Raw genomic sequence first — 54,773 nt, forward strand, 5'->3', positions numbered from 1 at the left:
CCCCCATGGTCGTACTGGAAATCGTTGAAGGCCATCCAGTAGCGCCAGATATGCGGCGAATACGGGTCGAGCAGGAACGAGGCGTTCATCACCTCGGTGATGTAGACCGGCGACCCCGGGGCCAGCACGCGACGCACTTCACTCAACACGCGTGCCGGTGACGGAACGTGTTCCAGCACCCAGCACAGGAACGCCGAATCGAAGCTGCGCGCCTCGAAGGGCAGTTCGCCGGCGTCAGCCTGTTGCAGGGTGTAGCGGTCGCTGCACCATGGTGTGCGCGACAGGTTCTCGCGTGCAGTCTCCAGCTGGGTCTCGCTCAGGTCCACGCCGGTCACGTGCAGTTCCGGGAAGCGGCGCAGCAGGATCTCGGTCTGCGCACCCACGCCGCTGCCGACTTCCAGCAGGCGTCGCGCGCCGCTGTAGTCGATCTGGCCGAAGATGCTCGATTCCAGCAGGCGCGCCTGGGTCATCAGGCGCTGCTGCTCGGTACCGGAGAACCCGTGCAGGTAGGTCGGGGAGGAGATCGGCGGGGTCATGACGGCGGGCTCTTGTAGCGTCGAGCTGGCTCGACTGTTCGGAAACGCGGGGCTGGCGGCTCAGGCCGCCGAAGGCAGCGCCGGTTCCCCGGCGATCAGGCGGTCGAAGTACTCGGTGGTCAGTGCGATCTGGCTCTGCGGATCTTCGGCACGGTTGACCACTGCGCGGAAAGCGGCGTTCTCTGGCCGGTCCTTGGCATACCAGCCCAGGTGCTTGCGCGCGATGCGCACGCCCTGGGGCTCGCCATAGAACGCATGCAGTGCGTGCAGGTGGCCAAGCAGGATGTCGCGTACTTCCGCCAGTGAAGGTGGTGGAAGTTCCTCGCCGGTGGCCAGGTAGTGCGCCACCTCGCGGAAGATCCACGGCCGGCCCTGCGCCGAGCGGCCGATCATCACCGCGTCCACGCCGGTTTCCTTCAGGACGTAGGCGGCCTTCTGCGGCGAATCGATATCGCCGTTGGCGATCACCGGAATGCGCAGCGCGGCCTTGATCTCGGCGATGGTGCCGTACTCGGCCTGGCCGGTGTAGTGCTGGTCGCGGGTGCGGCCATGCACCGCCAGCGCCGCGATGCCGCTGTCCTCGGCGATGCGCGCGATCAGCGGGCCATTGCGATGGTCGCAGTCCCAGCCGGTGCGGATCTTCAGCGTGACCGGCACGTCCACCGCGTTGACCACGGCTTCGAGGATGCGAGCCACCAGCTGCTCGTCGCGCATCAGCGCCGAACCCGCCCAGGCGTTGCACACCTTCTTGGCCGGGCAGCCCATGTTGATGTCGATGATCTGCGCGCCGTGGTCGACGTTGTAGCGCGCGGCCTCGGCCAGCTGCTGCGGTTCGGTGCCGGCGATCTGCACACTGACCGGTGCCGGCTCGCCGTCATGGTCCATGCGGTGGATCGACTTGCGCGTGTTCCAGAAGCGCGGGTCGCTGATGGTCATTTCCGAGGCGGCCAAACCAGCGCCCAGCCGTTTGCACAGCAGGCGGAAGGGCTTGTCGGTGACGCCGGCCATGGGCGCCAGCACGACGTTGGGGGCAATGGTGTACGGGCCGATCTGCATGCGCCCATTGTAGGGCGCGGGCGGCGGCACGGTTGTGTCGGCGCGGCCCGGGTTCAGGCCGATCAGCACCGACCTCATGCCGTACAGGCATCAGCAGATGCTTGACGGTTGCTGCCACCGCCCCCACGGGCGGGCGATAGTGGGCGGCTGGGTGGGCCGGTAACGCGCATCCACGCATGGCGTGGATCTACCACGGCCTCCTCGGTCGCTTCCCACGTGGGTGGGACCACCCGCCGGTAGATCCACGCCATGCGTGGATGGAAGACCCACAAAAAAGCCCGGGCATCTGCATGCCCGGGCTTCTTCATCCACGCATGGCGTGGAATTACTTTGCTTCGGCGTCGGACGGGGTGAAACGCGGCATTGCCGCAGCGGCGCCTTCCTTCTCGGTCGAACGGCCGGCGAACTGGTTGGCGAAGCGCACGTGGCGGGCGAACGGGGCGTCGGCCACCTGCGCCAGCGACGCGGCCAGCGCACCGTTGAAGGCGTCACCGGCACCGGTGGTGTCGATGGCCTGCACCTGTTCGGCACCGACACGGTAGTACGGCTGGGTATCGCCGCGCAGGTTCTCGTCGGCATGTGAGACGAACACGCCCACCGAACCCAGGGTCACCACCACCGTGCCGTTGCCGACCAGCTTGCGGCACAGCGCATGCAGGCTGGCGCCATCCAGTGCGGCCACGTCGTTGGCATCCACGCGCTCGCCGACATGGCGGCCGAGCAGGGCGGCGAACTCGGTTTCGTTCGGGGTGATCACATCGGCCAGCTTGAGCAGGCCGATGGTCGAGGGGGCGTCGGCCGGTGCGGTGTTGAGCACCGTGGTGACGCCGGCCTCGCGTGCCGTGGCCAGCGCCGCTTCAATCGTCTGCACCGGCGATTCCAGCTGCACCAGCACCACCTTGGCGCCGGTCAGCAGCGCCTGCTGCTGTTGCAGGAAGTCGGTGCTGAGCGCGGCGTTGGCGCCCGGGCCGATCACGATGGTGTTGCGGCCGCGCGCGTCCACATAGATGCCGGCGGTGCCGGTCGGCTCGCTGCTGGCTTCGGCGATCAGGCCGAAACCATCCTGCGCGGCCAGTTCACGCGCGGTGGCGCCACCGGCGTCATCGCCCAGCGCGCACACGAAGTGCGTCTCGGCGCCGGCGCGGCAGGCGGCCACGGCCTGGTTGAAGCCCTTGCCACCCGGGCCGGTGCTGTAGCGGCCGGCAATGGTCGCGCCCGGTGCCGGCAGTGATTCGCACCGCCACACGTGATCGACATTGAAGGAACCGACGACAACGACACTGCTGCTCATAGGGAATCTTTTCTCAACCAAGGGTTCAACTGAAGTGCGTCAGCACGCCGGCGATGGTCGCCGTCATGAAGGTGGCAATGGTACCGCCCAGCACCGCGCGCAGGCCGAACTTGGCCAGGTCGTGGCGACGTTCCGGGGCCAGGCCACCGATGCCGCCGATCTGGATGGCGATCGAGCTGAAGTTGGCAAAGCCGCACAGTGCGTAGGTGGCGATCAAGCGACCTTCGTTGGACAGGCTCACGCCGGCCACCTGGCCGTTCACGATCTGCGACAGCTCGGTGTAGGCCACGAATTCGTTGATCACGACCTTCTGGCCGATCAGCGAACCAACGGTGGTGGCATCGGCCCACGGGGTACCGATCACCCAGGCGATCGGGGCAAGCACGTAACCGAAGATGGTCGACAGGTTGGTCGGCTTGCCGATCTGCGCGGCCAGGCCGGTCACCTCACCGATCCAGGTCAGCGGGGCGTTCAGCAGCGCGATCAGGGCGATGAAGGCCAGCAGCATCGCGCCGATGTTCAGCGCCAGCTTCAGGCCGTCACCGGCACCGGCGGCGGCCGCGTCGATGATGTTGCTGGAGGTCTTCTCCACTTCCATCTTCACCGTACCCCGGGTGAGCGGGGTGCCGGTTTCCGGAATCAACAGCTTGGCCACGACCAGGGTGGCCGGCGCGGCCATGATGCTGGCTGCCAGCAGGTGCTTGGCGTAGAACGCCTGCTGCACCGGGTCGCCGCCGCCGAGCATGCCCACGTAGGCGGCCAGCACGCCGCCGGCGATGTGCGCCATGCCGCCGATCATCATGGTCAGCAGCTCGGACTGGGTCATCTTGGCGATGTACGGGCGCACGGTCAGCGGCGCCTCGGTCTGGCCGATGAACACGCTGGCGCAGACGCTGGTGGTTTCCGCACCGGACACGCGCATCACCTTGGTGATCGCCCACGCCATCACGCGCACGATCGCCTGCATGATGTTCAGGTGGTACATCACGCCCATCAGCGCCGAGAAGAAGATGATGGTCGGCAGCACCTGGAAGGCGAAGATGAAGCCGTAGTTCTTGGTGTCCATCAACGAGCCGAAGATGAAACCGGAGCCCTCGTTGACGAAGCTCAGCACCTTGACGAAGCCGTGGCCCAGCGCGTCGAACACGTCGCGCCCGCCCGGCACCAGGATCACCAGCGCCGCGAAAGCGATCTGCAGGGTGATACCGGTAGCAACCAGCTTCCAGTCAACCGCACGCTTGTTATTGGAAAACAACCAGGTGATGCCGATCAGCACCGCCAACCCGAACAGGCCGAAGCCGATCCTGCCCAAACCTTCGACCATGTGAGTGACTCCCCTGGGGCGTCGCGAAAAACGGGAAGCCTAGTGCAGGGCCGGGGCCGGGGCAAGGAAAAGCAGCGTGCGCGCACCCATCGGTACCGATCAGGCCAGCAACGGCAAGGGCTTGCGGCCGGCGGCGACAGGTAGAATGGGGATCGATCCCGGCCCGGATGCGGGCCCGCAGCAGGAGATTCGCATGCAATACCGTCGCCTGGGCTCCACCGGCCTGCCGGTTTCCGCCCTTTCCTTCGGCGCCTGGGTGACCTTCGGTGACCAGATCCCGCGCGATGAGGCCCGCAACCTGGTGGCCGCCGCCTGGGATCATGGCGTCAACTTCTTCGACAACGCCGAGGGCTACGCCAACGGCCGCGCCGAACAGGTGATGGGCGACGTGATCAGCGACCTGCGCCTGCCGCGCGACGGCTTCTGCGTGTCCAGCAAGGTGTTCTTCGGCAGTGCCAAGGACCCGCGGCCGACCCAGCGTGGCCTGTCACGCAAGCATGTGACCGACGCCTGCCATGCCGCGCTCAAGCGCCTGCGGGTGGATTACCTGGACCTTTATTACTGCCACCGCCCGGATCCGGACGCGCCGATCGCCGAGACCGTGCACGCCATGGATACCCTGGTGCGGCAGGGCAAGATCCTCTACTGGGGCACTTCGGAGTGGTCGGCGGTGCAGATCCAGCAGGCGCTGGATTTCGCCGAAGGGCACAACCTGCAGGGCCCGTCGATGGAGCAGCCGCAGTACAACCTGCTGCACCGCGAGCGGGTGGAGGTCGAGTACGCACCGCTGTACGCCCGCGCCGGGCTGGGCACCACCATCTTCTCGCCGCTGGCCTCGGGCCTGCTGACCGGCAAGTACGATCAGGGCATTCCGGCCGATGCGCGGCTGGGCCGGGAAGGCATGGAATGGCTGCAGGACCTGGTGCTGGGCACCGACGCCGAGGCCCGCCTGGGCCAGGTGCGCCGCTTCAGCGAAGTCGCGCGCGCGCTGGGCCAGGCTCCGGCCACGCTGGCCATCGCCTGGTGCCTGCGCAACCCGAATGTCTCCAGCGTGATCCTCGGCGCCAGCCGGGTCAGCCAGCTGCTGCAGAACCTGCAGGCGCTGGAGGTGCTGGAACAGGTCGATGCCGCCGGCTGGGCCGAGGTCGAAGCCGTCTTCGGCTGACCCCCGGGGCCGGCCGGGCCTGGGGCCTCGGTCGGGCCGGCTCGGCCGAGGGAACGGGATCGGGATCGGGATCGGACTCGGTAGAGTCGACTGTTAGTCGACTGCTTCGAATAGCCGACTGCTTCGAATAGTCGACTGCTTCGAGCAACAGCAGTCGACTAACAGTCGACTCTACAAATCTGTGCCGCCATTCGATTGACGAAATCTATCGAATTACAGAATTCGATCATTAATCCCATCAATCAAATTGAGAATGGTTGTTGATTGTCAACTGAGAATCATTATCATTTGACTCGTCCCTCGCACGAGTCCAGATGCTCATGAATGCTCAACCTGTACTGCTGCGCCCCGAAACGCTGACCCTCCGCGATCGCCCGGTCCGCGTCGTTCCGCCGGAAGAGGTCATCGACAGCGAAGCCCTGCTCAAGGGCCGTCGTGAAATCCTGATCCAGCACGGCGACCGCTTCTATCGCCTGCGGCACACCAGCAACGACAAGCTGATCCTGACCAAGTAATCGCGGTCTGGTCGCCCGCCTCCCTCCCTCCTGCCGGCTGCGCCGACGGGGTGGGCGACCCGTCCGCTCCCGCTCTCTCCCCCTCGGTCTACCGCGTGCACCTTCCGGGTGTGCCGGTAACCGGGGGTTCCCCTGCCTGACCGAACGAACCCGATGACCCGCCATACCGCCCTTTGCCTTGCTGTCTGGATGGCGCTGCCGCTGTCCGCCCACGCTGCTGCCACTGCTGCCCCCGATGCGCGCGAATTCGATCGGGTGCAGGTCACCGCCACCCGCACCGAGCGGGCCGTGAGCGACGTGGCGGCCACCGTGGACGTCATCGACCGTGAGCAGATGGACCGGCACCTGGTGCAGGACATCAAGGACCTGGTGCGTTACGAACCGGGCCTGTCGGTCACCCGCAGCGCGACTCGCTTCGGCCTGGATGGTTTCCGCATCCGTGGCCTGGACGGCAACCGCGTGCGCATCCAGACCGACGGCATCGTCATGCCGACCCGGTTCGACATCGGTTCGTTCGCCAGTTCCAACCGCAACTTCACCGACCTCGACACGCTCAAGCGGGTGGAGATCGTGCGTGGGCCGGCCAGTTCGCTGTACGGCTCCGATGCACTCGGTGGCGTGGTCGCCTTCGTGACCAAGGACCCGGCCGACTACCTCAAGGACGGCAGGAACAGCTACTTCGGCCTGAAATTCGGCTACGACGGTGAATGGAAGGGCCTGCTCGGCGGTGCCACGGCCGCCTTTGGTGGCGACCACTGGAGCGGCCTGGTCAACGTCAACCACCACCAGGGCCAGGAAACCGACAACAAGGGCACGGTACGCAGCGACAACGACACCCGCACCGCGTCCAATCCGCAGGATCGCGACGGCCGCAGCCTGCTCAGCAAGCTGGTCTATGCGCCGAGCGAGGACCAGCGCTTCCGCTTGACCGTGGAAGGCAACGAAGACACCACCGATACCAATGTACTGTCGGCGATTGCCAGTGTTGCACCGCGCCCCGGCGCGCTTGCCGCAGCCACTGGCATGAAGTCCCACGACACCCAGAAGCGCAACCGTGTGTCCTTCGCCCACGAGATGGATGCGCTGGACCAGCCGTTCGCCGACAGCCTGCATTGGCAGGTGTACGCGCAGAACAGCGAAACCCGGCAGCAGACCGACGAGACCCGCACCGACGGCACCCGCCGCCACCGCGTGTTCTCCTTCGACCAGCATGCCTATGGCCTGCAGGCGCAGTTCAACAAGGCGTTCACCACCGGCGGTGTCGAGCACGCATTGACCTACGGGTTCGAAGGCACCCGTACCGAGATCCGCCAGAAGCGCGATGGCTATCAGGTCAACCAGGCTGGGGTGGTCAGCAACACGGTGCTGCCGGACACCTTCCCGGTGCGTGACTTCCCGATCAGCAAGACCACCGAGCTGGGCCTGTATGCACAGGATGAGATGCGCTTTGCCGATGGCCGGCTGTCGCTGGTGCCGGGCGTGCGCGTGGACCGTTACGAGCTGAAGCCGGAAGTGGACAGCATCTTCGCCGAAGACAACCCGACCACGGCCGTGGCGCAGCTGAAGAAGACCAGCGTGTCGCCGAAGCTGGGCATGGTCTGGCGCTTCACCGACGAATGGTCGCTGTTCGCCGGTTATGCGCGTGGCTTCCGTTCGCCGCCGTACAACGACGTCAACATCGGCCTGACCAACGTCGCCTTCCGCTATACCGCCATCGCCAATCCGGACCTGAAGCCGGAAACCAGCGACGGCTACGAACTGGGCCTGCGCTTCATCGCGCCGGCGGCGTACGTCAGCGTCAGCGGCTACTACAACGACTACAAGGATTTCATCCAGTCCAACGTCGATACCGGCCGCAACGCACAGGGTTTGACCGTGTTCCAGTCGCAGAACATCGCCGACGCGCGCATCTATGGCGCGGAAATGAAGGCCGGCATCGAGTTCGGCGAACTCAGCCCGGCGCTGAAGGGCTGGGCGCTGCGCAGTGCGTTGGCATGGTCGCGTGGCGACAACCGGACCGATGACGAACCGCTGGCCTCGGTCGATCCGTTGCGTGGCACGCTGGGCCTGATGTACGACACCGATACCTGGGGCGTTGAACTGGCCGGCACCTTCGTGCAGCGCAAGAAGCGGTTGCCACCGCCTGCTGCGCAGACCAATCCGAACGCACCGGCACCGTTCGTCTACCAGCCGGCCGGCTACGGCGTGCTGGACCTGATGGCGCACTGGAACTTCGCACCGGGTGCCACCTTCAACGTCGGCGTGTTCAACCTGGCCGACAAACGCTATATCGAGTGGTCGTCGATCACCCCGAGCCTGATCACCAATCGCGCGTTGAGCGATCGTTTCAGCAGCCCGGGCCGTACCTTCTCCGCCAGTCTTGCCGTTTCCTGGTGACCTCATGAGCCGAGCACTGTCCGCACGCAGGAATGATTCCATCGCCGCGCCGCACAGCGCGGCCTGGCCGACCCCGGCACAGCTGGCCACGCTCGGCACCGTGTTGTGCCTGTACCACGCCGACGGCAACGAGCTGGGCGGCTGGCGCCAGGCCGTACGCGTGCACGCCTGCCAGGGCGTGGACAGTGAAGGCCTGCGTGAGAGCCTGTGCTTCCTCGATGGCCGCGGCCGCTGTGTGTGGCGCCTGTACCTGCTGCCGGACAGCGATTTCCTGGCCTGGGACCGGTTGGTGGCCGCGCTGCCGCCGGGCCCACAGCACGACAGCGACGGCAGTGTCGGCGAACGCCTGTGGCGGCGCCTGGCCGGTCATCTCGGCGGCCAGCGCTGGCGCCTGTGTGCGCTGCGCCTGCATGCCGCCGATGATGGGCGCACACTCGCGGCCAGCCTGTCGACGCTGTCGTCGCTGGGCGCAGCCACCGCACGCCGCATCGCCCGCCTGGAAGGGGCCGAGGGCGAGTTGGCCATCGACGACTGCTGCTGCGCCGACGCCGCACGCCGGCCGGAACCGCGGGCTCCCGGCGACCTGCCGCTGATCCGCCTCTGATCCTTTTCTGATGGAACGCCCGACGGCCATGGATGGCCTCTCAACGAACCTGCAACCCCGAAGGAATACCCCGATGAAGCTCCAGACAGCCAGCGTACTGCTGTTGCTCGCCGCCAGCGGCGTGGCCAGCGCGCAGCCCGCCGACAGCGCCCGCGACCACGACAGCATCCTGGCCATGCAGGGCGAGTACACCGTGGATTTCGCCTTCGACGAAACCGTGCTGCTGAAGCCGGGCTATGAGCGTGCGCCAGCGATGCGCAGCGGTGGCAACGAAGTGGTCATCGTGGTCGAGGACACCCCGAAGCGCATCGTGCTGCAACACCTGCTGCTGGACGAGAAGAGCGGCCACATCACCAAGCATTGGCGCCAGGACTGGGTGTACGAAGCACCCAACCGTTTCGAGTTCAGTGCCGACCAGACCTGGCAGGTGCGCAGCATTCCGGCGGCGGTGAACCAGGGTGCCTGGACCCAGTGCGTGTATGAAGTGAGCGATGCACCGCGCTACTGCGGCACAGGCAAATGGACCTACACCAACAACGTGCCGAGCTGGACCAGCGACCTGAGCTGGCGACCGCTGCCGCGTCGTGAGTACACCAAGCGCAGCGACTACAACGCGCTGGCCGTGATCAACCGCCATACGCTGACCCCGAACGGCTGGACCCATGAGCAGTTCAACACCAAGGTGCAGCGCAACGCCGATGGCAGCCAGGTGGAGATCGCGCGCGAGTTCGGCTTCAACGACTACGTGAAGACCACCGAGATCGACTTCACCCCGGCGCGCGACTACTGGAAGGCCACCGCCGGCTACTGGGCCAAGGTGCGTCAGCGCTGGGACGGCTTCCTCGGCGAGGCCCCGGGCGTGCACCTGAAGACCAAGCTGGACGGCATGGCGATGATCATCCCGATGTTCACCCAGGCCGAAGAGATCCAGGCCGGCAAGAAGGTGAAGGACACGCAGATCGACGACGTGTTCGCCAAGTACGTGGAAAAGGCCCGGTAAGGTCGAGCCTGGCTCGACGGCCTGGTAGGTGCCGAGCTGGCTCGGCACGCTCTTCCGTGCATCCACGCATGGCGTGGAACTAGCGGTTCCGGCGTCGCGTCAGGCCTCCCGCAGGGCCAGGGCCGGCGAGGTGTGCAGGATGCGCCGCGTGCCCCACCAACCGGCCAGCAGGCTCAATCCGATGCCGACCACGCCGCCCAGCAGAAGTCCTGGCCAGGGTGGCAGCAACGGCAGCTCGAACACCTTCTGCGAAACCACCACGCCAATGGCCGCGGCCGCGCCCACCGCAAGCAGCGCGGCCAGTGTGCCCAGTGCGCCGAACTCGACCAGGACCGCGCCACGCAGCTGGCGCCGGGTCGCGCCCAGCGTGCGCAGCACGGCGCTGTCGTAGCGACGCTCGCCGGCCGTGGCCTGCAGCGCGGCCAGCAGCACCAGCACACCAGCCAGCAGGCTGAACACCATCACCAGCTGCACCGCCTGCGCCACGCGTTCCATCACATCCCGCACCTGCGAAATCACCGCATCCACATCGAGAAGTGACAGGTTCGGTTGCGCACGCACCAGCTCGCCCAGCCCGGCCGCCTTGCCGGCCGGCAGGTGGAATGCCGACAGCAGGTTGTGCGGGGTGTCACCCACGGCGTTCGGGTTCAATAGCACGAAGAAGTTGGGGCGGAAGGTGTTCCAGTCCGCCTTGCGCACGCTGGTGACGGTGAATTCGCGCTCCTGCTCGCCCACTGCAATGGTGATGCGGTCGCTCGGATGCACGCCGTAGCGTTTGGCCCAGCCGATCTCCACCGAGGCTTCCGGTGCGGTGCTGTCGGCTTTCCAGAACGAGCCATTGACCAGCGTATTGGCCGGCGGGAAGGTGCTGCGCCAGCTGAAATTCAGTGGCCGGTTCTCGTCATCGTCTTCGCGCTGGCCGCCCTGCGCCGGTTGCCCGTCCTGTCCGGGCTCGCGGTCCACCCGCAGGGGCGGCTTGCCGTTGATGGCGATCAGGCGCCCGGTGGCCATCGGTTCGATGCTGGCGTCATTGGCACCCAGCCCACGCAGTGTTGCCAGCACGCTGTCGCGCTGTTCGGGCTGGATGTTGATCAGGAAGTAGTTGGGCGTGTCTGCCGGCAGCCGCTCGCGCCACTGCTGCAGCAGGCCGGGGCCGGTCACGGCCAGCAGCAACAGCGCGCACAGCGACAGCGACAGCCCGACCAGCTGCATCACCGCCAGCAGCCGGCGCCGGGTCAGTGCGGCCAGGCCCAGTCGCCAGTTGCCATGCAGGCGATGCTGCAGGCCGCGCATCAACTGCAGCAGCACGAATCCGACCACACCGGCCGCCACCGCCAGCGCGGCCAGGCCACCCAGTACCCACAGCGCCAGCTTGAGGTCACCGGTGACCTGCACCGCCAGCAACAGGCTTGCCCCCAGCGCAGCCACATAGGCCAGCAGCGAGGTGGGCGGCAGGGCGGCGAAGGAACGGTTGAGCACGCGCATCGGCGGCACCCCGCGCAGGCGCAGCAGCGGGGGCAGGCCGAAGCCGAACAGCAGCAACAGGCCGATGCCCGCACCGGTCAGCGCCGGCATCGCCTCCGGCAGCGGCAGGCGCTGCGGCACCAGGCTGCCCAGCACCTGTACCAGCCCTTCCTGCGCGGCCATGCCCAGGCCGATGCCAAGCGCACAGGCCGGTACCGCCAGCATCAACAGCTGCAGTGCCAGGCCGAGCAGGATGTCGCGCTGGCGCGCACCGAGGCAGCGCAGGATCGCCACCTGGTCGATGCGGCGCAGGGCGAAGCGGTTGGCCGCCAATGCGGTGGCCACGCCCGCCAGCAGCACCGCCAGCAGCGCGCTCAGGCCGAGGAAGCGGCCGGCCAGATCGAAGGCCTGGCGCACGCCGCGCTGGGTGTCATCCACGCTCAGCAGGCGCAGGCCCTTCACCTGTGGCAGCAGCCACTCACGCAGGGACGCGACCTGCCCGGCCGGTCCTGCAAACATCAGCCGGTAGTTGATGCGGCTGCCGGGGCCAAGCAGTCCCGTGCCTTCCACATCGGCGCGGTTGACCAGCAGGGTGGGGGAGAGCGTCAGCAGGTCGCCACCGGTATCCGGCTCGGCCTCGATGATGCCGGCGATGCGCAGCGTGCCGGCGCCGAACTCGAGATCATCGCCGGCCTTCAATCCCAGCCCCTGCAGCAGGCGCGGGTCGGCATAGGCCTGGCCCTTGGCCGGCATGCCGGCCTCGGCGATCAGGGCGCCGCCGGGTGTGGCCCGCACCCGCAGCGTGCCACGCAGCGGATAGCCCGCCTGCACCGCCTTGATGCTGGCCATCTGGCTGGCATCGCCGTTGAACAGCACGCTGCCGAAACTGGCGATGCGGGTGTAGGCCAGTCCACGCCGTTGTGCCTCGTCGGCGAATGCCTGGGACGGATCATCGCGCCCGGCAATGCCGAGGTCGCCGCCAAGCATCTCCGCCGCGCTGCCGGTCAGCGCCAGGTTGACCCGGTTCACCAGCGTGCCCACCGCGGTCATCACCGCCACGCCCAGCACCAGCGCGGCGAACACGGTCAGCAGGTCGCCGGCCAGCGCCTCGCGGCGCAGCGCGCGCCACGCGTGCCGCAGCAGGTTCATGCCTGCGCCCCACGCACGACCGGCAGCAGGCGGCCGTTGTCGATGCGGTGGATGTACTGGCAACGCTGGGCCAGGCGCAGGTCGTGGGTGACCAGCACCAGGGTGGTGCCGCTGCCGGCGTTGAGTTCGAACAGCAGGTCGCTGATGTGCTGGCCGGTGGCGTGGTCCAGCGAGCCGGTCGGTTCGTCGGCGAACAGGATGCGTGGGCGGGTGACGAAGGCACGCGCCAGTGCCACGCGTTGCTGTTCACCGCCGGACAACTGGCGCGGGTAGTGGCGGGCGCGATGGGACAGGCCGACCTGGGCCAGCACCTCATCGACCCGCGCACGATCCTCGCGCCCGGCCAGTTCCAGTGGCAGCGCGATGTTCTCGGCGGCGGTCAGCGCCGGCAGCAGGTGGAAGCTCTGGAACACGAAGCCGACTTCGCGCGCGCGCAGCTGGGCGCGGGCCTCCTCGTCCAGCGCCGACAGGTCCTGGCCCGCCAGCGCGATGCGGCCGCGACTGGGCAGGTCCAGCCCGGCAAGCAGGCCGAGCAGGGTGGTCTTGCCGGAACCGGAGGCGCCGACGATGGCCACGCTGGTGCCTTCATGGACCGTCAGGGTGATGTTGTCCAGTATGTGGACTTCACCCTCCGGGCCCTGCACGGACTTGCCGACCTGGTCGACGGCGATGGCGACGGGCGCGCTGCGGGGGGACAGGCTGTCGATGAGGAGACTCCAATGCGCAAGACGGGATGGAGCCGGCGAGCCGGCGCGATGATGGTGCTGCTGCTAGCGTTCCTGCTGTTGCCGGGGCTGGCCTGTGCCAAAGGTCCGGCCGGCACCGTGCTGGTGCTCGGCGACAGCCTCAGTGCTGCCCACAATATCCCCGCTGACGCCGGCTGGGTCAGCCTGCTGCAGCAGCGGGTCAGGCAGCAGTCGAAAACCCCGCCGCGCATCGTCAACGCCAGCATGAGCGGCGAGACCACCGCGGGCGCGCTGACCCGCCTGCCGGGCTTGTTGGCGAAGGAAAAGCCGACGGTGGTGGTGATTGCCCTGGGCGGCAACGACGCACTGCGCGGGCTGACCCCGGCCCAGGTGCAGGGCAACCTGGAGAAAATGGTGCAGGCCAGCCAGAAGGCCGGCGCCAAGGTGCTGCTGCTCGGCATCGACGTGCCGCCCAACTACGGCCCGGCATATCGCCAGCGCCTGGCTGCGGCCTACAAGGCATTGGCTACGCGGTACAAGGTGCCGCTGCTGCCGTTCCTGCTGGAAGGCGTGGCGCTGCAACCGGGCATGATGCAGGCCGACGGCCTGCACCCGACCGCGCAGGCGCAGCCGAAGGTGCTGGACAATGTCTGGCCGCTGCTCAGGCCGCTGCTCTGAACCGTTTTATTTCCTCTTGACGGAACTTCACATCACGTCCACCGTCGATCCGGCATGTTTCACAAAGCTGAAGTTAGAGGGAATCACATGCGTCAGACGAAGGAGACCTCCGGCTTGGTGCTGGTGGTCGAAGACAACCGCAACATCTCCGAGATGATCGGGGAATACCTGGAAGGTCGCGGCTTCGAAGTCGACTATGCACAGGACGGCCTGGATGGCTACCGCCTTGCGGCGGAGAACAGCTATGACGTCGTGGTGCTCGATCTCATGTTGCCGCGCCTGGATGGCATCGAAGTGTGCCGTCGCCTGCGCAATGATGCGCGCAAGTCCACCCCGGTGCTGATGCTCACGGCACGCGACACGCTGGACGACAAGCTCACCGGCCTCGGTTTTGGTGCCGATGACTACCTGACCAAGCCGTTCGCGATCCAGGAGCTGGAAGCCCGCCTGCGCGCGCTGATCCGTCGCGAACGTCGCCAGGTCGGTTCGGAAGTGCTGAAGGTCGCCGACCTGGTGCTCGACCCGGTCAGCATGCGTGCCACCCGTGCCGGCACCGAGCTGCAGCTTTCGCCGATCGGCCTGCGCCTGCTGACCATCCTGATGCGCGAATCGCCGCGCGTGGTCACCCGCCAGGAGATCGAGCGCGAGATCTGGGGCAACGGGCTGCCGGATTCGGACACGCTGCGCAGCCACCTGTACAACCTGCGCAAGATCATCGACAAGCCGTTCGACCGTCCGCTGCTGCATACCGTGCAGAGTGCCGGCTACCGCATTGCCGACATCGCCCAGCCGATGGCCTGAGCAGGGCCCGCGCCGGTGCAGCAGCAGGCCCGGCCGGGTGGTGGCCACGTACGAGGGCAGGGCATGACCGGCCGGCATTGCCGCCGGTCATCGCCCATGCACCCGCACGGCGTGGCGCGCTGCCTATAATCGCAGCGCTCTGACCGGGACCCCGCAATGCCGCACGGCCTGCCGCGCAAGATCCGTATCGCCTTCATCCTGCAGGCAGTGCTGGCCAGCCTGGGCATCCTGCTGGGTGCGTGGCTGGTCTCGCTGGTGATCAAGCACAGCCTGGTGGGCGCTGCCCTGCGCGAAGAGGCCGCGTACTACTGGACGCTGCACGAAGCGTCGCCGGTGCAGCCGCCGCCCAACACCCAGAACATCCGTGGCTACCTGCTGGAAAGCGGGCAGTCGGCACTGTCGTTACCGGCCAACCTGCGCAATCTGGAACCCGGCTTCCACGAACTGCCCAAGGACGACCAGCTGGTGCTGGTCGATGTGCGCCCGGCCGGCCGCCTGTACCTGGTGTTCCTGCGTTCGCGCGCAGAGATGCTGGCGTTCTGGTTCGGCATCGTGCCGGTGCTGCTGACCCTGCTGGCGGTGTATGGCGCCAGCTGGGTGACCTACCGTGCGTCCAAGCGCCTGGTGTCGCCGGTGAACTGGCTGGCACGGCGCGTCTCGCGCTGGGACCCGGGCCACCCCGAGGCGGCCGACCTGGAGCCGAACAAGCTGCCCGCCGACATGCAGGGCGAGACCCGGCAGCTGGCGGCGGCGCTGCACTCGCTGGCAAACCGGGTCAGCGCGCACGTGGCGCGCGAGCGCAATTTCACCCGCGATGCCAGCCATGAACTGCGTACGCCGCTGACCGTCATCCGCGTTGCCAGCGACATGGCACTGGGTGATGAAACCCTGCAGCCGCGCCTGCGCCGCAGCCTGCAGCGCATCCAGCGGGCTGGCCGCGACATGGAAGCGGTGATCGATGCGTTCCTGATCCTCGCCCGCGAGGCCGACGTCGAACCGCAGATCGAGCTGTTCGACGTCAACGACATCGTCCGCTATGAAGTGGACAACGCCAATGAACTACTGGGGTCCCGCCCGGTGTCGGTGCACCTGCACAGCGATGGCCCGGTGCAGCTGCATGCGCCGCCGCGGGTGCTGCAGGTGGTGGTCAGCAACCTGGTGCGCAACGCGTGCAGCTACACCGACGAAGGGCGCATCGACGTGCACGTGCACAACGATCGGGTGGTGGTGCGCGATACCGGTATCGGCATGTCCGCCGAAGCGCTGTCACGGGCGTTCGAGCCGTTCTATCGCGCCGAACCCAGCCGCCCGCAGGGCACCGGCCTGGGCCTGTCGATCGTGCGCCGGCTGTGCGACCGCTTCGGCTGGAAGGTCAGCCTGGCCAGCGAGCCGGGGCAGGGTACCGAAGCGACGGTCATCTTCCGCTGACGCGGCGACCTGCCGGGGTCGGATCCCGTTGCTGCGCAACGGGCTCTGACCCCATCCTGCTGGAATGTCGGTAGGTCCACGCGATGCGTGGGTGGGGTTGCGGTAGCGCCGGGCCATGCCGGGCGTCCGCAGTCCCTCAGTTGCAGTTGACCTTCGGCGCCACTGCCCTGGTCCAGATCGCATAGCCGGCCGGGGTCATGTGCAGCATGTCCTCGCGGAACAGCGTCGCATCCGGCTGGCCATCGGCACCCAGCATCGGCGTGTAGATATCGATGAAACCGGTATTGGGCAGCTTGGCCAGGGCGGCCTTGATCAGCGCGTTGGCCTCGTTGATCGCCGGCAGCAGGTGCGCACGCGACGGGCTCGGCTTGATCGACAGGTACTCCACCGTGGTCTTCGGCAGGTCGCGGTGCACGCGCTGCACGAAGGCGACCACGTCGTCGCGCACCTGGGTCGCGGTGCGGCCGCTGTTGAGGTCGTTGTCACCGGCGTAGAAGAACACCTTGCACGGCGCATACGGCACCACGATCTGGCCGGCATACCAGGTGCTGTCACGCACTTCCGAGCCGCCGAAGCCACGATTGAACACCGGCTGGCCGGGGAAGTCGGTGGCCAGGCTCTCCCAGAAGCGGATCGAGGAGCTGCCGATGAATTCGATGCCACCGCGCGGCGGCGGGTTGGCCTGGTCGGCGCTGGCGAAGCGGGCCATGTCGCCGGCCCAGGCCACGTTGGAGACCTGTTCGGGGACCCGGGGCGACGTGGCCGGGCCCAGGGCCTGGGCCAGCGGTGCGGCAGTCAGCAGGCCCAGCATCAGCAGGCAGGTACGGCGACGGGACATCAGGCGCTCCAGCAGGGAAGGGGTAACCATCATAGGATCAGGACGCGGCGTGGCGCTTTCCCCGGGCAGGCCGTTCGCCGCAGCGGCCGGGGGGTATGGTCGGCGGCCTTGTGGCAAAATGGTGGCCATCTGCCTATTCCCGTGCACCCATGATTCCCTGCCGTGCGTCTGAGCGGTCGCTGCGCCGCGCCCCTGTTGCTGGATGTTCCACCCGTGGCTGACCAGTTCGGTCATCTGCCCCGCGGCCCGCGCCGCATCTTCCAGGCCGCCCGCTGGTCCTGGCAGGGCCTGCGCGCCGCCTGGCTGCACGAATCGTCGTTCCGGCTGGAGGTCTACCTGCTGATCCTGCTGACCCCGGTCGCGATCTGGCTGGGCCAGACCCCGGTCGAGCGCGCGCTGCTGATCGGCTCGATGCTGCTGGTGCTGGCGATGGAACTGGCCAACTCGGCCATCGAGGCGGTGATCGAGCGCTACGGCAGCGAGATCCACGAACTGGCCGGTCGCGCCAAGGACATGGGCTCGGCGGCGGTGTTCGTGCTGATGATGAACGTGCTGCTGTGCTGGGCCCTGGTCGTGGTTCCGCACGCGCTGGCCGGCAGCTACGGCTGAAATCCCATTCCCCCACTGCCTTGAAGAGTTCCCATGTCCTTTGAGTTCCTCGCCGACCCCAACGCCTGGGTGACCCTGTTCACCCTCAGCGCGCTGGAAATCGTGCTCGGCATCGACAACCTGGTGTTCATTTCCATCGCGGTCAGCAAGCTGCCGGAAGAACGCCGCCCGTTCGCGCGCAAGCTCGGCATCGCGGTGGCCTGCATCACCCGGATCGGCCTGCTGGTGTCGCTGGCCTACCTGGCGCACATGGCCGCCAACCTGTTCACCGTGGCCGGCATGGGCATCTCCATCCGCGACCTGGTGCTGATCGTTGGTGGCCTGTTCCTGATCATCAAGGGCTGCATGGAGATCAAGGAACTGATCAGCGGCGGCGAAGATGAAGATCCCAGCACCACCAAGGCCTCGGCCGTGTTCGGCTACGTGATCGCGCAGATCGCGGTGATCGACATCGTGTTCTCGCTGGACTCGGTGATCACCGCCGTCGGCATCGCCGACCACATCCCGGTGATGGTGGCCGCCATCCTGCTGTCGGTGCTGGTGATGCTGCTGGCTGCCAACCCGCTGGGCCGCTTCATCGATGCCAACCCGACGGTGAAGATGCTGGCCCTGGCCTTCATCCTGATGATCGGTGCGGTGCTGATCCTGGACGGCCTGGACGTGCACGTGCCCAAGCCCTACATCTACGCCGCGATGGGCTTCTCGGTGCTGGTGGAGTGGCTGAACCTGCTGATGCGCCGTCGCGCCCGCGAGCACAACGTGCCCGGCGCCGGCAACTGGTAAGCGCGTGACCCCGAACCCCCGGCCCTGCCGGGGGTTCTTCGTTGTGGATGCGAGGTCATGTAGAGCCGAGCCCATGCTCGGCTGCTTCCTGCCGGTCAGCCGAGCATGGGCTCGGCTCTGCACCGGCGCTGCGGTTTTTGCATCTGTAGCGGGGGTGCGGCCTCCGCTTGTGAACCAGGATCAACAGTGTTTTCCCGGGGCGAGGCTTAATCGCCCGTGGCAAAGCGCGCAGGCTGCGCACCTGCCCGTTTCCACCCCCAGGAACCCCCATGACCTCCAGAGCCGCTCTGCTGGCCCTTGCCGTCGGTGCATTCGCCATCGGCACCACTGAATTCGCCCCGATGGGCCTGCTGCCGGTCATCGCCGACGGTGTGGGCGTCGGAATTCCTACCGCGGGCATGCTGATCACCGCGTATGCCGTCGGCGTGATGCTCGGCGCGCCGGTGATGACCCTGCTGATGGGCCGTTTCGGCAAGCGCACCGCGCTGATGCTGCTGATGTCGATCTTCGTGGTGGGCAACCTGCTGTCCGCGTTGGCGCCGAACTACGGCCTGCTGCTGCTGTCGCGGCTGGTCACCAGCCTCAACCACGGTGCCTTCTTTGGCATCGGCGCGGTGGTCGCCGCCAGCCTGGTGCCGAAGGACAAGCAGGCTGCTGCCGTGGCCACCATGTTCATGGGCCTGACCATCGCCAACATTGGCGGCGTGCCGGTGGCCACCTGGGTGGGCCAGCAGCTGGGCTGGCGCCTGTCCTTCGCCGGGACTGCGGTGCTGGGCCTGGTCGCGATCACTGCGCTGGGCTTCGCGCTGCCGGCGTCTGCGCCGGGTCCGCGCCCGGACGTGCGCCGCGAACTGAAGGCGATCCTGCAGCCGCAGGTGTTGCTGGCGATGGGCACCACGGTGCTCGGGGCGGGTGCGATGTTCACCCTCTACACCTACGTGGCGCCGGTGCTGACCGAACTGACCGGTGCCTCCAACACCTTCATCGCGATGTCGTTGGCGCTGATCGGTATCGGCTTCACCATCGGCAACGGCATCGGCGGGCGCATGGCCGACTGGTCTCTGGATGGCGCCACCCGCATCCTGCTGGCCGCCCTGGCGGTGCTGATGTTCGTGCTGCCGCTGGCCTTCATGAGTCACGCCATCGCGGCGGTGGGTGTGTTGCTGTTCGGTGCGGCGACGTTCGCCATCGTGCCGCCGCTGCAGATCCGGGTGATGGAAGCGGCCAGCGAGGCGCCGGGGCTGGCGTCATCGATCAACGTGGGCGCGTTCAACCTGGGCAATGCCGTCGGCGCGGCGCTGGGTGGCGCGGTGATCAGCTCCGGTCTGGGGTACGCGGCGGTGCCGGTCGCCGGTGGTCTGCTGGCGGCAGCGGGATTGCTGCTGGCATGGCTGGGGCGTCCCCGCACTGCGGTGGCTGAGGCTTGTTGAATAATGTGGGGTTCCGGCAGGGCTTGCAGCCCTGCACCCGCCGAAGCGGTAGTGCCGGCCGCTGGCCGGCACCCTCAACGTCAAAAGCTGGTTTGCTGAGGGTTGGGCGGGGCGGTGTGGGCGTGCAGGACACGCCGTAAACCCATCCCTGGGGGCTCGTAGGCGCCATCCATGGCGCCTGCGGTCCTGCACGCCCACACCGCCCCACCCCTGACAGTTTCCCGCGGTCTGGCGGAACTGCACGGGTCGGATCCCGTTGCTGCGCAACGGGCTCTGACCCTGATTCTGCTCTGATAGGTGTCGACCTTGGTCGACACGAATGCCTGGAGTATCGGCTTCTGCAGAGACTAGTGCGTGGATGGATCGGACTGGCTAGTGTTTCTTTACTACGGCCTCGTCAGGGCTCCAGTTGTCGTCTGTACCATCCTGCAATGATTCCGGCACCGTCCAGATAAGTACGCCGGAGTCCTTGTCGGCAAATTGATGTGCATGGACCCAGAGCTCCGTCCCCGCTCGATTGAATGCAAGGGATTTCAATGCGATTCCTTCTGGAATGGCGAGGCGCGAGACGTGCTTGCCGGAATCCATGCGCCAGACATCGACGTAACGGCCCGGCGAAGCGCCTGTAACCGTCATCGCGAGCAGCCTGCCATGAGCCGTACGTGCCAGTGCCTGAGTACCGGTTTTTCGTTCAACCTCAAATGCTGCTTCCCCGGTGGAAAGACGATGAATGCGAAGAACTTCCCTCTGGTCTGTTGGATCACGAGCTTCTTCGGCAACCCAGTCGCCCGCGGCGCTCCCTAACACCAAGCGTCCAGTGCTTCCGGACCTCAGTGGAAAGCTCTTGACCACATCGCCTGAAGCAGGTGCAACACCCACCAGGCCGCAACTCGTGAACCAGAAGAGTCCGTCTCCCAGATCGGGTGCCGGACCTGAGGAGCAGGATTGCATGTAGCCAAAGACGCGCCGTCTCAAGTTGGTTCTGTCTTTCCATAGCTCCTTCATCGCGATGACTTCTCCTGATCCTGTGTCCATGATCCGCTCAGGGAAGCGCTCTTCTGTCGCCATGTGAGACTCCGAGTAGAGATAGGAGTTGCCGTCTACATCGAGTTGCCACCGAGGCGCCATGGTGCTCTGCATACAACGGTTGCTTCGGATGGACCCAGTCGCATCAACGCTGATCTGCACAGGGCAGGACGTGAGAATCTGTTGCGTCAGACTTGGCACGGTTGCGATCAGGACCCATAACCGCCCCTTTCGGTCGACCTTTGTCTCGATCATCCGCTGACTTTCACCCATTCGCCAAGCCACGACGCCCCCGTCCTTCTTCGCGGCAACGTAGCCGTATGACCTGTTGGAGGCTGACGTGACATGGAATTGGTCACTGGATAGCGAACGAATCTGGCCAGAGTTGTTGCCCGGTTGAATCCCCTGGATTGGGAGCCACTGCAGCATCGTCGTCGCGCCATCCATGGGCAGACGAGGGGCGATGCGCTGAACCGGCGTCTCTTCGCTTGGATTGAACAGATTCGAGATGACATCCAATGATCTTTCAGGGCCCGCCGGGAGCGTTGATACCAGCGCCTGCATCTGGTCTGAGAATTCCTGGCTGGCGTGGTTCTCCGTGATCATCTCGGTCTCCCAATGCGGGTAGGGCACACCGGCGACCCCCGGAATGGAGGCGAAGGCTTTCCATTTGACACGGCGTTGTTCCTGGCGCCGTTCCGCATACCAAAGCAGCGTTTGCGAAGGAGCGCCTGTCATATCCGTCAGGTCGATCAAAACAACGTGCTTGTCGCCTGACCTGCGTCGCGCAGTGTCAATGTGGGAACTGGAGAACGTCAGTCGATCCACTGTCAGATCAGTGAACGAGCCACCTGTGGGATCGAGATCGGATGGAGACAGCTGTTCTACGTAAGTACGCCAGCGCGACTTCTCTTCGGGGGCGATGACCCCCAACGTGGCCGCTACATCGATTGCATCAAGCTTCTTCGCGAACACGATTGCACTTTTCTCAGGGTGGAAGTGCCCGTAGACCTTCATCCACGCCCGCTCCATGTCCCCCAGGATAGGTTGAGCGCCATCCCTCTGGCGGAATGAGCTGGAAAAATAGTCTCGTGCACGAAGCGCAGTGCTGACCTCCTGCGTCGATGCGGACACGATGTAAGCCTTGCCCATATAGCTGTCACCCTCTACGTGAAGCAGCATGTCCCGGGTCTTGGCATCGGCTGGCGTGGTGAGGGCAGGCGGGATAAGGACAGGCCCGGACGTCGGAGCATCCCGCGTGGGCCCCGGGGTTGGCTGGGCGCAAGCCGTAGGTGTGAGTACAGCGATGATGGCTGCTGTTGGAATAAGTCTGTGCATGATTGAGGTCCATGCCCATTTCCCGACCGATGGCTGCTGCATCTGAGCGGGCGGGCAGTTCAAGTGCGGGATTCCTGAACTATCTGATGCGGAAACTGTGCTGAGCCATGCAACAAGTACGAAATGGGCCCGCGATTGCCCTGCCCGGAGGACCTGGCCGACGGAACGCGGAAGCCAGGGGCAGAGCCGCCCCCAGGCCTAGTTCAGGCAATGCGCCAGACCCATCGCTTCAGCGACCTCCTGGCCTGGACCGGTCGGCCCTGCCGGATTCCTGTTCATCTCCACACGTTCGTTAACACCGACCGTGGCATGCTCGGCGCCAAGCCCACCCGGAACCTCCGCCATGCGCCTGTTCACCCGTGTCCTGCCCCTGATGCTGCTGGCCTCCCTGTTGTCCGGCTGCGGCTACAACGCCATCCAGCAGAAGGATGAGGCGGTCAAGGCCAGCTGGTCGGAAGTGCTCAACCAGTACAAGCGCCGCGCCGACCTGGTGCCCAACCTGGTGCAGACCGTGAAGGGCTTCGCCAGCCAGGAAGAGCGCGTGCTGACCGAAGTCACCAACGCCCGTTCGCGGGTTGGCCAGATCAACGTCAACGCAGATGACGAGGCCTCGCTGAAGCAGTTCCAACAGGCCCAGGGCGAACTTGGCAGTGCGCTGTCGCGGCTGCTGGTGGTCACCGAGAACTACCCGGTGCTGAAGTCCGACCAGAATTTCCGCGACCTGCAGGCGCAGCTGGAAGGCACCGAAAACCGCATCACCGTTGCCCGCGGCCGCTACATTCAGCAAGTGCAGGACTACAACACCTACATCCGCTCGTTCCCGCAGGTGATCACCGCCAAGATCTTCGGTTACAAGACCAAGCCGAACTTCACCGTGGACAACGAAGCGCAGATTTCCAACGCACCGGCGGTCGATTTCGGCAACGCGCCGCAGCAGCCGGCGCCGCAGCCGGGCCACTGACCGATGCGCCTGGCCACTGCGCTGCTGGCCCTGCTGCTGTGGCTGCCGCTGGCGTCGCAGGCGCAGCAGCTGGCGCCGATTCCGGCGCTGGATTCGCCGGTGGTCGATACCACCGGCACGCTGGATGCCGCGCAGAAGCAGGCGCTGGTACAGCAGGCGCTGGACCTCCAGCAGCGCAAGGGCAGCCAGCTGCAGGTGCTGGTGGTGCCCAGCACCCAGCCGGAGGACATCGCCCAGTACACCACGCGGGTCTTCGACCAGTGGCAGATCGGCCGCAAGGGCGTGGATGACGGCGTGCTGCTGGTGGTGGCCAAGGATGACCGGCGTGTGCGCATCGAGCCGGGCTATGGTCTTGAAGGCGCCATCCCCGATGCCATCGCCAACCGGGTCATCCAGGAATACCTGGTGCCGCGTTTCCGCAGTGGCGACTACGCCGGCGGCATCACCGATGCCACGGCGGTGCTGGTCAAGCTGATCGATGGCGAAACGCTGCCGGCACCGGTCAGCGGCCATCGTGGGCGGGAACCCGGCGGTGGCGGCGATACCTGGTTCCTGGCGCTGTTCATCGGCGTGTTCGCTGGCAGCATCCTGCGCGGCGTGTTCTCGCGCGTGCCGCGCCCGCTGCGTGGCCTGCTGGGTGGCGCGGGTGCAGCGCTGGCGGCGTTCCTGTTCACGTCCACGCTGCTGGCCAGTGGCCTGGCGGGCGTCGTGGGCCTGATCGTTGCCATGCTCTCCGGCCACCCGGGCCGCTTTGCCGGTGGCGGCGGCTGGGGTGGTGGCAGCTGGGGCGGCGGAGGCGGCTTCGGTGGCGGTGGTGGATTCGGCGGTGGCGGCGGTTGGGGCGGCGGTGGTGGCCGCTCCGGCGGTGGCGGTGCTTCGGGGGGCTGGTGATGATCCAACGACTGTGGCGCCACGTGTTTTCCCCATCGGTACGGCGCGCGTTCCCGCCGGCCACGCTGCAGGCGATCACCGAGGCCATCGCGGCCGGTGAGCAGCGCCATGGCGGGCAGGTGATGTTCGCGGTGGAAGCGGACCTGCCACTGGCCGCGCTGTGGCACAAGGTCACCCCGCGCCAGGCGGCCGAACACGCCTTCGCGCGCCTGCGCACCTGGGACACGGCCCACAACAACGGGGTACTGATCTACCTGCTGCTGGCCGACCACGCCATCGAGATCGTGGCCGACCGGGGCCTGCACGGCCGGGTCAGCCCGGCGCAGTGGCAGCGGGTCTGCACGCATCTGCGCGAGGGGCTGCGTGGTTCCAATCCGGTGGAAGCGCTGCAGGATGCCATCGACGAGGTCTCCAGCCTGGTGGAAGGGCACTTTCCGGCCTCGACGCGGTCGAACGATGACGCGTTGCCGAACTCGCCCCAGCTCCTTGGTTGAGCCGGGGCGGCACTGGCCCGAGAATAGGCGTTCAACCGCAAGGCACCTTCCATGATCTATTTCCACGACATCGACCCCATCGCCCTCTCGCTGGGGCCGATCAAGGTGCATTGGTACGGCATCATGTACCTGCTGGGCTTCACCGCCGCCTGGCTGCTGGGCCGCAGGCGCATCGCCGCCGGTCGCCTGCCGGGCGTCGACGCCAATGGATTCTCCGACCTGCTGTTCTACGCCATGCTCGGCGTGGTGCTGGGTGGGCGCATCGGCTACATGCTGTTCTACGCGCTGGGCGATTTCCTGCACAACCCGCTGCTGCTGTTCAAGGTGTGGGATGGCGGCATGAGCTTCCACGGCGGCCTGCTCGGCGTGCTGGGCGCCTGCTGGTGGTGGTCGCGCAAGCACGCGCTGCACTTCTTCGACACCATGGATTTCATGGCGCCGCTGGTGCCACTGGGCCTGGGCTTCGGCCGCATCGGCAACTTCATCGGCGCCGAGCTGTGGGGCAAGTACACCGACGGCACCTGGGGCGTGGTGTTCCCTTCCGGCCTGCCGGCGCCGCTGAACCAGCTGGACCATGCGACCCTGCAGTCGCAGTTCGCCACCGGCGCCCTGAACCAGTTCGCCCGTCATCCGTCGCAGCTGTATGAAGCCTTCCTGGAAGGCCTGGTGATGTTCGTGGTGCTGTGGGCCGTGTCGGCCAAGCCGCGTCATCGTTATCTGGTCGGCGGCCTGTTCGCGCTGATGTACGGCCTGTTCCGCTTTGCCGTGGAGTTCGTGCGCATGCCCGACAACGGCGTCTACGTGGCCTTCGACTGGCTGACCCGTGGTCAGATCCTCAGCCTGCCGCTGATCGCCTTCGGCCTGGTGCTGCTGGCGATGTCGCGCCGCGCGCCGGTGCTGCAGCCGCAGCTGCCGGTGGTCGCCGAGGACAAGGCATGAAGGCTTACCTGGACCTGCTCTCGCACGTGCTCGAACACGGCGCGGAGAAGAGTGATCGCACCGGCACCGGCACCCGCAGCGTGTTCGGCTGGCAGATGCGCTTCAACCTCAACGAAGGCTTCCCGCTGGTCACCACCAAAAAGCTGCACCTGCGCTCGATCATCCACGAGCTGCTGTGGTTCCTGAAGGGCGACACCAACATCGGCTACCTGAAGGACAACCAGGTACGCATCTGGGACGAGTGGGCCGATGCGAACGGCGACCTCGGCCCGGTCTACGGCAAGCAGTGGCGCAGCTGGGCCACCGCCGATGGTCGCGAGATCGACCAGATGCAGTGGCTGGTGGACGAGATCAAGCGCAACCCAGATTCGCGGCGGCTGGTGGTCAGCGCCTGGAACGTGGGCGAGCTTTCGCAGATGGCGTTGATGCCGTGCCACAACCTGTTCCAGTTCTACGTGGTGGATGGCAAGCTCAGCTGCCAGCTGTACCAGCGCAGCGGCGACATCTTCCTTGGCGTGCCGTTCAACATTGCCAGCTACGCGCTGCTGACCCATATGGTTGCGCAGGCCACCGGCCTGGGCGTGGGCGACTTCGTGCATACGCTGGGCGATGCGCACCTGTACTCCAACCATTTCGAGCAGGCCCGCGAGCAGCTGGCGCGCGAACCGCGCGCGCTGCCGAAGCTGTGGTTGAACCCGGAGGTGACCGACCTGTTCGGTTTCCAGTTCGACGACATCCGCATCGACGGCTACGACCCGCACCCGGCGATCAAGGCGCCGGTGGCGGTGTGATTGATGTTTGGCATGCTGCGTATCAGCTGGTGAGACCTGACTGATGCAGATTGTTTCTCGGATTCACTAAGTGGAGGAGCAATGAGCAAACATTCACGAAAGGCACGGGAAAAGCTGGCGGAAGGCTTGATGTCGATGTCCGGCTCCCTGGCCGTTGCATTGACTGTTGGTGTGTTGATTACTCCTCTCCTGGCAGTCGCCAATGCGGCGGTCGCGGGAAAGGATGTGGACCTTTGGGTCATGATTACTGACCTCAAGCCGACTACTGCGGCAATACTGTTCCTGCTCTATTGTTCAGCGGTTGCGACAGTACTCGGTGGACGTAGCGCGGCGATGAAAATCTTCAACGAGTTGTATCCGGACAAATGAAGCTGTCGATGATCGTGGCGTTGGACCGCAACCGTGGCATTGGCCAGGGCAATGCAATGCCCTGGCACCTGCCGGATGATTTCAAGCACTTCAAGGCGCTCACCCTGGGCAAGCCGATCCTGATGGGGCGCAAGACGGCCGAGTCGATCGGCCGCGTACTGCCGGGGCGGACCAACCTGGTGCTGACCCGCAGCGGCCAGGTGCCGTTCGAGGGCATGCGGGCGGTGGCGTCGCTGGACGAGGCGAAGGCGATTGCCGAACGCGAGGGCGCCAGCGAGTTGTGCATCATCGGCGGCGGCGAGATCTTCCACCAGCTGCTGGACCAGGCCAGTGACCTGTGCCTGACCTGGGTGGATGCCGAAGTCCCCGCCGATACCCATTTCCCCGAGGTGGATGCGCAGGACTGGCGGGAAGTGAGCAGCGAGCCGCACCCGGCCGATGAGCGCCACGCTTATGCGTTCCGCTTCGTGCACTACGTGCGCCGCTGAAGATGGTTTCCTGTAGAGCCGAGCCATGCTCGGCTGCTGTTGCCGGACACATCCCGTAGCCGAGCATGGCTCGGCTCTACAGGATTGCCTACGGCATCCGGTAATGCCCGATGATGGCGTGCTGGAACAGCAGATTCTCTTCGCGCGTGCCGCGCGCGATGTTGTGCAGCACCAGCGGCGTGCCGTTGGCCAGCCTGCGGTCGGAGACGATGCCCACGTGCAGCAGGCCGTTGCCGTTGAGCTTCCAGGCGACGATGTCGCCGGCTGCGTAGTCGGCGGCGAGGGCCGTGATCGGCTGCTGCCAGCCCTGCCGTTCGAACCAGCGCATCAGGTTCGGTACGCGGCGATGATCGATGTTGCGATCCGGTCGTGACAGGCCCCAGATCGCCGGATAGGCACTGAAGTTGCCGCGCATGTCCTCATGCACGCGGGCCTGCAGGTCCACGTCCAGGCTGCGCAGCGCGCGCACCACCACGTCGGTGCACACGCCGCGATCAACCGGGACGTCTCCACCGGGATAGGCCAGCACCTGATAGGCAGGGTCGTAGCGGGTGGTGACGCCGATCTGCGCGCGTGCGGCGGCCACCAGTGGCGGCGAAGGCGCCTGCGGTTGTGCCGGCGCGTGGCCGGCGTTTCCGCCGCCGGTGGGGGCCGGGGGCGAAGTGGGCTGGCAGCCGCTGGCCAGGGCCAGCGTCAGCAGCACCATCCATGGTGCCCAGCCGCGCCGCGTCATGCCTGCGGCGGAGGACTGTTGTTGCCGGGGCCCGCAGAGCCACCACCACCACCACGGCGCCGACGACGGCGCGGGCCGCGGTTGCCCGGGGTGCCGGCCGGAGCGTTGCCGCCGCCCTGCTCCTTGCCCTGCGCCGATGCAGCCGGGCGCTCGTGCGCCGGTCGCGCTGGGGGACGGGCGTTGGGCACCGGTGCCGGTACATCGCGGCCCGGCACCTGCACCACGCGCAGCTCATCGGTATCAAGCTGGATGGCAGTCAGCTTGCCGCCCCACACCGCGCCGGTGTCGATGGCGTGCACGCCCTGGGTGATGGTCAGGCCCAGCGCCGACCAGTGGCCGCAGACGACCTTGAGGTCACGCTCGACGCGACCCGGCACTTCGAACCAGGGATACAGCCCCTGTTCCTGCGTGCCCGGCGTGCCCTTGTCCTCGATGCCGATGCGCCCACGCGGGGTGCAGTAGCGCATGCGGGTGAGCACGTTGATGATCGCGCGTGAACGGTCGTAGCCGGACAGGTTCGGTGCCCAGCTCGGCTTGTCGCCGTACATGTTGCGGAACAACTTGCGGTAGCCGGCGCCGTGCAGCTGTGCCTCGACTTCGGCGGCATGCTTCTCGGCCATCTGCGTGGTCCACTTCGGCGCCAGGCCGGCGTGCACCATCATCCAGCCCAGCTCGCGGTCCACGTGCACCAGCTTCTGCAGGCGCAGCCAGTCCAGCAGTTCGTCGCGGTCCTCGGCCTGCACGATGCGCAGCAGGTCCGGGTTGACCTTGCGCTGTTCCTCTTCGGTGCGTGCACCGACGGCAAGCAGCGAAAGGTCGTGGTTGCCCAGCACCACCACGCTGTGCTCGCGCAGCGAATGAACCAGCCGCAGTGTTTCCAGGGACTGGCCACCGCGGTTGACCAGGTCGCCGCAGAACCACAGGGTGTCCTGCGCCGGATCGAAGCGGATCTTCTCCAGCAGCCGCTGGGTGACGTCATAGCAGCCCTGCAGGTCGCCGATCGCCCACACACTCATCGTTCGGCCTCCGTGTCAGTGCAGGGTACGCGGGATGGCCAGCACGAAAGGTGCGACCGGCGCGGCAAATTCGGTGCCGTCGTCGGCGACCATGTCGTAGTGGCCCTGCATGGTCCCGTGATCGGTCCCCAGCATGACACCGGACGTGTAATGGAAGTCTTCACCGGGACGCAGGCGCGGCTGCTCCCCGATCACCCCGTCGCCATCGACATGCTCGACGCGGCCGTTGGCGTCGGTGATGCGCCAGTGGCGTGCAACCAGGCGCGCGGCAACGCGCCCCTGGTTGTGGATGCGGATCGTGTAGGCGAACGCATAGCGCCCGTCTTCCGGCGCGGATTGATCGTCGAGGAAGCGCGGTGCGACTTCGACGGAGATGGCATAAACGTCAGCGTCTTCCATACCGGCAGTGTAATCAGGAGGCATTGGCCAAAGCGATGAATTCAGCCACATCCAGCTGTTCGGCGCGGGCATCGGGGCGCACGCCGGCGGCCACGAACTGCTCGGCCGTCACGACGTTGTTGAGCGCATTGCGCAGGGTCTTGCGGCGCTGCCCGAAGGCGGCCTTGACCACCTCGGCGAAACGCTTGTGGTCGTTGATGTTGATCGAGGCCGGGTCGCGCGGTACCAGCCGCACCACGGCCGAATCGACCTTCGGCGGCGGCCGGAACGCACCCGGCGGCACCACGAACAGCGAGGTCACCTGGCAGTACGCCTGCAGCATCACGCTGAGCCGGCCGTACACCTTGCTGCCCGGGCCGGCGGCCATGCGGTCGACCACTTCCTTCTGCAGCATGAAATGCATGTCGCGGATCACCGCGGCATGTTCCAGTGCATGGAACAGGATCGGCGAGGAGATGTTGTAGGGCAGGTTGCCGACCAGGCGGATCGGCTGGCCGGCAGCCAGCTCGGTGAAATCCACGCGCAGCACGTCGCGGTGGACGATGGTCAGCTCGCCCAGTGGCTCGGCGGCGGCGGTCAGCGGCGCGATCAGGTCGCGGTCGAACTCGATCACCGTCAGCTTCGGATGCACGCGCAGCAGCGGCAGCGTGATCGCGCCCTGGCCGGGACCGATTTCGACCAGGCGGTCGCCGTCTTTCGGGTTGACCGCCATCACGATCTTGTCGATGTAGTGGCGATCGGCCAGGAAATGCTGGCCAAGCTGCTTCTTGGCCGGGGCGGTGAACACCGGGCCGGAGGGGGAATGCGGGGAATTCATACGCTCAGTGTACGTTGCCGCGCAAGCTGCGCACACAACGTCGTTGCCGCCTGCAGGCTGGAAGGATCGGCGATGCCGCGGCCGGCCAGATCCAGCGCGGTGCCATGGTCCACCGCTACGCGTGGGTAGGGCAGGCCCAGGGTCAGGTTCACCGCCTGCTCGAAGCCCGAGTACTTCAGCACCGGCAGGCCCTGGTCGTGGTACATCGCCAGCACACTGTCGAAGCCGGCCAGCTTGGCCGGCAGGAACGCGGTATCGGCCGGCAGCGGCCCGATCAGGTCCATGCCCTCTGCGCGCAGGCGCTGCATCAGGGGAATGATCAGGTCCAGCTCTTCGCGGCCCAGGTGGCCGTCTTCGCCGGCGTGGGGGTTCAGGCCGAGCACGGCGATGCGGGGTGCAGGCAGGCCGAATTCGCGCCGAAGTGCGGCATGCAGGGTGCGCAGGGTGTGTTCCAGGCGGGGCGCGGTGATCGCGTCGGCCACCTCGCGCAACGGCAGGTGAGTGGTGGCCAGGGCTACGCGCACGATGGGGTTGGCCAGCATCATCACCACCTTCACGCCGGCCTGGTCGGCCAGCAGTTCGGTGGTGCCGCTGTAGGCGATGCCGCCCTCGTTGATGACCGCCTTGTGCACCGGGCCGGTCACCACGCCGTGCAGTTCGCCGGACAGGCAGGCCTGGCCAGCGCCAAGCAGGGCGCCGATGACCGCGCCGGCATTGGCCGGATCGGCCTGGCCGAAGTGGCTCGGGGCGGCATTGGCCACCACGCGCAGGCGCAGGTCGCCGGGGACGCGCGCTTCGGCATCCTCGGGCAGCAGTTGCAGCGGCAGGTTCAGCGCGGCCGCAGCCGCGCGCAGGGTGTCCGGGTCGGCGAAGGCCAGCAGCCGGCAATCTTCACGCGGCTGCTGGACAAGGCGGACGCACAGCTCCGGGCCGATCCCGGCGGGCTCGCCCGGTACCAGAGCGAGCTCGGGTCGCATCGATCAGGACTGCGGCGGCGTGGCGGTGTTTTCCGCGCGGTCACCGGTGCGGAAGCTGACGTAGGCTTCGCCACGCAGTTCCTGCAGGAAGCGGTTGTACTCGTCTTCCAGCTTGCGGCGGCCAATGGTCTCGCGGACCTGGGCACGCTGGTTGTCGTTGGTCACGTCGGTCTGGCGAGTGGCCACGCGCTGCAGGATGTGCCAACCGGCATCGGTGCGGAACGGCTGGCTGACGCCGCCGTCCTGGATAGCGGTCACCTGCTGGCCAAATGCCGGACCGAACGCATCGGCCGGGAACCAGCCCAGATCGCCGCCCTGGCCCTTGCTGTTGTTGTCCTCGGAGGACTCCTTGGCCACGGTCTCGAAGTCCGCGCCGCCAGCGATGCGGGCACGCAGGGTATCGATCTTGGCTTTGGCGGCCGCGTCGGTCTGGTGGTCGTCCACGCGCACCAGGATGTGGCGGCCGTGGTACTCGGTGACGGTGCTGGCGCCGGCAGTGGCACTGGCGTCACGCACTTCCACCAGCTTCAGCAGCTGGAAGCCGCTGGGGCCGCGGATCGGGCCGACCACTTCGCCAGGCTTCATCTTTTCCATCATCTGCGCGAACGCCTGCGGGATTTCATCCAGGCTGCGCCAGCCCAGGTCGCCGCCTTCCAGCGCGTTGGGGCTGTCCGAATAGCGCACGGCCGCTGCGTTGAAGTCCAGCTCGCCCTTGTCCAGCAGGGCCTTCACGCCATCGGCCTTCTTCTGGCCGGTGGCGATCTGGTCGGCGTTGGCGCCGTCCGGCAGGGCGATCAGGATGTGCGCCAGGTGGTACTGGTTGCCCACCGTGGCCTGCTGCTTCAGCGCGGCGTCGACTTCACCCTCGCTGACGCTGATGCGGCTCTGCGCGAAGCTCTGGCGCAGGCGCTGCACGGTGATCTCGTCACGCACCGAGGCGCGGAAATCGTTGAAGTCGATGCCGTCATGGGCCAGGCGTTGACGCAGGGCGTCCAGGTTCGAGCCATTCTGCTGGGCGATGGAATTCATCGCCTGGTTCAGTTCCTGGTCGCTGACACGGATGCCGCTGCCCTGGGCGCGGGCCACCTGCAGCTTGACCAGCACCAGGCGCTCGAGCACCTGGCGGCTGAGCACGTCTTCCGGCGGAAGCTGATTTTCCCGTCCGGCGTACTGCGCCTTGATGTTGGCGATCGCACGCTGGAGCTCGCTCTGCAGGATCACGTCCTCATCGACGACGGCGGCGATGCGGTCGAGCGGCTGCGCCTCCTGGGCAAGCACCTGCAGGGGGGCGGACACGCTGGACACCGCCAGCAGCGAGGCGAGTAGAACGGGGAAGCGCTTGGTCATGGGATCAGATTCGGATCGTAGTCATCGCGGGTCGCTCCGGTGTTGCTGGGCGGCACGAGATAGAGGTCGTCGCGGTTGTAGCCGAGGATAGCACGGCGCAGAGTGCGGTCCGTGTCCTGGCCGATGGAGCTCAGGCCCTTCAGTACGAACTCCACCTGGATGGAGTTGTTCATCTCGCCTTCGCGATTGCGGACATAGCGGCGGCCGACCACACGCACGGCCAGGCAGCAGCTGTCCCACTGGACACCGCCGATGATTTCCAGCGGCTCCTTGTCCTGCAGCGAGTAGTAATAGCGGCCGACCAGGCTCCAACGCGCATTCAGCGGATACAGGAACGACAGGTCGGCCTGCTCCAGCAGGGTGCGGTCATGCTTGTTGGCTCCGGGCAGCGCGCCGGCGTTGATGCGGTAGCGGTAGCTCAGGTTGACCACGCCGTCGTTGGGCATCAGGTAGCGGGCACGGACGCTGGCCAGATCCTCGCGCTTGTACTTCGGGTCCCACTGGTAGGTGGCGCCCAGGGTCCAGCGGTCGTTGATCATGTAGTTGCCGTCGGCGATCCAGGCCGACTTGCCCTTTTCCACCGGCGCCCCTCCCGGGGTGGTGCTGACCCGCGATTCATCGAAGTACTGGATCTGGCCGATCGAGGCCGAGAAACGTTCCTTGCCGGTGGTCTGGTCGATGAAGCGGGTACTCAGCGCCAGGGTCAGCTGGTTGGCGTCGTTCTGGCGGTCGGCGCCGGTATAGCGCGAGTCGCGGAACAGCTGGCCCCAGCTGAAGGTGAAGTCACGGGTATCGAAGATCGGCAGCTCATCCTGGTTGCGGTACGGCGTGCGCAGGTAGAACAGGCGCGGTTCCAGGGTCTGCAGGAAGGACTTGCCGCGGATGCTGGTTTCGCGGTCGAAGAACAGGCCAGCGTCGATGCTGCCGATCGGCAGGCTGCGGCTGGGCGAGGTATTGCCGCGCAGCTGCTCGGGCGTGGCCGTGGCCGGATCGATGCCCTGCGAGCGCAGGATCTGGGCCTGGATGCCGTTGACGCCGTCGACCAGGCCGCGATCAAGCTGGTAGGCGGTGTAGCGGTAGGCCAGGGTCGGGGTCACATACCAGGCTGCGCCGCTGATCGGGAACGACACATACGGCTTCACGTCCAGTCGCGAACCACCGCTGACACCCACGCCGGAGGTGAGCTGTTGGCCCGTCCGCGTGTACTGCAGATCCTCGCCGGTGCCGACGGCGTTCTTGAAGTTGATGTCGTCGTGGGTGAAGCGCACGGCTTCGGCGTAGATGCCGGTTTCCAGCCATGAACGGACCGGCTTGTCCCAGTTGAAGTACAGGCGCGGCTGGCGGTTGTAGGGCAGGGCGCGCTCGTCGAGGGTGTAGTCGGTCAGCTGCCAGCGGTCGGCCATGATGCCGGCCGTCCAGTTCGTGCCGGTGCCATACAGGCCCACCGTGCTCTGCAGGTTGGAGGCGGTCACCCCCACCAGGCGGTTGGCGAAATCCTCGACATAGCGCTCGTCGCTGACCCAGGCCAGGTTGGCGCGGGCCTGCCAGTGGCTGTCCACGTTGTGGTAGCCGGTGAACATCACCCGGCCGCGGTCACGGTCACGCAGGCGGTCGTTGGGCATGAACGAGGTCAGCACCTCGCCGCGGCCGCCGTTGTAGAGGTAGCGGAACTCGTTGTCGAGCAGCAGGCCGCGCCGGCTCATGTAGCGCGGGGTCAGCGTGTCGTCGTAGTTCGGCGCCAGATTGAAGTAGATCGGCTGGGCGTAGTCGAAGCCGTTGCGCCCGGACATGCCCAGCTGCGGGAACAGCAGGCCGGTCTTGCGGCGGTCATCGATCGGGAACTTGAAGTACGGCGCCCACAGCACCGGCACCTTGCCGATGCGCAGCACGGCGTTGCGCGCGGTGCCGAAGCCCTCGTCGTTGTCCACTTCGATCTGCGGCGCCGACAGCTTCCACACCGGCTGCGAGGGGTCGCAGGTGGTGTAGGTGGAGCGGTGCATCTGGCCGACCGCACCCTGCAGGTCGACCGACTCGGCATCGCCGTTGCCCCGGCGCGACACCAGCTGGTACTGGATGTCGGTGATCTTGTGGGTGTCGCTTTCCTGGTTGCCCTCGGCACGCTTGGCGACCATCCGGATCGACCCGTCCTGGTAGCGGACATTGCCGTCGGCGATGTAATTGCCGGTTTCGGTGTCGAAGCTGAGCTTGTCGGTACCGACGAACTGGTCACCCCGGCGCAGCGCCACGTTGCCCTCGTACTGCGGCACGGTGGTGGTGCCCAGCAGCTGGTCACCCTCGATGTCGGTCGGCTGCTGCTCGCGCGCGGCGGCGGCGCTGGCCTTGTCCTGGCCGGGGACCGGGGTCGGGGCGTCGGTGAACGCGGGGATGACGTCGGTGGCCGGGCACAGGCCCCAGTTGAGCGGCTTTTCATCGGCCATCACCGGCAGGCTGATGGCGATGCTCAGAGGCAGGGGAAGCAGGCGGAGGGCTCGGCGCACGCGGTTCGGATTCGGGCGAAAACGGACGGTAGCTTGCCCCATCCCTTGCATAGGGGCAATGAAGGGCGCCGGTGGCCGCCGGTTCGGGTTCATCCGGACGTGCCACCGCTGGCCGCCGAGATCAGGGCCTGGACATGGGCCACGCTGCACTCGGCCAGTGCCTGCAGGTCATAGCCGCCCTCCAGCATCGAGACCACCCGGCCGGCCGCATGGCGCCGTGCCAGCGCGTGCAGTTCACCGGTGATCCAAGCGAAATCGTCGGTTTCCAGCATCAGGTCGGCCTGCGGATCGCGCAGGTGGGCGTCGAAGCCAGCCGAGATCAGCAGCAGCTGCGGGCGGAAGTCGTCGATGGCCGGCAGCATCTCGTCGGCCCAGACGTTGCGGAAGCGGAAGCCCCCGCTGCCGGGGGGCAGCAGGATGTTCATCAGGTTGCCGGCGCCACGGTCGCGGCGCAGGCCGGAATTGGGGAACAGGCCGGCCTGGTGGGTGCTGTAGTACGAGACCCGGGCATCGTGCTGGAAGATGTCCTGGGTGCCATTGCCGTGGTGCACGTCGAAATCGACCACCGCGATCCGCTCCAGGCCATGACGGTCGCGGGCGTAGGCGGCGGCGATGGCGATGTTGTTGAGCAGGCAGAAGCCCATCGCCGTGCTGCTGGTGGCATGGTGGCCGGGCGGACGCACTGCGCAGAAGGCCAGAGGGTCGTCGCCCAGCATCACCGCATCGACCGCGGCCACGCCGGCACCCGCGGCGTGCACGGCGGCACTGGCCGAGCCGGGCGAGGTCCAGGTGTCCATGTCCAGCTGGCGCAGCGGCGCGGTCTGCGGCTGCAGCACGAAGTCCAGCAGGGCGCTGTCGTGGACCCGGGTCAGCTCACCGAACTTGGCCGGCGGCGCCTCGCGCCAGTCCAGCTGGCCGGGGAAGGCCGCATGCAGCGCATCGAGTACGTACTGCAGGCGTTGCGGGCTCTCCGGGTGGCCGGGGCCGGGGTCGTGCAGCAGGCAGGACGGATGGGTGTAGACCAGCATCGTGCCGACTCAGCGCTGGCGCTGCTGCGGTTGCCACAGCGCCTCGCCCTGGCCGTCGGCACGGGCCAGCACCCGGGCCAGCACGAACAGCAGGTCCGACAGCCGGTTGAGGTACTGCAGCGCCTCGCTGCGCACGGCTTCGTGGCGGGCCAGGGTGACCGTCTCGCGCTCGGCGCGGCGGACAATGGTGCGTGCCAGGTGGCAGCGTGCAGCGGCCTCGCCCCCGGCCGGCAGGATGAACTCCTTCAGCATCGGCAGGCCGGCGTTGTAATGGTCCAACTGCTGCTCCAGTGCCGACACATCGGCGGCGTGGATCGCGGCGTGGCCGGGGATGCACAGCTCGGCACCCAGGTCGAAGAGCTGGTGCTGCAGGTGCACGACCAGCGCGCGCACGTCTTCCGGCAACGGAGCCGCCAGAAGCAGGCCGAGCGCGGCGTTGGCCTCGTCGACGGTTCCGTAGGACGCCACCCGGGCGTCATCCTTGGCGACACGCTGGCCGTCACCGAGGCCGGTACTGCCGTCGTCGCCGGTGCGGGTGTAGATGCGCGAGAGGCGATGACCCATGGCGTGGCTCAGTGCCGGATGTCGCGGCGGGCCTGCTGGAGCTTCAGCACCTGCTCCACGGCCAGCTGCAGCGCGGCAGCCAGCGCCACGTAGATGGCGGTGGTGCGCAGGTAGGGGCCGAACCACTGCGCGTAGTTCTGCGCCCAGCCGGCCAGGGTCGGCTCGGCCACGTTGCGGCTGCTCCAGTAGAAACCGCCCTGCGCCAGCAGGTGGCAGACCGCCACCGAAGCGACCAGCAGCAGTGCGCCCTTGGCCAGCACCGGCCAGCGTGCGGTCTGGTAGTTGCGGCCCAGCAGCATGCCGCCGGCCCACAGCGAGAAATACGCAGGCAGCAGCAGCCAGTAGCCCGGCGACACGCAGTAGTGCTGCCAGAAGTCCAGGCCGCTGCTGCGGATCACGATCCAGTCCACCAGCACCGCGAACACCATCAGCAGCGGGAACGCCCAGCGCGTCCAGCGCGCCAGGTAGAAGCCACCGATGAAGAACACCGCCCACGAGGCATCGGGGATGGCCGCGAAGTGGTTGACCCGGGTCGCTGCCAGCACCAGAACGAGCACGGACAGGACGAAGGCGCGGTTGGCAGTGTCGGACATGGTGGCGGGCCCGGAGCGGATTCAGGTTTCATTCTAGCCCGCCGCGCGGGTTGGCGCAGGAGCGGCCGTTCGGCGTACAGACGGGGCGAGCGCGTATCATGAACGCATGAGTGAACGACATGACGTGCTGATTGTCGGTGGTGGCCTGGTCGGCGCCAGCCTGGCCATTGCCCTGGACCGCCTTGGCCGCGACGTGGGCCTGCTCGAGGCAAGCCCGGCCGGCGAGTTGCCGGCGGTGTTCGACCAGCGCAACCTCAGCTTCGCCGCAGCCACCGTCAACGCACTGACCGCGCTGGGGGTGATGCAGAAACTGGCGATGTCGCCCGGCCCTATTCGCCGCATCCACGTCAGCCGCGCCGGCGATTTCGGCCGTGTACAGCTGGAAGCGGCCGATTACGACCGGCCGTGGTTCGGCCAGGTGGTGGTCGCCCGCGACTTCGGCCAGGCGCTGGAAGCGCGCCTGCAGGAGCTGCCTCGGCTGCACCGTTACCGACCGATGCGGTTCCTGGGGCTGGGCGAGGTGGTTGACGGCTACCGCCAGGTGCGGGTGGCCGACGCGGCCGGCGAGCGCGTGCTGCTGGCACGGTTGGTGGTCGGTGCCGATGGCACGACCAGTGGCGTGCGTGGTGCACTGGGCATCGAGGTCGACCGCCATGATTTCCAGCAGACCCTGTTCGTGGCCCGCGTGCGCAGCCAGCGCGCGCCGGACGGCACGGCCTGGGAGCGCTTCACCGATACCGGTCCGACCGCGCTGCTGCCGCGGGGTGACCGCCACTTCGGCACCGTGCATGGCGTGGCACGCGACCAGGCCGATGCCGTGATGGCGCTGGACGATGCGGCCTGGCTGCAGCGCCTGCAGGATGCGATCGGCTGGCGTGCCGGCCGTCTGCTCGAATCCGGCCCACGCAGTGCTTATCCGCTCATCCAGGTGCTGCCGCGCGCGCTGGCCGGTGAACGCACGGTGCTGCTCGGCAATGCCGCGCAGACCATTCACCCGCTGGGTGCACAGGGCTTCAACCTGGGCCTGCGCGATGCGCTGACCCTGGCCGAGCTGCTGGAAGATTCCATCGATGATGCCGGCAGCGATGCGCTGCTGCAGGCCTATGTCGCGCGCCGCGAGGAGGACCGCCGGCAGACCGTGGCGTTCTCCGGAGGCCTGGCGCGGCTGACCAGCAACCCGGCACCGCTGATGCGGCCGCTGCGTAGCCTCGGCCTGGTGGCCGCACAACGTGCTTCGGTACAGTCGATGCTGGTCGGTGGCGCGATGGGCTTCCGTGGCGAAGTGCCGCGGTTGTGCCGCGGAGAAGCTGCATGAGCCGCCGCGCGCGCCTGGATGTGGCCATCATCGGCGGTGGCGTGGTCGGTGCCGCGTGCGCGCTGGCGCTGGCCGACGCCGGGCTGTCGGTCGCGCTGGTGGAAGGCCGCGAACCGGCGCCGTGGCAGGCTGCGCAGCCGGACCTGCGGGTGTTCGCCTTTGCCGCCGACAACGTGCAGCTGTTGAACCGCCTGGGCGTGTGGCCGGCGATCGCGCAGGCCCGCGCGTGGCCCTACCGGCGCATGCAGGTGTGGGACGCGGCCGGTGGCGAGGATCTGCTGTTCGACGCCGATCGCTTCGGCCGGCGCGAGCTGGGCTACATCATCGAGAACGGCCTGCTGCAGGACCGACTGTGGGCGGCGCTGCCCGCGGCGGGCGTGCAGCTGCATTGCCCGGCACGGGTGGAAGCGCTGGAGCAGGACGAGGACGGCGTGCGCCTGCGCCTGGACGACGGTCGTCGCCTCGAAGCGTCGTTGGCGGTGGCCGCCGACGGTGCCGAATCGACCCTGCGCCAGCTGGCCGGGATCGAGGTGGAAAAGCATGACTACCACCAGCGTGGCGTGGTGGCCTATGTCGACAGTGAACTGCCGAACCAGGCCACGGCCTGGCAGCGCTTCCTGCCGACCGGGCCGTTGGCGTTGCTGCCGGTGGCCGAACGCCGCAGCTCGATCGTCTGGACCCTGCCGGAGGACGAGGCTGCGCGCGTGCTCGCCTTGGACGAGGAGGCGTTCAACCGGGAATTGACCCGCGCCTTCGCTGCGCGGCTGGGCGAACTGCGCCTGGCCTCGCCGCGCGCGGCGTTCCCGTTGCGCCGCCAGCTGGCCCGCCACTACGTGGCCGGCCGTGTGCTGGCATTGGGAGACGCCGCGCATGTGGTGCACCCGCTGGCCGGGCAGGGCGTGAATCTGGGCCTGCGCGATGTAGCCGCTCTGCAGCAGTGGCTGGCGCCGTCGGCAGAACGCCGCGGCCAGCCGCGCCTGTCGCCGCAGCGCCTGCAGCGCTGGGCCCGCGAACGGCGCAGCGACAGCCACATCGCCGCCTACGGCTTCGATGCGATCAATCGCCTGTTCTCCAACGATGAGATGCACCTGACCCTGGCCCGTGGCCGCGCGCTGGGTTGCGTCGGCAAATGGCCGCCGCTGGTGCAGGCGTTCTGGAAGCGCGCCGCCGGGGTTTGACCGGAATACAGGCCGCACGACGCGACGGGCGTCGCTGGCGTGTTACCAACCACGGGACGCCGCTCTGGTAGGTGCCAACCTTGGTTGGCACGCTTCCGGCATCGGTGAACAAAAAAGGGGACGGAGGGGATTAAGTCGTTTGTGGCACAAACGACTTAATCCCCTCCGTCCCCTTTTTCAGTCGACCAGCCAACCGGCCAGGTCGGCACGGTCCAGCTTGCCGCGGTGCTTGCGGTCCAGCGAATTGAACTCATCGGCCAGCGCCGGATTCGCCTGCGCTTCCTCACGGCTGATGAAACCATCGCCGTTCACGTCCAGCGCAGCGAAGTGGATGCGGTACTGGCCAACCACGCTGCTGGGCTCCAGCGAACGCACCGTCACCTGCGCCTCGCCGGCCGGCTGTGCAATCTCGACGCTGCCGCTGACCCGGCCCGCATCAAGCGATTGCTGGCGGATCGCGCCGCCGGTGGGGCCCAGCGGCTGGCTCTGCGCCGGGGTGTGCGGCAGCTGCTGGGCCATGGCCGGTGCGGCTGCCAGCAAAGTGATCAGCAGGGTGAGCGAGTGGTAGCGCATGGTTCCGTTCCCCGGTAGCGCCGGGCCATGCCCGGCGGATGCAATGGGTTCAGCGCAGCGGCGAGGCCAGCACCGTGATTTCTTCCCGATCGTGATACAGCTGCTTGGCGCGCACCACCAGCGGCTTGCCGGCCTGGTCCTGGAACAGGTCCAGGCACAGCCGGGTCTCGTCCCAGCGCTTCTTCATCGGCAGCTTCAGGTTGAAGATCGCGTGCCGGCACCAGCCTTCTCGGAACCAGGTGGCCATGCGCTCGGCGACGCGGCGCGGCTGCTCGACCATGTCGCAGACCATCCAGTCCAGCGGCTGTTCCGGGTGCCAGTGGAAACCGTCGGCGCGCAGGTGCTCGACCAGCCCTGTGTCCAGCACGTGCTGGCGCAGCGGGCCGTTGTCGATGCTCAGTACGTGCATGTGCTGGCGGGTCAGCACCCAGGTCCAGCCGCCGGGTGCGGCGCCGAGGTCGGCCGCGCGCATCCCTGGCTTGGCCAATGCCTCGCGTTCTTCCGGCGTCAGCAGGGTCAGCAGCGCTTCGTCCAGCTTCAGTGCCGAACGCGAGGGGGCCTCGGGCAGCAGCTTCAGGCGCGGAATGCCCAAGGCCCACGGTGCGCTGTCGGCCGGGTCGGCCACGCAGACGAAGGCATGGGTGCCGTCGACGAACACCACATGCAGGCGCGGCAAGCGGTTGTTCGGCTTGTCGCTGAGTTTGCCAGCCTTGCGCAGCGCTGGGCGCAGCGCATTGCCGAAGGCACGCGCCAGGCCCGACAACGGCTTGCCGGCGTCAGAATCGGGATGTTCCACCCACAGGTCGCCGAAGCGCGGCGCATCGGCCAGCACCTCCAGCATCGGCGTGATGCGGTCACTCGGATCCAGCTGCGGCAGCTCTGCCAGTACCACCAGCTTCTGCCGCGCGAAGATCAGCTCGCGCCAGCGCAGGCGGGGCGCCAGCGCGGCGGCTTCGTCGCACATGAACAGCACGTAGCCATCATTGCGCTGGGTGCGTGCATAGCCGGCGAAACCGGCTTCACCGGCGCGGAACTGCAGCTCGCCGGCCAGCTCGGGCTCGAAGCCCTGCCGGCACAGGCACAGCAGGCCGATGCCGGTTTCAGTAACGGGCGCCATCGCTTTCCCCATAGGCGCGCAGCACGCTGCGCGCGGCGTCGCGGTTCAGGCCCTGCACCACTTCGATGCCGCGCTTGTTGAGCTCGCCGACCCAGTCCGCCGGCAGCGGGCCTTCATCGAACGGGGTCAGTTCTTCGACGTCGGCCGAGTTGGCGCCGATCAGCAGGCGGTCGATGCCGGCCCACACGGTGGCGCCGTAGCACTGGCAGCACGGCTGCGAGCTGGTGGCCAGGGTGACCGGCGACAGCACTGCGTTCAGGCGCGGGGTCTGCAGGCGCTGCTGGGCCAGCATGTAGGCCATGTTCTCGGCGTGCGCCAGTGAGGTCGCGTGCGGCATCACCCGGTTCACGCCGGCGGCGATGACCTTGTCATCCGGGCCGAACACCACGGCGCCGAACGGGCCGCCACTGGCGTGTTCGACGTTCAGCCGCGACAGCTCGATCGCCAGCGCGACCTTGGCCTCATCGCCCGGATATCGACGATCCAGGTCGATCTGGTCGTGGATCCAGGCGGGAAGGGTCAGGTGGACTTGCGCGTACAGCATCGCGGGGGTGCCTCGTGTGGGATGGAAGAAAGTGCGGTTGCTTGGGAAACCGGCGCGCAGTGTAGCCGCACCGGCCTGTACCGGGCGTGGGCAGGTCAGCCGGGTGAGCCGGTGCGGATCACCACGTACTGCTTGCGGAATTCCAGCCCGGCCTGCGGCCAACTGGCGGCATAGGCGCGCAGCAATGGCAGGGCAGCAGCGAAGTCGTGGCCATTGACCCGGCAATCGGCCTCGCACAGGCCATCGGCATCGCGCGAGGCGAACAGGCGGATGGCAAGGAACTGGCGCGCCTTCAGCAGGTCGTCGAAGGCCTCCATGCTGCGGGTGAACAGGCAGCAGGGGCAGGAGCCATGATCGTCCTCGCTGCAGGTGGAGGCATCCACTTCCTGTGCACGGTAGTGCGCCAACGGCCCCAGCACCACGGTACGCTCGTGTTCCTCGCCATCGTCACCGGCCGGATAGGTCAGGCCCATCATCGGCAGGCCCTGCGCGTCGTCGGCACCCACTGCGGTCTGCAGGGTAGCCAGGTCCACCCGCACCCAGGTCTGGAAGCCGGACAGCAGCGACGCCTGCTCATCGGCACCGTTGGCGTGCTGGTACTCGAACAGGCCATCGGCGAACAGGCTGGGATGCTGCGCCTCGATGACCGTGGAGGTCTGCCAGCCACCGTTGTCGCGCGCGTGTGCCGCCATCGCATGCGGGGTCAGGCGCAGGCCGCTGTCCAGCAGCAGCGCGTTGCCGTCGACGCGGCTGGCGATGCCGGCGTCCTGCAGGACCTGCTGCAGCAGCGGGAGGAGGGCGGTGGACGTCGTGGTCATGTCAGGCCTGTGGATGGATCGGGTGGAGCATCCAGGCCGGGCCTGGTGCTAGTGATCGAGTGCTTCGCGTTCTGCGCGATATCGCCGTGCGTCGGACTGCTGCTGCGGATCGTTGCCATGATCACGCAGCCAGGTATCCAGCTCGCGGCGATAGTCCGCGCGGAAGTCGGCATTGCCTGGGCTGAAGTGCAGCTTGCGTGCCGCGACCTCCACCCGCTCGCGCGCGCTGGCACGGGCCTGGGCGATGCCGTGCGGTGATTCGTTGGTGAGGATGACGAAGTTGCGCGGAAAGCCCGGGGTGTACTTCACCACGAACGGCTGGTCCTGCGCCGGGATGCGGATCGCGTTCTCCAGCGGCCACAGCGAGGCGGTGTTGGTATGGAACACCACCTCCACGTCGCGGCCCTCTGCGGTGCGCAACACCGCTTCGTAACGCCAGATGTACTGTTCGTTGAGCGTGGAATTGGTTTCCTCGGCCTTCACGATCACCGCTTCACCGCGCTCGCCCACCGCATTGAGGAAGGTGGCGTTGAGGAAGCTGCCGAGGAAGATGTTGAGCATCGCCAGCGGAAACACCACGATGGCGTAGACCGGCGAACGCCGCCACCACGAGACCAGCCCGGCCAGCACCATTGCTGCAAAGAACGTCAGCAGCGGATGCTGCGAGATGAACCAGAGCAGGGCGGACAGGGCGGTGATCATCGTCGCGGTCGTGCGGGCGCCGTGCCGGCGCCCGCGCAGGTCCTCAGGCCGACCAGGTGTCGCGCAGGGTCACGCTGCGGTTGAACACCGGCTTGGCCTCGGTGTGGTCGCGGCGATCGGCAACGAAGTAGCCGGTGCGCTCGAACTGGAACGACTGCTCCGGCGCGGCACTGGCCGCGGCCGGCTCGACATAGCCGGTGACGGTGCGGCGCGATTCCGGGTTGAGGTAGTCGCGGTAGGTCTTGCCTTCCGATTCGTCGTCCGGGTTGGGCACCGAGAACAGGCGGTCGTACAGGCGGATCTCGGCCGGCACGCCGTGCACGGCGCTGACCCAGTGGATGGTGCCCTTGACCTTGCGGTTGGCACCTTCCATGCCCGGACGCGATTCCGGATCCAGCCAGCCGCGCAGCTCGGTGATGGTGCCGTCGGCATCCTTGATCACTTCATCGCAGCGGATGATGCCGGCACCGCGCAGGCGCACTTCGCCGCCCGGGACCAGGCGCTTCCAGCCCTTCGGCGGCACTTCGGCGAAGTCCTCGCGGTCGATCCACACCTCGCGCGCGAACGGCACTTCGCGGCTGCCGAAGCTCTCGTCCTTCGGGTGGTTGCTGAAGGTCAGCTGCTCTTCGTGGCCTTCCGGCAGGTTGCCCAGCACCAGCTTGACCGGATCGACCACTGCCATGCGGCGCGGTGCGGCGCTGTCCAGGTCTTCGCGCAGCGCGCCTTCCAGCACGCTGAAGTCGATCAGCGAATTCTGCTTGCTGATGCCCACGCGCTCGGCGAACAGGCGCATCGCCGCCGGGGTGTAGCCACGGCGACGCAGGCCCTGCAGGGTCGGCATGCGCGGGTCTTCCCAGCCGTCCACCAGCTGTTCGGTGACCAGCGCCATCAGCTTGCGCTTGCTCATCACCGTGTAGTTGATGTTCAGGCGCGAGAACTCGATCTGGCGCGGCTTGGCCGCTTCGCGCGGCAGGCCGGCGTCGACCAGCGGCTGGGTCAGCGCGTCGTCATGGGCGAAATCGACGTTGTCCACGCACCAGTCGTACAGTGGGCGGTGGTCTTCGAATTCCAGCGTGCACAGCGAGTGGGTGATTCCCTCGAGGGAATCGCCCAGCGCATGGGCGAAATCGTACATCGGGTAGATCGGCCACGCGTTGCCGGTGTTCTGGTGCTCGACGTGCTTGATGCGGTACAGCGCCGGATCGCGCAGGTTGATGTTGCCGCTGGCCATGTCGATCTTGGCGCGCAGGGTGCGCGCGCCATCCGGGAATTCACCGGCGCGCATGCGGCGGAACAGGTCGAGGTTTTCCTCGACGCTGCGGTCGCGCCACGGCGACGGGCGGCCCGGCTCGGTCAGGGTGCCGCGGTAGGCGCGCACTTCCTCGGCCGACAGGTCGCAGACGTAGGCCTTGCCCTGTTCGATCAGCTTCTCGGCGGCCAGGTAATAGGTCTGGAAGTAGTCCGAGGCGTGGCGCAGCTCGTTCCAGCTGAAGCCCAGCCAGCGCACGTCGTCCTGGATCGCGGCCACGTACTCCGGGTCTTCCTTGGCCGGGTTGGTGTCGTCGAAACGCAGGTTGCAGACGCCGCTGAACTCACCGGCGATGCCGAAGTTCAGGCAGATCGACTTGGCATGGCCGATGTGCAGGTAGCCGTTCGGCTCGGGCGGGAAGCGGGTCTTGATCGCCTGGTGCTTTCCGCTGGCCAGGTCCTCGCGCACGATCTGGCGGATGAAATCGCGCTTTTCGTGGCTGTCGGCGGGGGTCTCGGGGCTGGCGGGGGTGTGCTCGGACATGAGTCTGGGGCGAAAAAGGGCAGAAAGACCAACAGTCTAGCGCGTACAGGCCAAGGCTGCCCGGTGGCGTCTGGGGCTGGCGGCCAGCGGCCGGCACTACCAACCCGTCTTCCGGTAGCGCCGGCCGCTGGACGGCAGAACGGTCATTCGCCGTCAACGGCGGCATTCAGCGCCCGGGCGTATGCTGGACCCTTGCCCCGAGGAGCCGCCACATGCACATCGTGTACAAGGCCGACAACCTGTTCGACGCCCACCTGGTCAAGCACGCGCTGGAAGATGCCGGCATCCCGGCCTTCGTGTTCGGCGAGTCGTTGCTGGGCGGCATGGGCGAGCTGCCGCTGTTCGGCGTGCTGCGGGTAGGTATCCCCGACGCGGCGCGGCCGCAGGCCGAAGACATCGTGGCGGCGCTGGACTTGGGCCACGCGCCGGACGCCCCCATTTCAGATGCAGACGACATAGCCGGCCTTCCGGCGTAGGAGCGCATCATGTTGGGAATTGGCCAGGGCATCCTCGGCATCGGCGCCTTCAAGCAGCGCCTGCCGCGCCCGGAAGAAGCACTGCCGGGGCGTGACCAACCGCTGCCGCTGCACAGCAACCAGCACTTCGTGAACAGCCATCCGCTGAAGGACCGCTTCGCCGGCCTGCAGCAGATCCGTTTTGCGCTGGGCTGCTTCTGGGGCGCCGAGCGCAAGTTCTGGACCGAGCCGGGCGTGTACAGCACCTCGGTCGGCTATGCCGGCGGCATCACCCCGAACCCGACCTATGAAGAGGTCTGCTCGGGCCTGACCGGCCACACCGAAGTGGTGCAGGTGGTGTTCGACCCGGCGGTGGTGAGCCTGGAGCGGCTGCTTCAGCTGTTCTGGGAGAGCCACGACCCGACCCAGGGCATGCGCCAGGGCAACGACACCGGCACCCAGTACCGCTCGGCGATCCACGCCACCGACGAGGCCCAGTACAAGGCCGCGCTGGCCAGCCGCGAGGCTTACCAGGCCCAACTGGATGCGGCCGGTTACGGCCCGATCACCACCGAGATCGTGTATCCGGCGCCGGCGTACTACTACGCCGAGGATTACCACCAGCAGTATCTGGCGAAGAACCCGAACGGTTACTGCGGCATTGGCGGCACCGGCGTGAGCTGCCCGATCGGGTTGGATGTGGAGGTGCCGCGCTGACGCGCGGAGGTCCGCCTGCGGCGGGCAACGTCAACATCAACATCAACATCCAAAGCGGCTCTGGGTTGCTGATGGCTTGGCGGGACGGGGGCGGCTGGCAGGACTCGCCGTAAACCCTTCCATGGGGGCTCGATGGTGCCATCCATGGCGCCAACGGTCCTGCCAGCCGCCCCCGTCCCACCTTCGACAGTTTCCCGGTGACGGTGGGCAAGAGCATTGGGTTACTGACGAACTGATGGAAAACAAAAAGGACGCGGCGTTCGCCGCGTCCGTTTTGTTTGGTTCTGCATTGCCCTTGTAGAGCCGAGCCATGCTCGGCTCCGAGCAAGCGAAGCGCGCGACCCGCTGTTGCTCTTCTTTCTTTCTTCCGTGGCGGGCGGCCCCCGGAAACTGTCAGAGGGCGGGCGGGTTGGGTTCGCGGGGGTGTCCGCGGCATGGATGCCGCGGCCAAGCCTCCAGGGACGGATTCACGGCGTCCCCCGCGAATCCAACCCGCCCGGCCAAGCGCGGAACAAGTCGACTAACAGTCGACTCTACCGAACCGAGCCCCCCGCCACGAGGGGCTCAGCCGTTGGCCGGAATCCTCACAGTGCCGCGCGGATCCGCTCGCGCAGTGCTTCCAGATCCTTGGCAAACGCCTCGATGCCAGTCGCCAGCTTCTCGGTGGCCATCGGATCGGCCGCCAGGTCCGCCGCGAACTTCGCTGCGTCGATCGGGGTCACCGAGGCGCCATCAGCCGCACCAGCCACCAGCTTGCGCGGCAGCTCGCCGTGGTCGGCGTCCAGCTTCTCCAGCAGGTCCGGCGAAATGGTCAGGCGGTCGCAACCGGCCAGCGCTTCGATCTGCGCGGTCGAACGGAACGAAGCGCCCATCACCACGGTCGGCGAACCGCGGCGCTTGAACTCGGCATACACACCGCGTACGAACTTCACGCCCGGGTCTTCGTCGATGGTGGCCGGGGTCTGGCCGTTGGCCACGTACCAATCAAGGATACGGCCGACGAACGGCGAGATCAGGAACGCGCCGGCCTCGCTGCAGGCCAGTGCCTGGGTCGGGTTGAAGATCAGGGTCAGGTTGCAGTCGATGCCCTCGGCCTGCAGGATGCGCGCCGCCTCCACGCCTTCCCAGGTCGCGGCGATCTTGATCAGGATCTTCTCGCGCGGCACGCCGGCATCGGCGTACATCTGGATGAACTGGCGGGCCTTGGCCACGGTGGCGGCGGTGTCGTGGGCCTGGTCGGCATCCACTTCGGTGGACACGCGGCCCGGCACCAGGGTGCTCAGCAACGCGCCGACGCCGATGGTCAGACGGTCGGCCACGGCGTGCACCACGGCTTCGCGGTCGCCCGTCTGCTGCCGGCCCCAGGCCAGTTCGCGTTCGATCAGCTCGGCATAGACCGGCAGGTCCAGCGCCTTCTTCACCAGGGTCGGGTTGGTGGTGCAGTCCACCGGCTGCAGGCGCTTGATGGCGTCGTAGTCACCGGTATCGGCAACGACCACGGACAGTTCGCGCAGCTGGGACAGTTTGGACGGGGTACTCATTACGGCTCCTGGTGCAGGGGGATCGAATCGCGCGCGGTGCGCAGCGGGTGTCAGGGGCGGTCGTTGTGGACCGCGGTCACGCGCAGGCGCAGCTTGCGGCCACCGGGCGCGTTCCAGTCGATGCTCTGGCCGATGGCCAGGCCGAGCAGGGCACTGCCGACCGGGGCCAGCACGGAAACCTTGCCTTCGTCGACGTTGGCTTCGCGGGGGAAGACCAGGGTCAGGACGTGCTTCTCGCCCGACACTTCATCTTCGCACTCCACGCGCGAATGCATCATGACGATGCCTTCGGGAATCTGGTCCGGTGCCAGCACGGTGGCCCGGTTGAGTTCTTCAGCAAGCGCGAGCGCGGCAGGCGTCTGGCTCAGCGCAGGGGATTCGAGCATGGCGTCCAGGCGGTCCATGTCGAAGGTAGAAACGGTGATCGACGGCGGCAGGCCGCTGGCGGTACTCATGGTGAAGCTCCTTGGTTGAAAGCCATGCAAAAGGCGGCACCTGCTGGCGCCGCCTGTCTGTATTGTGGGGACAAATGCGGCCGGAATCGACTCCTGCCGATTCCAGGCCGGTACTGCGGGGGCTCAGCCGTTCAGCGCGGGGCCGGGCAGGGCGGCAGTGTCGCCGGCGGCGTTGACCGCTTCCAGGGTGAACAGCGCCTGCGGCAGGCGCTTGAACTGGTCGGCCAGCTCCATCAGGAAGTCGTTCATGGCCGAGCTGCGGCGCCAGATCATGGCGATGCGGCGGCTGGGACGGCCCTCGCCGGTGAAGTCGAGCAGGCGGATGTTGTTCGAGCGCGGCACTGGCGGCTGCACCGACAGGCTGGGCAGCAGGGTGATACCGACGTCGGCGGCAACCATCTGCCGCAGCGTCTCCAGGCTGGTGGCGCGGAACTCGGACTTCTCGTTGGCGCCGAACAGGCGGCAGACTTCCAGCGCCTGGTCGCGCAGGCAGTGCCCGTCCTCCAGCAGCAGCAGCTTCTGTGTGGCCAGTTCCTGCACGTCCAGGTGCTCGCGGCGGGCCAGCGGGTGGCGCCCGGACACGGCCAGCAGGAACGGTTCCTCGAACAGGAACTCGGCGTGCAGCTGGTCGTCGATCACCGGCAGCGCCAGCAGCGCAGCATCGAGTTTGCCTTCGCGCAGGCGGTCGAGCAGCACATCGCTCTTTTCCTCGACCAGCAGCAGTTCCAGCTCCGGGAAGCGATCGCGGATGCGCGGGATCACATGCGGCAACAGGTAGGGGCCCAGGGTCGGGAAGATCCCCAGGCGCACCGTACCGGCTTCCGGATCGCGGCTGCGTCGCGCCGCTTCCTTGAGTTGTTCCACTTCGGACACGATCACCCGTGCCCGTGCCGCCGCTTCCTGCCCGGCCGGGGTCAGCATCACCTTGCGCGGTGCGCGTTCCACCAGTGGCAGGCCCAGTTCTTCTTCCAGCTTGCGGATCTGCGTGGACAGCGTCGGCTGGCTGACGAAGCAGGAGGCGGCAGCCCGGCCGAAATGCTTGTGGTCGGCCAGGGCTACCAGGTACTTCAGATCACGTAGGTTCATCCTTACACCCCAGGGATAACGGACCGGCTGACGGCGTGGTTACCCGACAGGCAGACAATGTTCCCGGTGATCTGGGAACGGTGGATCAGGCCGCTTCAGCAACGGCACCACTGCTGTTGCTCACCGACGAGCGTATCAGGTGGTCGAACGCGCTCAGTGCGGCGGTCGAACCGGCGCCCATCGCGATGATGATCTGCTTGTAGGGCACCGTCGTGCAATCGCCAGCGGCGAACACACCCGGCAGGTTGGTCTGGCCGCGGTCGTCGATGACGATCTCGCCACGCGGCGACAGCGCCACCACGTCCTTCAGCCATTCGGTGTTGGGCAGCAGGCCGATCTGCACGAAGATGCCTTCCAGCTCGACGCGGTGGGCGTCGCCGCCGACGCGATCCTTGTAGACCAGGCCGGTGACGCGGCTGCCGTCGCCCAGCACCTCGGTGGTCTGCGCGCTGGTCAGCACGGTGACATTGCCCAGGCTGCGCAGCTTCTTCTGCAGCACTTCATCGGCGCGCAGGCTGGAATCGAACTCCAGCAGGGTCACATGCGACACGATGCCAGCCAGGTCGATGGCCGCTTCCACGCCGGAGTTGCCGCCGCCGATCACCGCCACGCGCTTGCCCTTGAACAGCGGGCCATCGCAGTGCGGGCAGTAGGCGACGCCCTTGTTGCGGTACTGGTCTTCGCCCGGCACGTTCATCTGCCGCCAGCGCGCGCCGGTGGACAGGATCACCGAGCGCGACTTCAGCACCGCGCCGTTCTCCAGCTGCACCTGCACCAGGCCGTCTTCGCCGGCCGGCACCAGCGCACTGGCGCGCTGCAGGTTCATGATGTCCACCTCGTACTCGCGCACGTGCTGTTCCAGCGCCGTGGCCAGCTTCGGGCCCTCGGTCTCCTTCACCGAAATGAAGTTCTCGATCGCCATGGTGTCAAGCACCTGGCCACCGAAACGCTCGGCGGCGATGCCGGTGCGGATGCCCTTGCGCGCGGCATAGATCGCCGCTGCGGCACCGGCCGGGCCGCCGCCCACCACCAGCACGTCGAAGGCGTCCTTGGCGGCGATCTTCTCGGCATCGCGCTTGCCGGCGTTGGTGTCCAGCTTGGCCACGATCTGTTCCAGGGTCATGCGGCCCTGGTCGAACACTTCACCGTTGAGGTACACGGTGGGCACGGACATGATCTCGCGCTTCTCCACTTCGTCCTGGAACAGCGCACCGTCGATAGCCACGTGCTGGATGCGCGGGTTGAGCACGGCGGCCAGGTTCAGCGCCTGCACCACGTCCGGGCAGTTCTGGCAGGACAGCGAGAAGTAGGTTTCGAACTTGTAATCGCCTTCCAGGTTCTGCACCTGCTCGATCAGTTCGGCGGTGGCCTTGGACGGATGACCGCCGACCTGCAGCAGCGCCAGCACCAGCGAGGTGAACTCGTGGCCCATCGGCAGGCCGGCGAAGGTCAGGTGGATATCCTGGCCCGGCGTGCCCAGGTCGAACGAGGGCACGCGGCCCTGGCCGTCGCGCAGCACCTGCAGCGAGATCTTGTCCGACAGGCTTTCCAGGGTCTGCAGCAGTTCCAGCATTTCCTGCGACTTGGCGCCGTCGTCGGCGTGCGCGGTGATCTGGATCGGGCGGGTCACGCGCTCCAGATAGGTCTTCAGCTGCGACTGCAGGTTGGCGTCCAACATCGGGTCATCTCCTGGCTTCAGGCAAACAGGGGTCGTGGCACCGCTGTAGAAGGTAGCGGACCAGCAGGGGGTAGGGGTGAACCCAAGACAGCGACCGTGGAAGGGGCTGGCTGGCCAAGGCTGGCGCGCGTTGGCTGTCTTGGGTTCACCCCCACGCCGGCGGGGGACCGGCACGGGGATGAAGGGCGCGCCGTGGCGTGGGGCCGCGGCAGGCCGGTACTGCGTTAGATCTTGCCGACCAGGTCCAGCGACGGGGTCAGGGTCTTCTCGCCTTCCTTCCACTTGGCCGGGCACACCTGGTTCGGGTTGGCGGCGGTGAACTGGGCAGCCTTCAGCTTGCGCAGGGTCTCGGACACGTCACGGGCGATCTCGTTGGAGTGGATCTCCAGGGTCTTGATCACGCCTTCCGGGTTGATGATGAAGGTGCCGCGCAGGGCCAGGCCTTCTTCTTCAATGTGCACGCCGAAGGCGCGGGTCAGCTGGTGGGTCGGGTCGCCGACCAGCGGGAACTGGGCCTTGCCGACGGCCGGCGAGGTTTCGTGCCACACCTTGTGAGAGAAGTGGGTGTCGGTGGTGACGATGTAGACCTCGGCGCCAGCCTTCTTGAACTCGGCGTAATGGTCAGCCGCGTCTTCGATCTCGGTCGGGCAGTTGAAGGTGAAGGCGGCCGGCATGAAGATCAGGACGGACCACTGGCCCTTCAGGCTGGCATCGGAAACCTTGATGAACTCGCCATTGTGGTAAGCGTTGGCTTCGAACGGCTGGATCTGGGTGTTGATCAGGGACATCGTTTTTCCTCTGGTGAAGGGGAGTGGGTGAATCGACAGGAGCTAGGTTACCGACTCGCTGGCGATAAGAACAATCCATTGATTGCATCTATTTGATAGATGGAGTCTATCAAAAGGCCATGAGCTGACACTGAACCTTGCCGCTCCCATCCTGCAACTGCCTGTATGACAAGGAAAATCTTTCCCGGCAGGTGAATGCGGCCGATAGCCCGTCCTTATCCCGTTCGCCAGAACCTGAACGGATTCCGCTGTTGTAGAGCCGAGCCTACGCTCGGCTGTCCCAGAAGCAGCCGAGCATGGGCTCGGCTCTACAATTGCGGCATGTCTGTCAAAACCGAATCCTCCCTGCGCCAGATCGTGGCCGATGCCAGCGCCCGCCTCGGCGGCGTTGAAGCCCGCCACGAGGTCGAACTGCTGCTGCTGCATGTACTGGAGCGCCCGCGCAGCTGGCTGTTCGCGCACGCCACCGATCCGCTGGCCGCTGCCGACCAGGCGGTCTTCGAGGCGTTGCTGGCCCGCCGTGTGGCCGGCGAGCCGGTTGCCTACCTGACCGGCCGCCGCGGCTTCTGGACGCTGGACCTGGAGGTCGACCCGGCCACGCTGATTCCGCGCCCGGAAACCGAACTGCTGGTGGAACTGGCGCTGGAGCGCCTGCCGGCCAATCGCGACCTGCAGGTGGCCGACCTCGGCACCGGGAGCGGTGCGATCGCGCTGGCGCTGGCCAGCGAGCGGCCGCAGGCGCAGGTGCTGGCCACCGATGCCAGCCCGGGCGCGCTGGCCGTGGCCACGCGCAACGCCGCGCGCCATGAACTGCGCAACGTGCGCTTCGCCCAGGGGGGCCACGACTGGTACGCGCCGCTGCAGGGCGCGCGCTTTGATCTGATTGCCAGCAACCCGCCGTACATCGCCAGCGACGACCCGCATCTGGAACAGGGCGACCTGCGTTTTGAACCGGCCACTGCGCTGGCCTCCGGTGTGGACGGCCTGGACGACATCCGCCGCATCGTCGACGGTGGCCTGGCCCACCTGCTGCCTGATGGTTGGCTGCTGATCGAGCACGGTTGGGACCAGGGCCAGGCGATCCGCGCGTTGTTCGACGCGGCGGGTTTTGCCGACGTGCAGACCGTGCAGGACCTGGAGCAGCGCGACCGCATCACCCTGGGCCGGCGACCGGCCTAGAATGGAGGTTCTCCTGCCCCGGCAGGGCATCACCCTGGAGCTGCAAGCATGCGTACGCTGTACCCCGCCATCACCCCCTACGACGTCGGCACCCTGAAGGTCGATGACCGCCACACGCTGTACTTCGAACAGTGCGGCAACCCGGATGGCAAGCCGGTGGTGATGCTGCACGGTGGCCCGGGCGGCGGCTGCAGCGACAAGATGCGCCAGTTCCACGACCCGTCGAAGTACCGCATCATCCTGTTCGACCAGCGTGGTGCCGGCCGTTCCACCCCGCACGCCGACCTGGTGGACAACACCACCTGGGACCTCGTTGCCGATATCGAAAAGCTGCGCGAGCACCTGAAGGTGGATCGCTGGCAGGTATTCGGCGGCAGCTGGGGTTCGACCCTGGCCCTGGCCTATGCAGAAACCCACCCGCAGCGTGTGACCGAGCTGGTGCTGCGCGGCATCTTCATGCTGCGCCGCTGGGAACTGGAATGGTTCTACCAGGAAGGTGCCAACCGCCTGTTCCCGGATGCCTGGGAGCATTATCTGAAGCCGATCCCGTCGGTGGAGCGTCATGACCTGATCTCGGCCTTCCACCGCCGCCTGACCAGCGACGACGAAACCACCCGCCTGGAAGCGGCCAAGGCCTGGGCGGTGTGGGAAGGTGCGACCAGCTTCCTGCACGTCGATGACGACTTCATCAACAGCCACGAAGACCCGCACTTCGCGCTGGCCTTCGCCCGCATCGAGAACCACTACTTCGTCAACGGTGGCTTCTTCGAGGTGGAAGACCAGCTGCTGCGCGACGCGCACCGCATCGCCGACATCCCGGGCGTGATCGTGCACGGCCGCTACGACGTGGTCTGCCCGCTGGCCAATGCCTGGGACCTGACCAAGGTATGGCCGAAGGCGAAGCTGGAAATCACCCCGGCCTCGGGCCACTCGGCGTTCGAGGCCGAGAACGTGGACGCGCTGGTGCGCGCCACCGATAGCTTCGCCTGATCGGCAACGCCAGGGGTCAGATCCCTTTCCCAAGGAAAGGGCTCTGACCCCGACCCGGATGCACCGGCCGGTAGATCCACGCCATGCGTGGATGGGGGCAACGCAGGAGCCTCCACGCATGGCGTGGATCTACCAGTTCCCGGCCAGCAACGCGTCAGCCAGCACCTGCAGTTTCGGTGAGTGCTGCCGCGACGGCGGGTAGATCAACGACAACGCACGGCTGCGGCCTTCGAACGGCTGCAGCACGCGCTGCAGCCGGCCATCGGCCAGCGCGTCGGCCACCGCGAAATCCATCACCTGCACGATGCCGATGCCGGCGATGGCCGCTTCCACCAGTGGATCGCCGCTGTCGAACACCATCCGCGTCGGCGGCGTGACTTCCCGTAGCTGGCCGTCGTGCAGGAACTGCCAGTTGACCACGCGGCCACTACGCAGGTTGCGCACGGCCAGGCAGGCGTGGTCCTGCAGCGCGGTCACATCGACCGGCGCGCCGCAGCGGGCCAGATAGTCCGGGCTGGCCACGGTCACCCAGCGCAGCGGCCGCAAGGGCCGCGCAACAATGCGCTGGTCGGCGATGACGCCGGTACGCAGCGCGGCATCGAACCCTTCCTCGACCAGATCGACCAGGCGGTCGCTCAGCACCGCTTCCACCTGCAGCTGCGGATGCTGTTGCAGCAGCGGTGCCAGCATTGGCACGAGCACCTTGCGGCCGAACATCGACGGCGCGCTGATCTTCAAGGTGCCCGAGGGCGTGCAGGGTCGGTCGGCCAGCTGCCGCTCGGCATCGTCGAGGCCAGCCAGCAGCGGCATCACCTGTTCGAC

The 54,773-nt window shown here is 67.1% G+C and carries 53 protein-coding genes and 1 pseudogene (2 of these 54 cut by a window edge); 24 read left to right on the forward strand and 30 right to left on the reverse strand.

Annotation, left to right across the window (positions count from 1 at the left end; translation table 11 throughout):
• From ACZK0Z_RS03790 to ACZK0Z_RS03805, 4 genes are all read right to left on the reverse strand, one after another.
• Positions 1 to 536 carry the 5' portion of a class I SAM-dependent methyltransferase gene (locus ACZK0Z_RS03790; protein WP_049428873.1) on the reverse strand. Its footprint begins 292 nt before the window's first position, so only the first 536 of its 828 coding nucleotides appear in the window; the start codon lies at positions 534 to 536; its stop codon lies beyond the left edge, outside the window.
• A 60-nt stretch (positions 537 to 596) separates the two neighbouring features.
• Complete coding sequence (dusB, locus tag ACZK0Z_RS03795) at positions 597 to 1,592, reverse strand: tRNA dihydrouridine synthase DusB (protein ID WP_197633534.1); 996 nt, start codon at positions 1,590 to 1,592, stop codon at positions 597 to 599.
• Positions 1,593 to 1,917: 325 nt separating this feature from the next.
• The gene (locus ACZK0Z_RS03800) at positions 1,918 to 2,883 is read right to left on the reverse strand and encodes a ribokinase (RefSeq protein WP_049428870.1); all 966 of its coding nucleotides are present in this window, start codon (positions 2,881 to 2,883) and stop codon (positions 1,918 to 1,920) included.
• Between the two features lie 25 nt (positions 2,884 to 2,908).
• Positions 2,909 to 4,207 carry a NupC/NupG family nucleoside CNT transporter gene (locus tag ACZK0Z_RS03805; protein ID WP_049428869.1) on the reverse strand — a complete coding sequence of 433 codons (1,299 nt, stop codon included), beginning with the start codon at positions 4,205 to 4,207 and terminating at the stop codon, positions 2,909 to 2,911.
• 193 nt (positions 4,208 to 4,400) lie between these two features.
• Here ACZK0Z_RS03805 and ACZK0Z_RS03810 point away from each other — a divergent pair, with 193 nt between their 5' ends.
• The 5 genes from ACZK0Z_RS03810 to ACZK0Z_RS03830 all read left to right on the forward strand — a co-directional run bounded on the left by ACZK0Z_RS03810 (position 4,401) and on the right by ACZK0Z_RS03830 (position 9,888).
• The gene (locus tag ACZK0Z_RS03810) at positions 4,401 to 5,372 is read left to right on the forward strand and encodes an aldo/keto reductase (RefSeq protein WP_197633528.1); all 972 of its coding nucleotides are present in this window, start codon (positions 4,401 to 4,403) and stop codon (positions 5,370 to 5,372) included.
• Positions 5,373 to 5,692: 320 nt separating this feature from the next.
• Complete coding sequence (hemP, locus tag ACZK0Z_RS03815) at positions 5,693 to 5,887, forward strand: hemin uptake protein HemP (protein WP_005412278.1); 195 nt, start codon at positions 5,693 to 5,695, stop codon at positions 5,885 to 5,887.
• A 153-nt stretch (positions 5,888 to 6,040) separates the two neighbouring features.
• Entirely contained in the window at positions 6,041 to 8,284 is a 2,244-nt protein-coding gene (locus ACZK0Z_RS03820) for a TonB-dependent hemoglobin/transferrin/lactoferrin family receptor (RefSeq protein WP_404830722.1), read from the forward strand.
• 4 nt (positions 8,285 to 8,288) lie between these two features.
• A complete protein-coding gene (locus ACZK0Z_RS03825; protein ID WP_197633527.1) occupies positions 8,289 to 8,888 on the forward strand; it encodes a ChuX/HutX family heme-like substrate-binding protein in 600 nt (199 codons plus the stop codon).
• A gap of 73 nt (positions 8,889 to 8,961) precedes the next feature.
• Positions 8,962 to 9,888 carry a DUF6607 family protein gene (locus tag ACZK0Z_RS03830; RefSeq protein ID WP_049428863.1) on the forward strand — a complete coding sequence of 309 codons (927 nt, stop codon included), beginning with the start codon at positions 8,962 to 8,964 and terminating at the stop codon, positions 9,886 to 9,888.
• Positions 9,889 to 9,987: 99 nt separating this feature from the next.
• On the opposite strand, the gene ACZK0Z_RS03835 is transcribed toward ACZK0Z_RS03830, so the two are convergent.
• Together ACZK0Z_RS03835 and ACZK0Z_RS03840 are read right to left on the reverse strand one after the other, a co-directional pair.
• Complete coding sequence (locus ACZK0Z_RS03835) at positions 9,988 to 12,501, reverse strand: ABC transporter permease (RefSeq protein WP_197633526.1); 2,514 nt, start codon at positions 12,499 to 12,501, stop codon at positions 9,988 to 9,990.
• The gene (locus ACZK0Z_RS03840) at positions 12,498 to 13,145 is read right to left on the reverse strand and encodes an ATP-binding cassette domain-containing protein (protein WP_197633525.1); all 648 of its coding nucleotides are present in this window, start codon (positions 13,143 to 13,145) and stop codon (positions 12,498 to 12,500) included. The genes ACZK0Z_RS03835 and ACZK0Z_RS03840 overlap by 4 nt, the downstream gene beginning before the upstream one ends.
• 75 nt (positions 13,146 to 13,220) lie before the next feature.
• On the opposite strand from ACZK0Z_RS03840, the gene ACZK0Z_RS03845 reads away from it, so the two are divergent.
• The 3 genes from ACZK0Z_RS03845 to ACZK0Z_RS03855 all read left to right on the forward strand — a co-directional run bounded on the left by ACZK0Z_RS03845 (position 13,221) and on the right by ACZK0Z_RS03855 (position 16,094).
• Entirely contained in the window at positions 13,221 to 13,865 is a 645-nt protein-coding gene (locus ACZK0Z_RS03845) for an arylesterase (protein WP_049428857.1), read from the forward strand.
• An 87-nt stretch (positions 13,866 to 13,952) separates the two neighbouring features.
• Positions 13,953 to 14,666: a response regulator transcription factor gene (locus ACZK0Z_RS03850; protein ID WP_002811889.1), complete on the forward strand. Its 714-nt coding sequence runs from the start codon at positions 13,953 to 13,955 to the stop codon at positions 14,664 to 14,666.
• A gap of 156 nt (positions 14,667 to 14,822) precedes the next feature.
• Entirely contained in the window at positions 14,823 to 16,094 is a 1,272-nt protein-coding gene (locus tag ACZK0Z_RS03855) for a sensor histidine kinase (protein WP_049428856.1), read from the forward strand.
• Between the two features lie 136 nt (positions 16,095 to 16,230).
• On the opposite strand, the gene ACZK0Z_RS03860 is transcribed toward ACZK0Z_RS03855, so the two are convergent.
• The gene (locus ACZK0Z_RS03860) at positions 16,231 to 16,932 is read right to left on the reverse strand and encodes an SGNH/GDSL hydrolase family protein (protein WP_197620266.1); all 702 of its coding nucleotides are present in this window, start codon (positions 16,930 to 16,932) and stop codon (positions 16,231 to 16,233) included.
• Between the two features lie 213 nt (positions 16,933 to 17,145).
• Here ACZK0Z_RS03860 and ACZK0Z_RS03865 point away from each other — a divergent pair, with 213 nt between their 5' ends.
• The 3 genes from ACZK0Z_RS03865 (at position 17,146) to ACZK0Z_RS03875 (ending at position 19,754) form a co-directional block, all read left to right on the forward strand.
• Positions 17,146 to 17,541, forward strand: a complete 396-nt coding sequence (locus ACZK0Z_RS03865) for a diacylglycerol kinase (RefSeq protein ID WP_049406112.1) — start codon at positions 17,146 to 17,148, stop codon at positions 17,539 to 17,541.
• A 33-nt stretch (positions 17,542 to 17,574) separates the two neighbouring features.
• Complete coding sequence (locus ACZK0Z_RS03870) at positions 17,575 to 18,324, forward strand: TerC family protein (RefSeq protein WP_005408127.1); 750 nt, start codon at positions 17,575 to 17,577, stop codon at positions 18,322 to 18,324.
• A gap of 269 nt (positions 18,325 to 18,593) precedes the next feature.
• Complete coding sequence (locus ACZK0Z_RS03875) at positions 18,594 to 19,754, forward strand: MFS transporter (RefSeq protein ID WP_197633524.1); 1,161 nt, start codon at positions 18,594 to 18,596, stop codon at positions 19,752 to 19,754.
• A 372-nt stretch (positions 19,755 to 20,126) separates the two neighbouring features.
• Here the strand turns inward: ACZK0Z_RS03875 and ACZK0Z_RS03880 are convergent, their stop codons facing one another.
• Positions 20,127 to 21,962, reverse strand: coding sequence for a hypothetical protein (locus tag ACZK0Z_RS03880; RefSeq protein WP_197633523.1), 1,836 nt, complete (start codon positions 21,960 to 21,962; stop codon positions 20,127 to 20,129).
• Between the two features lie 499 nt (positions 21,963 to 22,461).
• Between ACZK0Z_RS03880 and ACZK0Z_RS03885 the strand changes: the two genes are divergently transcribed.
• The 7 genes from ACZK0Z_RS03885 to ACZK0Z_RS03915 all read left to right on the forward strand — a co-directional run bounded on the left by ACZK0Z_RS03885 (position 22,462) and on the right by ACZK0Z_RS03915 (position 27,051).
• Positions 22,462 to 23,079: a LemA family protein gene (locus ACZK0Z_RS03885; RefSeq protein WP_049428852.1), complete on the forward strand. Its 618-nt coding sequence runs from the start codon at positions 22,462 to 22,464 to the stop codon at positions 23,077 to 23,079.
• Between the two features lie 3 nt (positions 23,080 to 23,082).
• Positions 23,083 to 23,970: a TPM domain-containing protein gene (locus tag ACZK0Z_RS03890; RefSeq protein ID WP_197651049.1), complete on the forward strand. Its 888-nt coding sequence runs from the start codon at positions 23,083 to 23,085 to the stop codon at positions 23,968 to 23,970.
• The gene (locus tag ACZK0Z_RS03895; protein ID WP_197633604.1) at positions 23,970 to 24,464 is read left to right on the forward strand and encodes a TPM domain-containing protein; all 495 of its coding nucleotides are present in this window, start codon (positions 23,970 to 23,972) and stop codon (positions 24,462 to 24,464) included. Before ACZK0Z_RS03890 ends, ACZK0Z_RS03895 begins: the two co-directional genes overlap by 1 nt.
• A 51-nt stretch (positions 24,465 to 24,515) precedes the next feature.
• On the forward strand, positions 24,516 to 25,403 hold the full coding sequence (gene lgt / locus ACZK0Z_RS03900; RefSeq protein ID WP_049428844.1) for a prolipoprotein diacylglyceryl transferase: 888 nt from the start codon (positions 24,516 to 24,518) through the stop codon (positions 25,401 to 25,403).
• Positions 25,400 to 26,194, forward strand: a complete 795-nt coding sequence (locus ACZK0Z_RS03905) for a thymidylate synthase (RefSeq protein WP_197633605.1) — start codon at positions 25,400 to 25,402, stop codon at positions 26,192 to 26,194. The genes lgt and ACZK0Z_RS03905 overlap by 4 nt, the downstream gene beginning before the upstream one ends.
• An 81-nt stretch (positions 26,195 to 26,275) precedes the next feature.
• A complete protein-coding gene (locus ACZK0Z_RS03910; protein WP_065179687.1) occupies positions 26,276 to 26,563 on the forward strand; it encodes a hypothetical protein in 288 nt (95 codons plus the stop codon).
• Entirely contained in the window at positions 26,560 to 27,051 is a 492-nt protein-coding gene (locus ACZK0Z_RS03915; RefSeq protein ID WP_197633606.1) for a dihydrofolate reductase, read from the forward strand. The genes ACZK0Z_RS03910 and ACZK0Z_RS03915 overlap by 4 nt, the downstream gene beginning before the upstream one ends.
• Before the next feature lie 88 nt (positions 27,052 to 27,139).
• Here the strand turns inward: ACZK0Z_RS03915 and ACZK0Z_RS03920 are convergent, their stop codons facing one another.
• From ACZK0Z_RS03920 to ACZK0Z_RS03965, 10 genes and pseudogenes are all read right to left on the reverse strand, one after another.
• The gene (locus ACZK0Z_RS03920) at positions 27,140 to 27,784 is read right to left on the reverse strand and encodes a DUF1287 domain-containing protein (protein ID WP_197633607.1); all 645 of its coding nucleotides are present in this window, start codon (positions 27,782 to 27,784) and stop codon (positions 27,140 to 27,142) included.
• Positions 27,781 to 28,800, reverse strand: coding sequence for a symmetrical bis(5'-nucleosyl)-tetraphosphatase (locus tag ACZK0Z_RS03925; RefSeq protein WP_197633608.1), 1,020 nt, complete (start codon positions 28,798 to 28,800; stop codon positions 27,781 to 27,783). The genes ACZK0Z_RS03920 and ACZK0Z_RS03925 overlap by 4 nt, the downstream gene beginning before the upstream one ends.
• A 15-nt stretch (positions 28,801 to 28,815) precedes the next feature.
• On the reverse strand, positions 28,816 to 29,199 hold the full coding sequence (gene apaG / locus ACZK0Z_RS03930; RefSeq protein WP_005412297.1) for a Co2+/Mg2+ efflux protein ApaG: 384 nt from the start codon (positions 29,197 to 29,199) through the stop codon (positions 28,816 to 28,818).
• Positions 29,200 to 29,212: 13 nt separating this feature from the next.
• The gene (rsmA, locus tag ACZK0Z_RS03935; protein ID WP_049428834.1) at positions 29,213 to 30,016 is read right to left on the reverse strand and encodes a 16S rRNA (adenine(1518)-N(6)/adenine(1519)-N(6))-dimethyltransferase RsmA; all 804 of its coding nucleotides are present in this window, start codon (positions 30,014 to 30,016) and stop codon (positions 29,213 to 29,215) included.
• Positions 30,013 to 30,993, reverse strand: a complete 981-nt coding sequence (pdxA, locus tag ACZK0Z_RS03940; protein ID WP_049428832.1) for a 4-hydroxythreonine-4-phosphate dehydrogenase PdxA — start codon at positions 30,991 to 30,993, stop codon at positions 30,013 to 30,015. Before pdxA ends, rsmA begins: the two co-directional genes overlap by 4 nt.
• 18 nt (positions 30,994 to 31,011) lie before the next feature.
• Positions 31,012 to 32,340: pseudogene (locus ACZK0Z_RS03945) on the reverse strand (peptidylprolyl isomerase); the annotation flags it as partial.
• Positions 32,337 to 34,838 carry an LPS-assembly protein LptD gene (gene lptD, locus ACZK0Z_RS03950; RefSeq protein ID WP_080354993.1) on the reverse strand — a complete coding sequence of 834 codons (2,502 nt, stop codon included), beginning with the start codon at positions 34,836 to 34,838 and terminating at the stop codon, positions 32,337 to 32,339. The pseudogene ACZK0Z_RS03945 and the gene lptD, both read right to left, overlap by 4 nt.
• 89 nt (positions 34,839 to 34,927) lie before the next feature.
• Positions 34,928 to 35,866 carry a histone deacetylase family protein gene (locus ACZK0Z_RS03955; protein ID WP_459004464.1) on the reverse strand — a complete coding sequence of 313 codons (939 nt, stop codon included), beginning with the start codon at positions 35,864 to 35,866 and terminating at the stop codon, positions 34,928 to 34,930.
• 9 nt (positions 35,867 to 35,875) lie between these two features.
• Positions 35,876 to 36,430, reverse strand: a complete 555-nt coding sequence (locus tag ACZK0Z_RS03960) for a cob(I)yrinic acid a,c-diamide adenosyltransferase (protein ID WP_049428822.1) — start codon at positions 36,428 to 36,430, stop codon at positions 35,876 to 35,878.
• An 8-nt stretch (positions 36,431 to 36,438) separates the two neighbouring features.
• On the reverse strand, positions 36,439 to 37,023 hold the full coding sequence (locus tag ACZK0Z_RS03965; protein WP_049428818.1) for a hypothetical protein: 585 nt from the start codon (positions 37,021 to 37,023) through the stop codon (positions 36,439 to 36,441).
• A 106-nt stretch (positions 37,024 to 37,129) separates the two neighbouring features.
• On the opposite strand from ACZK0Z_RS03965, the gene ubiH reads away from it, so the two are divergent.
• Together ubiH and ACZK0Z_RS03975 are read left to right on the forward strand one after the other, a co-directional pair.
• The gene (gene ubiH / locus ACZK0Z_RS03970; RefSeq protein ID WP_197633611.1) at positions 37,130 to 38,338 is read left to right on the forward strand and encodes a 2-octaprenyl-6-methoxyphenyl hydroxylase; all 1,209 of its coding nucleotides are present in this window, start codon (positions 37,130 to 37,132) and stop codon (positions 38,336 to 38,338) included.
• Entirely contained in the window at positions 38,335 to 39,516 is a 1,182-nt protein-coding gene (locus ACZK0Z_RS03975) for a UbiH/UbiF family hydroxylase (protein ID WP_197633612.1), read from the forward strand. The genes ubiH and ACZK0Z_RS03975 overlap by 4 nt, the downstream gene beginning before the upstream one ends.
• A gap of 177 nt (positions 39,517 to 39,693) precedes the next feature.
• Here ACZK0Z_RS03975 and ACZK0Z_RS03980 read toward each other — a convergent pair whose 3' ends face one another.
• The 6 genes from ACZK0Z_RS03980 to ACZK0Z_RS04005 all read right to left on the reverse strand — a co-directional run bounded on the left by ACZK0Z_RS03980 (position 39,694) and on the right by ACZK0Z_RS04005 (position 45,062).
• A complete protein-coding gene (locus ACZK0Z_RS03980; RefSeq protein WP_049428814.1) occupies positions 39,694 to 40,089 on the reverse strand; it encodes an EF-hand domain-containing protein in 396 nt (131 codons plus the stop codon).
• Between the two features lie 49 nt (positions 40,090 to 40,138).
• A complete protein-coding gene (gene rlmM / locus ACZK0Z_RS03985) occupies positions 40,139 to 41,206 on the reverse strand; it encodes a 23S rRNA (cytidine(2498)-2'-O)-methyltransferase RlmM (RefSeq protein ID WP_049428813.1) in 1,068 nt (355 codons plus the stop codon).
• Entirely contained in the window at positions 41,190 to 41,750 is a 561-nt protein-coding gene (locus ACZK0Z_RS03990) for a nucleoside deaminase (protein WP_004154307.1), read from the reverse strand. The genes rlmM and ACZK0Z_RS03990 overlap by 17 nt, the downstream gene beginning before the upstream one ends.
• A gap of 95 nt (positions 41,751 to 41,845) precedes the next feature.
• Positions 41,846 to 42,568, reverse strand: a complete 723-nt coding sequence (locus tag ACZK0Z_RS03995; protein ID WP_049428812.1) for a DUF6348 family protein — start codon at positions 42,566 to 42,568, stop codon at positions 41,846 to 41,848.
• Between the two features lie 48 nt (positions 42,569 to 42,616).
• A complete protein-coding gene (locus tag ACZK0Z_RS04000) occupies positions 42,617 to 43,270 on the reverse strand; it encodes a membrane protein (RefSeq protein WP_049428811.1) in 654 nt (217 codons plus the stop codon).
• 43 nt (positions 43,271 to 43,313) lie between these two features.
• A complete protein-coding gene (locus ACZK0Z_RS04005) occupies positions 43,314 to 45,062 on the reverse strand; it encodes a glutamine--tRNA ligase/YqeY domain fusion protein (RefSeq protein ID WP_049428810.1) in 1,749 nt (582 codons plus the stop codon).
• A 212-nt stretch (positions 45,063 to 45,274) separates the two neighbouring features.
• On the opposite strand from ACZK0Z_RS04005, the gene ACZK0Z_RS04010 reads away from it, so the two are divergent.
• Together ACZK0Z_RS04010 and msrA are read left to right on the forward strand one after the other, a co-directional pair.
• Complete coding sequence (locus ACZK0Z_RS04010; RefSeq protein WP_010481810.1) at positions 45,275 to 45,538, forward strand: putative signal transducing protein; 264 nt, start codon at positions 45,275 to 45,277, stop codon at positions 45,536 to 45,538.
• A gap of 30 nt (positions 45,539 to 45,568) precedes the next feature.
• Positions 45,569 to 46,234, forward strand: a complete 666-nt coding sequence (gene msrA, locus ACZK0Z_RS04015) for a peptide-methionine (S)-S-oxide reductase MsrA (protein WP_197620283.1) — start codon at positions 45,569 to 45,571, stop codon at positions 46,232 to 46,234.
• Positions 46,235 to 46,818: 584 nt separating this feature from the next.
• On the opposite strand, the gene ACZK0Z_RS04020 is transcribed toward msrA, so the two are convergent.
• The 5 genes from ACZK0Z_RS04020 to ahpC all read right to left on the reverse strand — a co-directional run bounded on the left by ACZK0Z_RS04020 (position 46,819) and on the right by ahpC (position 51,782).
• Positions 46,819 to 47,775: a transaldolase gene (locus tag ACZK0Z_RS04020; RefSeq protein WP_049428740.1), complete on the reverse strand. Its 957-nt coding sequence runs from the start codon at positions 47,773 to 47,775 to the stop codon at positions 46,819 to 46,821.
• A gap of 50 nt (positions 47,776 to 47,825) precedes the next feature.
• A complete protein-coding gene (rnk, locus tag ACZK0Z_RS04025) occupies positions 47,826 to 48,230 on the reverse strand; it encodes a nucleoside diphosphate kinase regulator (RefSeq protein WP_049428742.1) in 405 nt (134 codons plus the stop codon).
• A gap of 123 nt (positions 48,231 to 48,353) precedes the next feature.
• A complete protein-coding gene (locus ACZK0Z_RS04030) occupies positions 48,354 to 49,316 on the reverse strand; it encodes a LysR substrate-binding domain-containing protein (protein WP_049436468.1) in 963 nt (320 codons plus the stop codon).
• 85 nt (positions 49,317 to 49,401) lie between these two features.
• On the reverse strand, positions 49,402 to 50,994 hold the full coding sequence (gene ahpF / locus ACZK0Z_RS04035) for an alkyl hydroperoxide reductase subunit F (protein ID WP_049428746.1): 1,593 nt from the start codon (positions 50,992 to 50,994) through the stop codon (positions 49,402 to 49,404).
• Between the two features lie 224 nt (positions 50,995 to 51,218).
• Positions 51,219 to 51,782, reverse strand: coding sequence for an alkyl hydroperoxide reductase subunit C (gene ahpC, locus ACZK0Z_RS04040; RefSeq protein WP_005415368.1), 564 nt, complete (start codon positions 51,780 to 51,782; stop codon positions 51,219 to 51,221).
• A 321-nt stretch (positions 51,783 to 52,103) separates the two neighbouring features.
• Here ahpC and prmC point away from each other — a divergent pair, with 321 nt between their 5' ends.
• Both prmC and pip read left to right on the forward strand, forming a co-directional pair.
• Positions 52,104 to 52,961, forward strand: coding sequence for a peptide chain release factor N(5)-glutamine methyltransferase (gene prmC, locus ACZK0Z_RS04045; RefSeq protein ID WP_049428748.1), 858 nt, complete (start codon positions 52,104 to 52,106; stop codon positions 52,959 to 52,961).
• 48 nt (positions 52,962 to 53,009) lie between these two features.
• The gene (pip, locus tag ACZK0Z_RS04050; protein WP_014646006.1) at positions 53,010 to 53,951 is read left to right on the forward strand and encodes a prolyl aminopeptidase; all 942 of its coding nucleotides are present in this window, start codon (positions 53,010 to 53,012) and stop codon (positions 53,949 to 53,951) included.
• A gap of 129 nt (positions 53,952 to 54,080) precedes the next feature.
• On the opposite strand, the gene ACZK0Z_RS04055 is transcribed toward pip, so the two are convergent.
• Positions 54,081 to 54,773 carry the 3' portion of a LysR family transcriptional regulator gene (locus tag ACZK0Z_RS04055; protein WP_049428749.1) on the reverse strand. The gene runs 192 nt beyond the window's last position, so the window shows 693 of its 885 coding nt (coding positions 193-885); its start codon lies beyond the right edge, outside the window; it ends in the stop codon at positions 54,081 to 54,083.

Source organism: Stenotrophomonas sp. 116085_Sma (assembly GCF_056479585.1).

Bases quoted from the DNA above. Each gene is read 5' to 3' on its own strand.
- dusB (WP_197633534.1), bottom strand. From the start codon at position 1,592: ATGCAGATCGGCCCGTACACCATTGCCCCCAACGTCGTGCTGGCGCCC.
- ACZK0Z_RS03800 (WP_049428870.1), bottom strand. From the start codon at position 2,883: ATGAGCAGCAGTGTCGTTGTCGTCGGTTCCTTCAATGTCGATCACGTG.
- ACZK0Z_RS03805 (WP_049428869.1), bottom strand. From the start codon at position 4,207: ATGGTCGAAGGTTTGGGCAGGATCGGCTTCGGCCTGTTCGGGTTGGCG.
- ACZK0Z_RS03810 (WP_197633528.1), top strand. From the start codon at position 4,401: ATGCAATACCGTCGCCTGGGCTCCACCGGCCTGCCGGTTTCCGCCCTT.
- hemP (WP_005412278.1), top strand. From the start codon at position 5,693: ATGAATGCTCAACCTGTACTGCTGCGCCCCGAAACGCTGACCCTCCGC.
- ACZK0Z_RS03820 (WP_404830722.1), top strand. From the start codon at position 6,041: ATGACCCGCCATACCGCCCTTTGCCTTGCTGTCTGGATGGCGCTGCCG.
- ACZK0Z_RS03825 (WP_197633527.1), top strand. From the start codon at position 8,289: ATGAGCCGAGCACTGTCCGCACGCAGGAATGATTCCATCGCCGCGCCG.
- ACZK0Z_RS03830 (WP_049428863.1), top strand. From the start codon at position 8,962: ATGAAGCTCCAGACAGCCAGCGTACTGCTGTTGCTCGCCGCCAGCGGC.
- ACZK0Z_RS03835 (WP_197633526.1), bottom strand. From the start codon at position 12,501: ATGAACCTGCTGCGGCACGCGTGGCGCGCGCTGCGCCGCGAGGCGCTG.
- ACZK0Z_RS03845 (WP_049428857.1), top strand. From the start codon at position 13,221: ATGCGCAAGACGGGATGGAGCCGGCGAGCCGGCGCGATGATGGTGCTG.
- ACZK0Z_RS03850 (WP_002811889.1), top strand. From the start codon at position 13,953: ATGCGTCAGACGAAGGAGACCTCCGGCTTGGTGCTGGTGGTCGAAGAC.
- ACZK0Z_RS03855 (WP_049428856.1), top strand. From the start codon at position 14,823: ATGCCGCACGGCCTGCCGCGCAAGATCCGTATCGCCTTCATCCTGCAG.
- ACZK0Z_RS03860 (WP_197620266.1), bottom strand. From the start codon at position 16,932: ATGTCCCGTCGCCGTACCTGCCTGCTGATGCTGGGCCTGCTGACTGCC.
- ACZK0Z_RS03870 (WP_005408127.1), top strand. From the start codon at position 17,575: ATGTCCTTTGAGTTCCTCGCCGACCCCAACGCCTGGGTGACCCTGTTC.
- ACZK0Z_RS03875 (WP_197633524.1), top strand. From the start codon at position 18,594: ATGACCTCCAGAGCCGCTCTGCTGGCCCTTGCCGTCGGTGCATTCGCC.
- ACZK0Z_RS03880 (WP_197633523.1), bottom strand. From the start codon at position 21,962: ATGCTGCTTCACGTAGAGGGTGACAGCTATATGGGCAAGGCTTACATC.
- ACZK0Z_RS03885 (WP_049428852.1), top strand. From the start codon at position 22,462: ATGCGCCTGTTCACCCGTGTCCTGCCCCTGATGCTGCTGGCCTCCCTG.
- ACZK0Z_RS03890 (WP_197651049.1), top strand. From the start codon at position 23,083: ATGCGCCTGGCCACTGCGCTGCTGGCCCTGCTGCTGTGGCTGCCGCTG.
- ACZK0Z_RS03895 (WP_197633604.1), top strand. From the start codon at position 23,970: ATGATCCAACGACTGTGGCGCCACGTGTTTTCCCCATCGGTACGGCGC.
- lgt (WP_049428844.1), top strand. From the start codon at position 24,516: ATGATCTATTTCCACGACATCGACCCCATCGCCCTCTCGCTGGGGCCG.
- ACZK0Z_RS03905 (WP_197633605.1), top strand. From the start codon at position 25,400: ATGAAGGCTTACCTGGACCTGCTCTCGCACGTGCTCGAACACGGCGCG.
- ACZK0Z_RS03910 (WP_065179687.1), top strand. From the start codon at position 26,276: ATGAGCAAACATTCACGAAAGGCACGGGAAAAGCTGGCGGAAGGCTTG.
- ACZK0Z_RS03915 (WP_197633606.1), top strand. From the start codon at position 26,560: ATGAAGCTGTCGATGATCGTGGCGTTGGACCGCAACCGTGGCATTGGC.
- ACZK0Z_RS03920 (WP_197633607.1), bottom strand. From the start codon at position 27,784: ATGACGCGGCGCGGCTGGGCACCATGGATGGTGCTGCTGACGCTGGCC.
- ACZK0Z_RS03925 (WP_197633608.1), bottom strand. From the start codon at position 28,800: ATGAGTGTGTGGGCGATCGGCGACCTGCAGGGCTGCTATGACGTCACC.
- apaG (WP_005412297.1), bottom strand. From the start codon at position 29,199: ATGGAAGACGCTGACGTTTATGCCATCTCCGTCGAAGTCGCACCGCGC.
- rsmA (WP_049428834.1), bottom strand. From the start codon at position 30,016: ATGAATTCCCCGCATTCCCCCTCCGGCCCGGTGTTCACCGCCCCGGCC.
- pdxA (WP_049428832.1), bottom strand. From the start codon at position 30,993: ATGCGACCCGAGCTCGCTCTGGTACCGGGCGAGCCCGCCGGGATCGGC.
- ACZK0Z_RS03955 (WP_459004464.1), bottom strand. From the start codon at position 35,866: ATGCTGGTCTACACCCATCCGTCCTGCCTGCTGCACGACCCCGGCCCC.
- ACZK0Z_RS03960 (WP_049428822.1), bottom strand. From the start codon at position 36,430: ATGGGTCATCGCCTCTCGCGCATCTACACCCGCACCGGCGACGACGGC.
- ACZK0Z_RS03965 (WP_049428818.1), bottom strand. From the start codon at position 37,023: ATGTCCGACACTGCCAACCGCGCCTTCGTCCTGTCCGTGCTCGTTCTG.
- ubiH (WP_197633611.1), top strand. From the start codon at position 37,130: ATGAGTGAACGACATGACGTGCTGATTGTCGGTGGTGGCCTGGTCGGC.
- ACZK0Z_RS03975 (WP_197633612.1), top strand. From the start codon at position 38,335: ATGAGCCGCCGCGCGCGCCTGGATGTGGCCATCATCGGCGGTGGCGTG.
- ACZK0Z_RS03980 (WP_049428814.1), bottom strand. From the start codon at position 40,089: ATGCGCTACCACTCGCTCACCCTGCTGATCACTTTGCTGGCAGCCGCA.
- rlmM (WP_049428813.1), bottom strand. From the start codon at position 41,206: ATGGCGCCCGTTACTGAAACCGGCATCGGCCTGCTGTGCCTGTGCCGG.
- ACZK0Z_RS03990 (WP_004154307.1), bottom strand. From the start codon at position 41,750: ATGCTGTACGCGCAAGTCCACCTGACCCTTCCCGCCTGGATCCACGAC.
- ACZK0Z_RS03995 (WP_049428812.1), bottom strand. From the start codon at position 42,568: ATGACCACGACGTCCACCGCCCTCCTCCCGCTGCTGCAGCAGGTCCTG.
- ACZK0Z_RS04000 (WP_049428811.1), bottom strand. From the start codon at position 43,270: ATGATCACCGCCCTGTCCGCCCTGCTCTGGTTCATCTCGCAGCATCCG.
- ACZK0Z_RS04005 (WP_049428810.1), bottom strand. From the start codon at position 45,062: ATGTCCGAGCACACCCCCGCCAGCCCCGAGACCCCCGCCGACAGCCAC.
- ACZK0Z_RS04010 (WP_010481810.1), top strand. From the start codon at position 45,275: ATGCACATCGTGTACAAGGCCGACAACCTGTTCGACGCCCACCTGGTC.
- ACZK0Z_RS04020 (WP_049428740.1), bottom strand. From the start codon at position 47,775: ATGAGTACCCCGTCCAAACTGTCCCAGCTGCGCGAACTGTCCGTGGTC.
- rnk (WP_049428742.1), bottom strand. From the start codon at position 48,230: ATGAGTACCGCCAGCGGCCTGCCGCCGTCGATCACCGTTTCTACCTTC.
- ACZK0Z_RS04030 (WP_049436468.1), bottom strand. From the start codon at position 49,316: ATGAACCTACGTGATCTGAAGTACCTGGTAGCCCTGGCCGACCACAAG.
- ahpF (WP_049428746.1), bottom strand. From the start codon at position 50,994: ATGTTGGACGCCAACCTGCAGTCGCAGCTGAAGACCTATCTGGAGCGC.
- ahpC (WP_005415368.1), bottom strand. From the start codon at position 51,782: ATGTCCCTGATCAACACCCAGATCCAGCCGTTCGAAGCCAACGCTTAC.
- prmC (WP_049428748.1), top strand. From the start codon at position 52,104: ATGTCTGTCAAAACCGAATCCTCCCTGCGCCAGATCGTGGCCGATGCC.
- pip (WP_014646006.1), top strand. From the start codon at position 53,010: ATGCGTACGCTGTACCCCGCCATCACCCCCTACGACGTCGGCACCCTG.